Raw genomic sequence first — 42813 nt, forward strand, 5'->3', positions numbered from 1 at the left:
ACGAGTTCGAGACCACGACCGCCGCCGCGACCGCGGTCATGGACTGGTGCTTCAACTTCTACAACACCACCCGCCGGCACAGCTCCGCTGCGATGATGTCACCCATCGCCTACGAGACCGCGGCCCTCACCCCGAGAGCCGCTTGAAGGGAAGCCCTCCACGATTCGGGGGGAACCACACTCTCTGGCGCCGGTTTCGTGCATTGGGTGCCGTGACGATGTCGATCCACAAGCTGACCGCCGGGTCGGGGTACACCTACCTGACCCGGCAGGTCGCGACCCAGGACGCGACCGAGAGAGGGCATGCGTCGCTGGCGTCGTACTACACCGAGAAGGGCGAGACCCCGGGCCGGTGGGTCGGGTCCGGACTGGCCGGTCTGGACGGTATCGCTGCGGGTGATGTGGTCACCGAGGCGCACATGCTCAACCTGTTCGGCTCCGGGCATCACCCGCTGGCTGAGCAGCTGCGCGCGGGGGCCGCTCAGGCCGGCGCGGACGTGCGCGGCCAGGAGCGGGCGTCCCGGTTGGGGGTGCCGTTCCCGGTCTATGCGGGGGACGTCTCGAGCTTTCGGGTGCGGGTGGCCGAGCGTGTCGCCGAGCTGACCACTGCCCGCGGTTTACCCGCCGGCTCCCCGGGCAGCATCGAGGACCGCGCGCAGGCCCGCACCGAGGTTGCCACGGCCCTGTTCCGGGAGCAGTTCGGCCGTGACCCTGCCGATGCCCGGGAGCTGTCCGGGACCATCGCCAAGGCTTCCCGTCCTCGCACGAACGCCGTTGCCGGGTACGACCTGTCGTTCTCCCCGGTGAAGTCGGTCAGCACCTTGTGGGCGGTCGCCGACCTGCCCGTGGCGGCCGCGATCGAGAAGGCGCACCACGCCGCCGTGGCGGATGCGCTGGCGTTCCTGGAACGGTCTGCGCTGTTCACCCGGGAGGGCACCGGCGGCGTCCGGCAGGTCGAGATCCGCGGCCTGGTGGCGGTGGCGTTCACGCACCGTGACTCCCGCGCCGGAGACCCGGATCTGCATACCCACGTCGCGGTCGCGAACAAGGTTCAAACCAGGGATACCGGCAAGTGGCTGGCGATCGATGGCCGGCCCCTGTTCAAGGCCGCCACCGCCGCCTCCGAGGTTTACAACACGGCGCTGGAGGTTCACCTTCGCGAGAGCCTGGGGGTGCGGTTCGTCGACGTCGCGCACCGTGACCCGCGCAAACGCCCGACCCGGGAGATCGTCGGCGTCGATCCCGCGTTGGCGTCGCGGTGGTCGACCAGGAGGGCACACATCACCGCCCGCACCAGCGAGCTCGCCCGCGCGTTCCAGGCCGACCATGGCCGGCCCCCGACTCCGGTGGAGGCGATCAAGCTGGCCCAGCAGGCCACCCTCGAGACCAGGGACGCCAAACACCCCGCCCGCAGCTTCGCCGAACAGCGCGAGTCGTGGGCTGAACAGGCCCGGGCGGTTCTGGGCAGCGATCACGCCACCCGGGCGATGGTGGCCGCGGCGCTCTCCCCCGCCGCCGCTGCTGGGCCGCGGATCGACACCGCCTGGATCCAGGCCACGGCTGCCCGGATCGGGGGCATCCTTGCCGAGCATCGTTCGGTGTGGCAGCAGGTCCACGTCTACGCCGAAGCCCAACGCCAGGTCCGCCCCACCCACCTCACCGGGGACAACCTTCAGCGGGTCGTCGCTCTGCTCGTCGACGAGGTCCTGACCACTCACTCGGTCGTCCTCGCCCGCCCCGGCCACGATCCCATCACCGACCTGCCCGAGGGGCTGCGCCGCAGCGACGGCACATCCGTCTACACCCAAGCCGGGACCACCCTGTTCACCTCGCCTCAGATCCTTGCCGCGGAGGCGCGGATCGTCGCCCGCGCCGGACAGGACGACGGGGCCCGCGCCCCCGACACCGCCGTCCAGACAGCACTCAATGCAGCCGCGAGCGAGGGCGTTCCACTCAACGCGGGACAGGCCACCCTGGTACGCGAGATGGCCACCTCCGGCGCCCGGGTCCAGCTCGCCATCGCCCCCGCCGGCGCCGGCAAGACCACCGCCATGCGCGCCCTGACCCACGCCTGGACCAACGCCGGTGGACAGGTCCTCGGACTGGCCCCCTCCGCGGCCGCCGCGCACGTCCTCGGCGAGAGCATCGATGCCGCCACGGACACCCTGGCCAAGCTGGCCTGGCACCTGCAGCACCCCGCCCTCGGCGAGCAGCCGACGTGGATGACACACATCGGCCCAAGCACGCTGGTGCTGGTCGATGAGGCCGGCATGGCCGACACCCTCACCCTCGACCTGGTCATCGAGCACGTCATCACCCAGGGCGGCTCGGTGCGGCTCATCGGCGACGACCAGCAGCTCGCCGCGCTCGGCGCCGGCGGCGTCCTGCGCGACATCCGCGCCACCCACGGAAGCCTGCACCTGTCCGAGCTCATGCGCTTCACCGACCCCGCCGAAGGCGCCGCCTCCCTCGCCCTCCGAGACGGGGCCCTCGAGGCGCTCGGGTTCTACCTCGACCACCACCGCGTCCACGTCGGCGACCTCGCAACCTTGACCGACGACCTCTTCACCGCCTGGGCCACCGATCGAACCCGCGGCGTGGACGCGATCATGATCGCCCCCACCCGGGACCTGGTCGCCGAGCTGAACCAGCGCGCCCGCACCCACCGCCTCACCACCACAGGCCTCGCACCAGCGGCAGCGACCGCCACGGTCACACTCGCCGACGGCGCGACCGCCTCGCTCGGGGATGTCGTCATCACCCGAGCCAACGACCGCCGCCTTCCCCTGGGCGCTACGGACTTCGTCAAGAACGGCGACCGGTGGACCATCACCGCGCTCCTCGAGGACGGTGCGGTGAGTGCGAGGCACGTCACCCACCGCCGGAGCGTGACGCTGCCCGCGGCGTATGTAGCCGGGCACGTCGAGCTGGGGTACGCCTCGACGATCCACACCGCCCAAGGCGTCACGGCCGCCGCGAGCCACACCCTGCTTACCGGGGCCGAGTCCCGGCAGCTGCTCTACACGGCCGCCACGCGCGGTCGGGCCGGCAACCACCTCTACCTGCAGCTGGTCAGCGACACAGACGAGCATGCCCTCATCCGCCCCGAAACCGTCCACCCCCGCACGGCGACCGACATCCTCGAAGGCATCCTCGTCCGCGACGATTCCGCTCGCTCCGCGACCAGCACCGCCCGCGAGGCCGACCACCCCGCACCCAAGCTCGCCGACTCCGTGGCCCGCTACACCGACAGCCTCTACCTGGCCGCCGAACAGCACCTCGGCACCGACACCACAAAGCGGATCGAGCAGACGGCCGAGCAGATCCTGCCGGGCCCAACCGACGCCCCGGCATGGTCGACGCTACGGGCGCACCTGATCCTGCTCGCCGCCCACGACATCGACCCGATCCACGCGCTCACCTCCGCAGCACACCACCGCGGGTTCACCGACGCCCACGACCCCGCCGCGGTCCTCGACTGGCGCCTCACCGACATCCGCGTCACCAGCGCCATCCGCGGACCCTTGCCCTGGCTGCCAGGCGTCCCGCAGTCGCTGGCCGACGACCCGACCTGGGGCGCGACTCTCTCCGCCCGCGCCGCCACCGTGCGCGCCGACACCGCCATCCTCACCCGCCACCTCACCGACACCGCCGACCAGACGCCCGCGTGGACGCGGCTCGGCCACGCCCGACCCGCCCCCGCCCTGCTCGCCCAGGTCGAGGTGTGGCGTGCCGCCACCGGAATCGACCCCCAGGACCGGCGCCCGACCGGACCCGCCCGCCCGCTCGGAACCCTCGCCGGCCGCTACCAGCAGCACCTCACCCGCCGTCTCGCCTCCGGCGACACGCCCGCGATGCAGGAATGGGCACCCACCCTCGACCGGATCCTCCCCCGCCACGACACCGACGCCTTCACGCCCGTGCTCGCCGAGCGGCTCGCCGCCCTCTCCCGCGCCGGACTGCACACCCCCACCCTGCTGCGCGACTCGCTCAGCACCGGCCCCCTGCCGGACGACCACGCAGCCGCCGCCCTCTGGTGGCGCCTCACCTCCCGCCTCTCCCCCGCCGTCGCCGCCACCACCACCGGCGACCTCCCGCTCACCTCAACCTGGACCGGCCGCCTCCCCGGACTGGTCGGCGCGGACCGCGCATCCGAACTGCGCGCGAGCAGCTGGTGGGCGACCCTGGTCACCGTCATCGACCACGCCCTCGCCCGCGGCCACACCCCCGAGACACTCCTGGCCCACATCCCAGAGCGGGAGCAGGACCTCGACCCATGCCAAGCCCTCATCTGGCGGATCAGCATCACCACCAACCCGACCCACCTCGACGAAGGCAGCGGCGACGGAGACCCCGGCGCCCTGCCTCCCGAGGACCTCGATCTCGAGCCGGTCTCCTGGGCGCCGACAGCCGCCGACCTGGCCGCCCTGCCGCCCCTGGACGAACCGGCCCTCCCAGACAGCAACGACATCGCCCCCCACGACCGCGCCGGAACCGGGGACATCTCCGACCCCGACGACGTCGAGACAGCCATCGCGTTCGCCGCCCTCCAACGACACCACGCCGAACCGCTGCCCCTGTCCGACCAGCAGATCGAGACCCAGGTCGCCCACGCCATCGAAGCCGACACCTCCCCCGTCACCCCGGAACGGATCGCCGCCCTCAATGCCCTGGCCACCGACTACTACAGTGGCGCCTTCCCCGGATCCTGGGCGCAGACCTACCTCACCGAGCGGCTCGCCGGCACCGACCTCACTGGCGACCCACACGCCCGTCCCGGCTACGCCCCCGCCGGGTGGACCGCCCTCATCGACCACCTCGGCGGACACGGCGCCACCAACGACGAGCTCCTCGCCGCCGGCCTGGCCACCACCACCCGCGACGGCAGGCTCATCGACCGATTCCGCGACCGCCTCATCCTCCCCATCACCCACCCCGCAGCAGGCCTCACCCACGAGGCCGAAGAAGCAGTCGTGCTCGGGTTCGTCGCCCGCCGCCACCCGACTCTCACGGACACCACCGGCGGCCCGAAGTACCTCAACACCCCCGACACCGTCCTCTTCCACAAAGGCGCCCAGCTCTACACCGCGGGCAGCGCGACGACGCCTGCGGACGCTACCCCGGTCCTGGTCGAAGGCCCCCTCGACGCCCTCGCCATCACCACCGCCGGCAACGGTCGCTACCTGGGTGCCGCTCCGCTCGGGACCGCGCTCACCGAAGAGCAAGCCCGCAAGCTCGCCGTTCACGCCCACCTCAGCGGAACGACCCCGATCGTGGCCACCGACGCCGACACCCCCGGACGCGCCGCTGCCACCCGGGCCTACTGGCTCCTCACCCAACACGGTCTCTCCCCCAACACGCTCACCCTCCCAGCTGGCAGCGACCCCGCCGAACTCCTCACGCGCCACGGCTCCGGCGCCCTCCGGCGAGCGCTCGAGGACGACGCGCCACTCTCCGCCATAGTCATCACCGCCCGACTCGACCAGCCGCACAGCACCAACAGCCTGCGCGATGCCGTGGCAGCTCTCGCCGCGGCCAGCCCTGACGCCTGGGACACCGGATCCATCCAGATCGCACAGGCCACCGACACCCCGCTGCCTGCCGTGCGCCGACACCTCGCCCGCGCGCTCAAGCAGCGCAGCCTCGATATCCGAACAACCACCGCCGAAAGCCTGCGCCGCAACCTGGACGCCGGCAAGCCAGCAGCGCCGAGCACCAGCTACCGCAGTGTGGATCAACACGAACGCCGCCACGTCCCGGCACCTGCTGTCGATAACGGACGGGCACGCTAAACCTCGTCCATTCACCCCATCAGCTTGCGCCGAATCGCGAGCGCCACATCGCAGGCCCGCGGGTTGCATAGATCTGGACCGATGGCATCGATATCAAGGTGTCCTGGTGTTGTGAACGCCCTGGCAGAACCTCTTCGTCTCGCCCGCTCCTGGCGCGCTGGCGCTTTCGGGCGGCTGACCCAAGAATCTGCGGCCAGCTGACGCTTTGTCCTTCAGGCATTGTTGAGGTCCTCACCGAGAGGAACGGATTGCGCCAACGCGCAGCGCCTTGATTTAGCGATTGGGTCGAATGACCCCACACAAGTTCAGTTCAGGAACGCGCAACCGCAATGGCCCGTGGTCCTCGATCGGAACTCGTGGAACGGAAGTGCACGAGGGCCCCAGTATGCAAAGCGTCAAACCCGTCCCTATCGTTGACATCGTCAGAATGGAAGAAGATGTTGCCAGGGAATGCCGGGTGCCGGATGAAGCCATAGTTTTCCCTAATGCTAACGATCTCCCCGATCATGGATGCGTCACCGGTCCCGGACGCCTCGGCCGACACTGGTGCCGTGCTCTGCTGATCGATCGTCAGCGCAAGTTCAGCAAGGCGTTTCCCAGCCGCAGGACATCCTTTGGTCTTGCTCAGTTTCAGGATCTCGTTGAGCAATTGAGACCAGCGACGTGCGGTGACGAATCTGACCAGCCCGCGACTAAGTGAATCCAGCCACTCCGAGAGGTTGGCGATGGATGTCCCGATAGTGATGCTTTGTGTGGCACCGTTCACAGCCTCTACCGCGCAGTCGGCTCCCGTGTCGCGCAGCCTGTTATCCGAAACACCTGACTCGAGTGCCGCGAGTGCGATCCCAAGACCCTTCTCGGCGCGACGGAATTGCAGCAAGGGATTGCGCTCCTCGCTACGAGCGTATTCGGCCCAGCGGCGGTATGCCTCAGCCAGGCTGCTGATCGCAATCAGTCTCGCCTTACCTGTCTGTATGACGGAGGCCGGCTCGATGAGGGCAACCCCTTCCGAAAAGCGGTGAGCCCACACCAAATAGGTCCCGAGAGCGACGGCGGTGTCAGCCTTCTTGAGCGTTTCGTGCGCCTCGTCGGCGTAAGCAATTGCCGACTTCACGTCACGCGCGCTTCGTGCCAGATAGCCCGCGAAGAAGTGAGCCACCACCGCGCGATCCTCGCCGTCAGCATGCTCATAGGCGCGTCTATAACAAGCGGTCGCGGTCGTCAGGTCACCGGCCTGACCCCTGAGATACCCCTCGACTCTGTCGACCTCCCAGAAGTCTGGGTTCAGCTTCCGAGCAAGTTCAACCTGCTTGAAGGCCTTGTCCAAGTCCCCCGCCTTCCCTGCTAGCAGGGCTTGGCGAAGGATTTGTGCCGTAGGCGCGTCCGCATCGGTCCGAGAGCGCACGACTACCGGCGCGAGCGAGCGCTCGGCAAGGTCTGAGGCTCGGCGCTCTTCGGTGGCTCGATACTCAGTCTCTCGCCGTAGGACTGCGCGTCGAACAGTGTCATCCGGCGGAACACGACGACTCAAGAACTGGGTGGCCGTTTCCGTGAGTACAACCCGTAGGTTCAAATCACCCGGACTCGAGGCGTTCTCGCGCCGGACCAACGACCCTCGCATCAACTCCTGGAGACCGACATTGATTTGATCCATTGAGCGTTGCAGCAGCACGACCAGTTCGTCCACTGACACAGGACGACCGAGGACCGCCAACGCTCCAAGCACCTCCCGCGCTGACGGCTCAAGGGAGTCGTACACCGATCGAACGCAGAACTCTAGGAGTTCGTCCTGGTGTCGAATCAGTTGGATCGGATCGTTCCCGGCTTCAACCGCGAGTGCAAACCATTTGATCGCCAAGGGACTATTCCGCAGTTTTGTGACCACTTGAACGCGAGCATCTGAACTGATTCTGTCTAGGCCCGCGATCCGTCGCGCGCGAACGAAGTCGTTAAACAGGCGTAGACTATCAGCGCGACTCAACGGTGAGAGCGGATACCGACGTTCGAACTCACCAACCCCGACGCGACTGGTGATCAGATAGCTCACCGTGTCTGGTAGACCATCATAAAGCGTTGCGAAGTCACTCCCCCCAACTGTCTCAAGATTGTCTAGAACAATCAGCACTCGTAGCCCTTCAAGGGCGCTGGCCAACTCTCTCGAACTACCTCCGAAGTCGTCATCGAGGGCTCGGCCAAGCGGTTGCAGTGCTCCTACGATATCCCGCGCCGCGCCCGCGATGTCGCGTACACCGTTTGCCGTAAGCTTCTCATGCTTGAGAGAGGTCCACAGAACCGCATCAAATGGCTGACTCGTGTCATCAGCTATTAAGTATGCGACCTCCAGCGCCAATGCAGTCTTGCCGATACCGCCCTCGCCGGTGATAGTCAGCACAGGCTCTCTGCCACGCTTAATGAGACTGACTAGGTCTGCGACTTCCTTAGCACGGCCGACCAGGCCGGTTTCATCGTAATCAGGAAGCGGCAAGTTGTGCAGCGTTAGTCCAGCGTCCGATTGAACAGTAACCAACGGTTCCCAAGATGGGTCGGCGACAAGCTGAGCGAGCGTTCGCTTCATCTCTGACCAGTATCGCGTCTGGAATTGGGTGAGGATCGAGACGGCAGCATCGCTGTCACCAGCAGCAAGAGGACGGGCATGCATCACCCGGTTCCGGATAGCGACCAGCCGATCCAGGTGTCCGGTTAGGTCCCGCACTTCAGACGCGTATTCACTAGGAAGCAGGCTACGGTGAGTATTGAGCAGGTCGTAAGCCTCGCGCATATCGAGATACTCTGTGATGGGATTGGCGTCGCCGGACGTCCCATCCTGAGCTCGCTTGACCGAGGCGCGCTCAAAGCAGGCGTTTAGCGCCGCTTCTTCACCTATTTCGTTAACGACGAATCTCACCAGTGCAGCACGCACGTCTCTCTCGAACGCGTCCATGAGCACGTACAGCCGCGCCCGGGTCATCGGAAGATCCTCAGATTGCGCCACGCTGCCCTCCCTGCCAGTTGTCAACACGCCCGACACTACTCAATGGATCTCTGTCCGCCGGTGGTGGTGGTCGCCATAAGCGCACCGCGACAAGGTTGGTCCCTGAGGATCGATACCTCCAGGTCAGCCCCAGGCACTGGAAACCTGGCCAGGCAGCAGATGCGTCTTGGCTGCGCCAACCGCACGGTTGGGGCTGCGTCCCATCACCCGGTAGTGAGCGCGACAGAGTGCGTCCTCGCGCGCTTTGTCGCTCCCTGCGGATGTGTTCTATGTCGGCGTGTCGACGGGGCGCAGGTGCACCCCCGTGCGGTGGAGCGGTTGCGGCGGACTGGGCGGGGCGAGGGTGGCGACGTCGGATTCGAAGGCTGCCATCCGTAGTTCCGTGGTCTCGTCGCTGCGGTGGCGGGTGTGGCGACCGCGTGATGGCCAGGGCTGGTGCTGCCTGTCTTCGCAATGGGCGCGAAGCCGCTGACGCATCCGGTCGGTGAACGCGGGCAGCACATACCGGTGGAACTCCTCCAGCGACTCACCCGTGAGGGCGTGCCCGGCGCGGCGGCGCGTGTCGGCGAGGAGGGCGATCTCGTGAACCAGGTGCGGGTGCGGTCGCCGGGCAGGAGCTCAACGACGAGACCTGGGCCATCGCCCAGTCCGACCTGATGATGCAGGACATCGACCCCGCCCGGATGCGCAACGGCAACACCCTCACCGGTGATGCGTTTCCGACCGAGAAGTTCGACTTCGTCCTCGCCAACCCCCCCTATGGCGTGGACTGGAAGGCGTACTCCGCCCCGATCAAGGACGAGCACGAGAAGCAGGGTCACCACGGCCGGTTCGGCGCTGGCCTCCCCCGCGTCTCGGACGGGTCGCTGCTGTTCCTGCAGCACATGCTCTCCCACATGAAACCGGCCGGGTCGCGGGTCGGGATCGTCCTGTCCGGGTCGCCGCTGTTCTCCGGGCAGGCCGGCTCCGGGGAGTCCGAGATCCGCCGTTGGATCCTCGAGAACGACTGGCTCGAAGGCATCGTCGCCCTCCCCGACCAGATGTTCTACAACACCGGCATCTCCACCTAAGTGTGGGTCCTCACCAACGACAAGACCGAGCCCGCTAAGGGCAAGGTCGTCCTCGTCGACGCCCGCGAACTGGGTTCGAAGATGCGCAAGTCCCTCGGCGACAAACGTAAAGAACTCACCCCGGCCGCGATCGACGACATCGTCCGGCTCTACCTCGGCGCCCACGACGAAACCGCCGACGACCCCCGCATCAAGGTCCTGCCCCGCGAGACCTTCGGGTTCCAACGAATCACCGTCGAACGCCCCATGCGCCGCCGCTGGGTCATCACCGAGGACACACTCGACAAGCTTGCGGCGTCCAAGGCCTGGGCCAAGTGGCCGGATGCGATCTCCTCACCACCGGGGGCGGCGATCGAGAACGTCCGCAGCATCTACGGCGGCTGGATCGGCACACAGTTCCCCACCGAGAAGGCATGCAAGGACGCGTTCACCGAGAACATGGGCGGCGGCGTCCCCATCGGCGTCATCAACGAGCTCGTCAGACTCGCGGCCGTTGCCGATCCCGACGCACAGGTCGTCACCGGCCGCGGCGGGAAGGTCGAACCCGACCCCGACCTACGCGACAACGAGAACGTGCCCCTGCCTGCCGGGTGGCTCGACCTCGACCAGGATCAACGCGTCAAAGCCCTCAAGACGGCCGCGGAGGAGCACCTCGCCACCGAGATCCATCCCTACGTCCCCGACGCCTGGATCGACCACACCAAGACCAAGGTCGGCTTCGAAATCCCCTTCACCCGCCAGTTCTACGTCTACACACCACCGCGCCCCGTCGACGAGATCGCGGCCGAGATCCGCAACCTCGAAACCCAGATCCAAAGCTGGATGAAAGACCTCGGACTGTGACGACGATCCCATTGCGCTATCTCGCGGAGATCAACCCGCAGACCCCGGAGTTAGAGGCCGTCACGGCTGATACACCAGTCATGTTCTTGCCCCTCGAGACGGTGTGGGCGGATGGGCGCGCGGACCAAACCCGGACCGTGCCCAAGAGAGCCGTGACATCGGGCTACACGAGGTTTCGCCCCGGAGACGTGGTGTGCCCCAAGGTGACGCCGACGTTCCAGGCCGGTCGATCCATGATCGCCCAAGCCCTCGGGGCGGGAACCACGGAACTACACATCCTGCGGCCGCGGCAGGACGTGGACCCTCGGTGGGTCTGCTACGCGGTTCGGTCGAAGCACTTCTTGGACGAAGGCGTCACCGCTTTTCAGGGTGTAGCTGGGCTTCAGAGAGTGCCGGCTGAATATGTGGCCTCGTTCCGGGTCGCCGACGTAAGCGTCGATGAGCAGCGGCGGATCGCGGACTTCCTCGACGACCGCGTCACCCGCATCGACCAGATCATCGCGGCGCGGACACTGCAGGCCAACCTCGTCGAGGAAGCGTTCTTGGCCCGCATGCGCGCCGGCGTCGCCGGAGCCCTGAACGATGACGACACGACAACTAACTCGGAGATCCCGTGGCTTGAACGGAGCCACTCCTCTGCGGTGACGGTGTCCATGGCGCGCGTCTTGACATTGCAGCGCGGCGTCGATCTGACTGACCAGCAGAGGCGTCCAGGCGATGTCCCCGTGGTCACCACCGCGGGCATCGTTGGACAGCACGACGAGGCCATCTGCCAGGGCCCGGGGGTCGTGATTGGGAGGTACGGGAGCGTTGGGAACGTGCACTGGGTGGATGAACCGTTCTGGCCGCACAACACCACGTTGTACGTGAAGCAGACCCAAGGCAACGACATGCGATGGATCTACTACCTTCTGCGGTCTTTCCCCTACGCAGCGATGCAGGCGCGAGCAGCTGTCCCTGGCATCAACCGCAATGACTTGGCAGTCGAGCTCGTGCCATGGATCCCGGTCCCGCTACAGCGACGCGCGGTGGAGCTTCTGGCCGCAGATGAACATGCAAGCAAGGAGCACCGAGCCGAACTGGAAGCATCAGTGACCCTGCTGACCGAGTTCAAGCAGTCGTTGATCACCACGGCTGTGTCTGGGGAGTTGGATGTGTCGACGACCGGTAGCGGGATTCCGGGATAAGGGAGGGGTGCCGGGTATGTCGGTGACGCAGGAGTCGGCGTTCGAGGGGAACATCGAGGCGCATCTGCTCGAGCAAGGTTGGGCCAGCGTCGCGCCGGACGGCTATGACCGGAAGACGGGGGTGTTCGGGGATGAGGTGATCGCGTTCGTTCAGGCGTCGCAGCCAACCGAGTGGAAGCGCCTCGTGGCCCGGCATGGGGGTGAGGCGACAGCACGGTCGAGATTCCTCAAGGTCGTCACCGACGCTCTGGATCAGCGAGGCACGGTGAGCGTGTTGCGGTCGCCGGTGAAGGACAGTGGGGTGTCGGTGCGGCTGTGCTACTTCAAGCCCGCGTCGGGGCTGAACGCGCAGCAGAGCGCCCGGTACGCGGCGAACCGGCTGGGGGTGACCCGGCAGCTGCATCACTCGGAGTCCCGCCCGGGTGACTCGCTGGATCTGGTGTTGTCAGTGAACGGGATCCCGGTCGCGACAGCGGAGCTGAAGAACCCGCTGACCGGGCAGGGGGTGGAGCACGCCAAGACTCAGTACCGCACAGACCGGAACCCGCACGACCTGATCTTCCGGGCACGGGCGCTGGTGCATTTTGCGGTGGATCCGCATCACGTGGCGATGACGACCCATCTGGCGGGGCAGGAGACCCGTTTCCTGCCGTTCGACCAGGGCAGCGCGGGCGCCGGCTCATCCGGTGGGGCGGGGAACCCGCCGGTCAAGACGGGGTATCGCACGGCATACCTGTGGGAGCGGGTGTGGGAGCGGGAGGCGTGGCTGGACCTGCTCGGCTCGTTTATCCATGTCGAGGACGGGCGGGTGCTGTTCCCTCGGTTTCATCAGTGGCACGCGGTCCGTTCGATCCTGGCCGCCACCTACACCGATGGGGCGGGGGTGGACCGGCTGGTCATGCACTCGGCCGGGTCGGGCAAGTCGAACACGATCGCGTGGACCGCGCACGCCCTCTCCCGCCTCCACGGCGCTGATGATCAGCCGATCTTCGACAAGGTCGTCGTCATCACCGACCGCAAGGTCCTGGACCGTCAGCTGCAAGCGACCGTGGCGGGTTTGGAGCACACGCCGGGCACGATCGTGCGGGTCGACCAGCACTCCTCCCAGTTGAAGGAGGCGTTGGAGGGCAACGCGGCCCGGGTCATCATCACGACCCTGCAGAAGTTCCCCGTCGTGGCCAAGCTCGCCGCCGAGGAGGCCGCCACCGGCGAGCAGCGCGGGGTGGTGGGGCGCCGGTTCGCGGTCATCGTCGACGAGGCGCACTCCTCGACCACCGGCGAGGGCGTGACCAAGCTCAAGACCGTCCTCGGAGGTCAACCGGCTTCGGAGGAGGACGCACTGGCAGCGGCCGAGGCCGAAGAGTCTGACCTGCACGACGAGACGGGCGGGCCGGAGGAGGCGCTGTGGGCGAGCGCGTTGGCGCGGGGGAAGACGAAGAACCTGTCGTTCTTCGCGTTCACCGCCACCCCGAAACCGAAGACGCTCGAGACGTTCGGACAGACCGTCGCGGGGCCGGACGGGGAGCCGGTGAAGGCGCCATTCCACACGTACTCGATGCGCCAGGCGATCGCCGAGGGGTTCATCCTCGACGTGCTCGCGAACTACACGACATACGCGGTGTACTACAAGCTCGCCAACGCCCACCCCCGCAACGACCCCGAGCTCGACTCGAGGAAGGGCCGGGCCGCCCTCGCACGGTTCGCCTCCCTGCACCCGTACGAGCTGAACGCCAAGGCCGAGATCATCGTCGAGCACTTCCTGCAGAAGACCCGGCACAAGATCGACGGCCGGGCCAAGGCGATGGTCGTCACCCGCTCCCGGCTGCACGCGGTGCGCACCAAGCAGGCCCTGGATGAGTACATCTCCCGGAAGGGCTACGACCAGGGCGCCTCGGCGTTGAGGACGCTGGTGGCGTTCTCCGGGACCGTGACAGACCCGGACGCGCCCGACCTGCAGTGGACCGAGCCGGGCATGAACGGGTTCCCCGAGAGCCAGGTGCCGAAGCGGTTCGCCTCGGAGGAGTTCGAGGTGCTCGTTGTGGCCGAGAAGTACCAGACCGGGTTCGATGAGCCGTTGCTGCACACGATGTACGTCGACAAGAAGCTCGGCGGCGTCAAGGCCGTGCAGACCCTGTCCCGGCTCAACCGCACCCACCCCGGCAAACAGGACACCTTCGTCTTGGACTTCGCCAACACCGCCGAGGAGATCCAGGCCGCGTTCGAGCCGTTCTACGAGCAGTCGCTGGCGAACCCGACCGAGCCGAACATCCTCTACACGATGTTCTACGACCTCGGTGCTGCCGGCATCCTGTCGGGCGAGGAGATGGACGCCGCCGTCGCCGCCCTGCTCTCCGACGACCCCAGTCGGCAAGGGGAGATTTACGCCAACCTCGGCCCGGCGGTGGGGCGGTTCATCGCCCTCGAGGACGAGGCCGCGGAGGAATTCCGGGCCACGCTTCAACGCTTCACCCGTGCGTACGCGTTCATCGCCCAGATCATGCCCTTCACCGACCCCGACCTCGAACGGCTCTTCCTCTACGGGCGGATGCTCCTGTCCGATCTCCCCGCCCGGGAGAACGACCCCATGCCGCAGCTGTCCAAGTCGGTCCAGCTCACCCACCTTCGGATCGCCGCCACCTCCGAAGGTGCCATCACGCTCGAAGGCTCGGAGGATCCCGGCACCGCCCTCCCCGGCGAGGGGAAGGGACCGATCACCGATCCTGAGATGGACAAGCTCTCCGCGCTCATCGTGGCGATGAACGAACGCTACGGAGCCGAGCTCACCGAAGCCGACAAGGTCTGGGTCGACCAGCAATGGACCGTCGTCAAAGAGGACCCAGAGATGCGCGCCGTCGCCGAGCACAACGACCGCTCCCAGTTCGAGATGGTCCTGGAGAAGCGCGTCGAGAACATGCTCCTCGACCGGCACGGCAAGAACGAAGTCCTCTTCGACATGTTCTTCGCCAACCCCGAGTTCCGCCAGTACCTCGTCGACTACCTCGCCGGCACCTACGACGAGTTCAGGCAGGAGGCGAGCTGAAGTGGGCGGCAAGCAGATCCGGCTGTTTCTCGTCGACGGCACCCCCGGCGGCCTCACCACGCTCGAGGTCGGCCAATGGGTCGGTCACCTCGTCAGCGGTCCGCGGTCTCAGTTCGCCGACCTGCTCAAACGGGCCGAGGTGACCAAGCCGGGGGTGTACCTCCTCGTCGGGTCTGATGAGAGTGCCCCCGACGGGACCGTCTGCTACATCGGCGAGTCCGACGACGTGAGCGGCCGTCTGCGCAACCACGTGCGAGACAAGGAACGCGACTTCTGGGACCGGTTCGTCGTCATCACCTCCAAGGACGAGCAGCTCACCAAGGGTCACGTGAAGTACCTCGAGTCACGCCTGGTCGAGCTCGCCGGGCGAGCCCAACGCTGCCTTCTTCGCAACGGCAACGAACCCCGCCTGTCGTCGCTCCCAGAGGCGGACCGCTCTGACATGGAGTACTTCCTCGACCAGCTCCAGACCGCCCTCCCGGTCCTAGGGATCAACATCTTGCGCGGTCGGGTCGAATCGGTCGACACACTCAGCCCGCCCAAAGCGAGCGCCTCGCCCGTCTTCGAGATGCACGTCCCGAAGCGGGGACTCACCGCTCGAGCGCAACAGATCGACGGAGAGTTCACCCTGCTTGCCGGATCTCGGGTCGCCCCTCGGATCCGCGCCTCGGCCACGTTCGCCGAGTCCACGGCCAGCGCATACCGGGCTCTCGAAGCACGCCGGTCCGCGCTCGTCGACAACGGTTCGATCGTCCTCGACGACGGGGCTCACGTCCTCAGTCGTGATGTCGTCTTCCACTCCCCCTCGACCGCCGGCGCCATCGTTGCCGGACGATCCTGCAACGGCCGCACCACCTGGAAGACCGCCGACGGACTCACCTTCGCCGCTTGGGAGACATCTGGCCTCAACGAACCATCCACTGGGGCCTTCGAAAACAGGGGAACCTGAGATGCCCACATTCTTTGGCAGCAACCTCGGCCGGCATCGGCAAGGGTCGTCCTCGCGAGAGTGCACGGCATGTCGGGGATGAAAGCCCAGGGCGCCGCCGAGCATCTATCGGGTCTGTTGGGAACTATGTTCGGCTACGAGAGCGACTACTTCGTCGGGGTTACGGAGGAAGACCGAATCGATGTCGACCCGGACACGGCTTGGTTGATCGTTGAAATGCTGTACGAGCTGCTACCCGACTGTTGGCGTGCGGAACGCTTCTACGGACATGCAGTAGAGGACGGGTGCCCGTTCCCGAATGCCATCTGCTTCTCATGCGCCGATCGAGGCAAGAAGCTTCCGACGAGGGCTATGGAGAAGTTCCGGCAGAAGCATTGAGTCCGGGCTTCGCTGATCTCGTGCGGACTGCCCTCCCTCACGTTCTTCGGCAGTCTCGCGCGGCAGTCACTGCGCCACCGCCGTAGGACTCGGCATACTGCAGGACGTCGTTGACGTACCAGTGGGCTCGGTTGTAGGCGAAGAGCGCGTCGCGGACTCCGTCGGGGCCGTTGTGAACTCTGGAGGCGGTGAGGTAGTTGGCGGCACTCATGGTCGAGTCGGCGTCGTTGAGGATGTCGGCGCGCCCGTCACCGTCTCCGTCGACCCCGTAGATCCTCCAGGTGGCGGGCATGAACTGCATGAGGCCTTGGGCGCCAGCGGTGCTGGTGGCGCGGATACGGCCGTGTGCGGTCTCGGCCATGCCGATGCCGGCGAGCAGCGTCCACGGCAGGTCGTACCTCTCCGCTGCCACGGCATAGAGCGCCTTGATCTCGGGCGGGATGGGCAGTGCCGGGTTGGTGATCGAGTTCAGGCGTGGCTCGCCAGGCTCTGGCAGCTCGAACGAGCGGGCAGCTGCAATCACCGAATCCGCGCTCGAAGCAGGTGATTCTGACGCGCGCGCCGTGGGGGCGATGGGGCGGCCGTCGAGGGGTGCGCCCTGGTTGGCCATGAAGGGGACGGGGTCGATGGGGGTGCCGTTCTGGCGGACTTCGTAGTGGAGGTGGTTGCCGGTGCTCCTTCCGGTGGAGCCTTCGGTGCCGAGCCGCTGTCCCATCGACGCGTTGGCGCCGACGGTAATGGCCGGGTCGATGCGAGCGAGGTGGGCGTAGGCGGTGGTGATGCCGCCGCCGTGGTCGATGAGGACGAGGTTGCCGTACCCGCCGGAGTCACCCGCAAAGGTGACGGTGCCGGTCGCGGCGGCGACGATGGCCCCGCCGGTGGGGATGGAGGTCATGTCCTGGCCGGTGTGTGGTCGCCAGGTGCGCAGGATGGGGTGGAACCGCATCCCGAACCCGCGAGCCCCGACGACGTACGCCTGCTGGTACGGCGGCCGCCAGGACCCGCTCGGCGGCGCACCGACCGCGGTGCAGGTGTCGAGCTGGGTGGCGGTTGCGGTGGAGCCGGTGACGATGAGCGCCGCCATCAGGAGGGGTGCGCCGAGGAGCAGCAGGACCGCTGCGGTGATCGCGGAGACCAGTTTCGTCATCGGAGCCCCTCAGGCCGCGCCCTCAAGAGCTTGGTTTGTCCACGTGAGGTGCTGTTCGATGGGGTGCAGGTGCGTTTCGACTTTGTGGGACCGCTCCCCTATCTGCCAGAGGGCGCGTCCTTTGCGGTGCATGGCCCAGCCGGTGATGGCATCGGTGGCGATCGGTCCCAGTCCGAGCGTGTCGTCGAGCTCGTGGGCGACGCCGGGTTTCTGGCCGTGGAGGATCTTGATGTCGGCCAGGTGCATCAGGTCGCGGGCGATGGTGGCGGCTTGGGAGCCGTGGTCGCCGACGGTGAGCATGTCGGAGGGTTTGTGGGCGTTGGCCCATTGGATGTCGCCGCCGCGGCCGGCGACGCCGCGGGAGAGGCGGAAGTCCTCATCGAGGCTCTTGACGGCCTCGATCCCGAGCCGCATGGCTTTCCACATCTCGTCCCGGATGACGATGCGCAAATCCCCGGGGTCGGCGATCTCCCGCATCCCCCGGCCCCAGGAGTTCAGGCAGACCAGCGCGATCCCGACGGCCTCATCCCCCAGCGGAGCGAGGCGGGACAGCGAGAGCGACTGGATGGGGGCGTTCCAGTCCACGTCGATGCTGGTGTGGTCGTCGAAGAGCCCAGCGAGGGCTCCGGAGACGAGCTGCCCGAGGGCGTCCCGGAGGACTCTGGTCTCATCGAGGAAGTCCTGCCGGCTCGCGTACCGGCACTGAGAGATCAAGTTGTCGGTGGGTTGGTCGAGGTAGCGCCACAGAGCCGGGATGGTGGTCTCGGTCAGGACGCTGTTGGCGCGGTCGTAGCCGGTGAGATCCCGTAGCGCGGCCTTGACGACGGCTTCCTCGGAGGGTCCGAAAGGCACGCGCTGGTCGCCGATCCTCTGGCTGCCCACGAGTGCGCGCAGGAGGGTGAGCCAGCGGCCGAAGACGACCGCCGCCCGCGACTGCGCTTCCTGCGCGGACAGGTGGTTCCAGCCGTGGGCGAGCGGTCCGAAGGCGAGGGGGTTGATCCGGGCGGGCAGGCCGGGGCCGAGTGTGAAGGGTTGGACGTTGAAGAAGTGGCAGAGCCTCTCGTATTCGTCTTTGGGGTCGCCGAGGATGAGGATGCGGTAGCCGAAGTCGGTCATGCGCAGGGCGAAGGCTTTGGTGGTGGCGGACTTGCCGGTGCCGGGTTTGCCCATGCAGATGACGTTCGGGTTGGTCACCGGGATCTCGTCGTCCAGGACCCAGCCGATGGGGTCGGCGTAGAACGCGGCACCGGAGAGGGTGTCGACCCCCATCTGGGCACCGGTCGGGGGTAGGCCGGGGCCGTGGATGAACGGCCAGAACACCGGCGCCTGATCCGACGGCATCCGGTACGACACGACCGGGGCTGTCGCGGGAGCCCACCCCCGCCCCGCCCGGCGTGGCCCGCGCCGCGGGGCGTACCGGAGCAGCCGTGGGTCCTTGACCGGGTCCGGCTGAGCTGGGTGGGTGGGTAGGTCGTGGCCGAAGTCGGCGAGCAGTCGGGTCATGTCCCGGCCACTCCCGCGCTGCGTTCTGCTCATCGTGTCTTCGCTCCTGGTCTCAGGTGGTGGTGCGGGTGAGGCTGATGCCGAGGGGGACGACGGAGGCGGCGAACGCGACGTCCTGGGCGAGGTCGAGGCGGAGCGGGGCGAACCCGGCGCGGCGGATGGAGGCGTCGAGGTGGCGGGCGTGTTCGGCGATGCGGGCGGTCTTGGGGACGGTGACGGTGCACACCGCGTACGGGCGGGTGACGGCGGAGCCGCGGGCGAGCTTGGCCTCCAGCGCGCGGACTTGGTCGTTCTCGTCGCGGGAGCGGGTGGAGGTGCGCATCTTGGCCTTCTCGCGCAGGCCTTGGCCCATGTCGGCGGCCCACTCGCTGCTGGCGGACTGCCGCGCGGCGGAGGTTTGGGTGAGGATCGGGTAGGCGACGAGGTAGCTGCGCCGCTCCCCCGGCTGGGTCGGCGTCAAGACCGGGGCGAGGGCGCCGAGGACGGCGCCGCGGATGGGGAGGGTGATGGTGGCGCTGATCGAGTTCCAGGCGTCGTGGGAGTAGTGCCGGGCGGCGGGGTCGGCGCCGGAGGGGCCGGCCATCGACCACGGCACTGCAGCATTCACCGTGTCATCGGCGGCGTGTGCGGTGAGGGCGTCGATGATCCCGGCCCGATCGCCGGGGGCGAACCCGGTGCGGCAGGCGGCGGCGAGCTCGGGGCTGGTCAGCCACGCCACAGACGTCATCCCGAGGCCGCCTTTGAGCTGTGCCTCGACCTCAGCCAATACCCCATACAGCACGGCAGCGCGGGCGTCGATGCCGCGGCCGGCCTCCCGCGCGACCTTGCCGAGCCGGGCCTCGGGGACGACGACGGTGACGTAGGCCTCGGTGCGCACCGACGCTGAGGTCAGGGCCTGCTGCAGCTGGTCGTTGACGGTGCGCACCTCGAGTGGGCTGCCGGGGTGGCGGTGGCGGGTAACCCACTGATCGCGTTCGGCGCCGTCATCCGGGACGGTCCGCACAAGGAAGAGAATCTCGTCGACCAGGTCGCTGCGGCTGGCTTGGTCGAGCAGTTCGGCCAAACCTTGGCCCATCCGGGCCCGGTCGTGCGTGTCGGCCATGCCGGTGCCGGAGTGGACGATCGCGGCGGTCGCCGCCCAGGTGCGGGCGGCGTGGTTCTGGATGACCGCCACCCGTGCCCCGGACAACCCGGTGGGCGGTCCTTCGTGGATCTCGATCCCGGCCAGGACCCCGGGCAGGTCCACCTCGTCCACGTCAGTGATGGCGCCCCGCGAGGCGCGGGAACGGTAACGGGTCCAGCCGGTCAGGCCGCCGACGGCGAACCCGGTCACGGCGAGCAGCCAGCCGATGGCGGAGCGTCCCCGCACCGGCACCACCGTCACAGTGATCACGCCGGCGGCGATGAGCAGGAACATGCCCGCTGAGGCCCAGGCCTGTTCTTTGAGGGCCCAGAAGAACGGCAAGGTCGCGGCGGCAACGATGGCGGCCTGCCAGCCGGTCAGCCCGAGGAACCAGCCGATCCGTGCCTTGCTGTACTGGCTGTAGATCTGCGCCACGGTGACGCGCCTCCCTTGTTAGTTGGTGGTGTGTTCTTGGGCTAGACGGGCACGACGGGCACCGACCCGGCCGCCCCCGCTGCCTTGGCTCCAGCGCCTGCTCCCCCACCGGCTGCCGTCGCGCCCGAGGTGGCCGGTGGCCCTGGCATACCTCCGCTGCCGCCAGCGGGCATGGTCGGGAACGCTGGCGCCGGCATCGGTTGCTGCTCCGAGTGGGTTCCGGAGGAGGGTGCCTGTCCGGCGCCTCCCGCGCCCCTACCCCCTTCTCCCCCGCCGGCTTCGGTGCCGTTGACCTGGGGGTTGGCGGTGTCCTTGCCGGCGCCGTTCTGGGCTCGGCTGCGGGACATGTCGGGGATGTAGGTGTTGTGGCCGACGCCCATCTGGTTCGAGAGGTCGGCGCCGATGCTCGCCCCGGTGGTGCCGAGTGTGGTGGCGATGCCGAGCCCACGGGAGGCGACCTGCCCGGCTGCACCGCCGACCGTGGCGAGCATGCCGCCGCCGGCGTTGGCGGCGCGCTGGCTGGTAGCGGCCTCGGTGGAAGCCTCTCCGTGGGAGCGGCCGGTGTCGTCGGCGGTCGACGCCGCCGACGACCCGGAACTACTGCCGCCGCGGAGGAGACCTTGGAGGCCGCCTTCGGCGACCAGGCCGGCGCGCATCGCGGCACCGGACGATGTGCCGGGGTCGACGAAGGCGAGCAGCTTGAACAGCGCGAGCGGCGAGAAGGCGCCAATGAAGATGAGCAGCACCGCGGGGACTGCGGAGCCGATGGCGGCGGCGAGGTTGTCGGCCCAGCCGAGGGCGACGCCGTTGGAGACCTGCACCCCGAGGCCGAGCATGAGCATCATGAGCACGGGGGTGAAGGCGGCGGCGTGGAACCAGCGGAACGTCTTCCAGAACCAGGACCGGCCGCCCTCCCACACCAGCCCCGCCGCAGCAATCGGCGCGGTGGCGGCCAGGATCATCAACGCCCCAGCACGGGTGAGCATGACCAGCAGGTGTGCGACCGCCCCGAAGAGGAGGAAGAACCCCATCATGCCGAGCACGGTGGCGAGCATGGACTCGGTGATGTCCTCCGGGGAGAACGCCGTCCAGGGCTGCCACGCGGCGAGCTGGTCGACGTCGAGGAGCTGGCGCATGACCGCCTTGGTGAGTCCGCCGGCGGCGGCGAGGACGGCGACGGCGTAGACGATCCACCCGGCCCAGACCATGACGTACTGCGCCGCCCCGATGAGGACCCTGGCGAGGGACTGCCCGTCGCGGCGGACGGCGGCGATGCCGAGCTGCACCATGAGCAGGATGAGCACGAGGGTGCCAGCGATCCAGAACGTCACCTGGTAGATCCCGGCCATCGGGCCGGTCGCGGTCAGCTGGGGGGTGAGGAAGTGGTCCTCGATGGTCAGCACCACCCGCAGCAGCCACAGCGCGGCGTTCCAGACGCTGAGCATGGCCACGGTCCACGCGTCGGCGGCCACCGAGGCGGCGGCGCTGCCGAGCGCGGCGAACGGGTCGATGAGCTCCCACCAGATCACGACAGGTCTCTCTTTCAGTTCTCTGCGGGGATCCAGGTGCGCCAGCCGGCCCGCGTGGCGAGCTCGGTGCCGGGCCATGTCGAGGGCGCCGGAGCCGGTTCCGCCCCGGCGGCGATGACCCAGCGGCCACCAGCTGCGTCGGTCGTCCAGTGCATGCGGGCGCAGTGGCCGTAGCCCATCCGGGCGGCCGTGACGACGCGGGCCTCGACGTGCATGAGCACGCACGCCAGCGTCCAGTCGGTGCCGTCGACACCTTTGACCTGGGCCGCGACGGGGGTCGCGACCAGTGCCGCGCCGGGGTCGGTGAGGTGGGTGCCGGCGTCGGAGCCGAGGAAGGCGGCGAGGTTGCGGGTTAGGGTCCACTCGTGCGCCGGCGGGGCACCGGGTGCGGCCCACTCGGCGTAGATGGCGTGGGCGGTCTCCAGGGAGAGGCTCTGCAGGGTGGCAGTCGCGATGGCGGCGAGCTGCCCGACCGCACCCGCCGGGGTGCGCGGGTACCCGGTCGGGACGTCCGCGGGGCCAACCCGTCCCGCAGCCGGGATCGCGGTCGGCTCGGCCGGAATGGTGGCGGGCTCGCCGCCGCGGGCGGCGTCCGGCGGGACGGCGAGCATCGGCGCGGCCGCGATCGCGTCCCGCCGTGCGTCGCGGTCCGGGATGGCGCCGACGTCGACGATCACCGGTTCTGCCGCGGCTGCGGCCTCCGGCGGGTGGCTGGTGAGGGCGGCGTGGACCGCATACGCCAACCCGGCCAGCAGCAGGACGACAGCCGCGGTGACGGCGGCGAGGGTGCGCTGCAGCCTCCGCCGATCCCAGGCATCCATGGTGGGTGTGGTGGTGGTCATCAGACGCACCCGGATCCGGTGATGCCGCCGATCATGCCGGGCAGGATCATGTACCCGACCGCGGCGAGGAAGACCACGGCGATGGAGACCACGCCGACCTTGCTGGCGTGCGGCATGGAGAACAGCCGGCCGGCGACGACGGCGCCGATGGCGACGACGACCCCGACGACGAAGAGGATGAGGACACCCCACAGCACGTACCCGGTGATTTGGTCGGCGTAGGCCTGCGCGCCGGGCGGAGCGACCGGGCACACCGCGCCCGGGAAGACACTCGGGATGGATGAGGAGGTCATGAGGGGGTTCCCTTCTCGGGTGAGGCGCTGCCGTGGCAGCGGGTGAGGATGGTGGCGGCGGCCTTGAGCAGCCGCGGCGGCAGCGGCGCCGAGGAGAGACCGTCCCGGGCCAGGTGCTTTTCGGTGGCTACCGGGATCAGCCGGTCGGTGCTCTGCAGGGCGCGCAGCGTCGGGCTGGACAGCGTCCAGGACGGGGGGCTCCAGCGGCGGGCGGCGCCGACGAGCGCGACGAGGCACCGGTGCGGGCCGAGGATGGTCGCGGCGACGTCGAGCCGCCGCAGCCCCGGGACGGTCGCGGAGGTGACCAGGAGCACCGTCTCCGCCGTGGCGACCTGCTGCTCGACCCAGCCGGGGGTGGCCAGGACCTGCCCGAGGTCCCAGCCGACGTCGAGGACGGTGACCGACGGTTCGGCCCCGGTCGGGTGGTCTGGTAGCGGCACCTCGGCGAGGGACAGGTGCACTCCCCCGGCCCGCAGGATCTCGACCCGGTCGCGGCGGCCCAGGCGCCACCCGGTCGGGGTGTGCCCGAGCTCGGCCGTCGCCGCGGTGGTCAGGCCGGAGCAGGTGGCCGAGCAGCACTCCACCACCCGCGCGTCACCGGCTGCGGTGGCCAGCGCCAGCGCCAGGGTCGAGGCGCCGCACTGGCCGACACAGCCGATGACCGGCAGCACCGGCTCGGCCGGGGACCACGTCGACACCGCCGAGGAGAACGACAGGCGCTGGTGCCTTCCGGTGCGACGGTGGGGGGCGCGGAACTGGCCGGCCTGGACGGCCCGCCAGGCCCGCTGGAGCTCCTCGAGAGCGACCGGACGGGTCGCGAGCGGGCTCACCGCACACCCCCGCGTGGCAGCGGGGTCGGCAGGGGTACCGGGGCAGGGTCGGCGGCGTGTGCGGTGGTGGGCGGCAGGGGAGTCATAGTCCCTAATGCCGCGATCGCGGTTCTGAGAGTCACGAGCACGATCCGGGCCATCCGGGCACAGGCGGTGCGGACAGGGGCGGGGCTCATGACGCCTTCTGCAGGTAGCCGTAGGCGGCCGCGACGGCGTCCAGGCTCTCCCGTGCCCGGCGTCGGACCGTGGACAGCGAGCAGCCCGACTGGGCGGCGACGCTCTCCAGGGCCGGGATCGAGCAGAGCCCGCCGAAGCCGCGTCCGGCGCGGGACACGCGATGCTCGCTCGCTGCCTCGGCCAGTGCGGTTAGCAGGGCACGGTCCTTCTCGGTGATGACGTTCTCGGCAACCGCCTGGTCAAGCACGGTCCGCACCCGCCATGACGCCTGGGCGCGCCGGTAGGCGTCCTCGGCGTGCGGGCGTGGCCGGGTCTCCAGCAGCTGCCAGGTCGCCTCGGTCGGGTCCACCGGCGTCAGCGCGTCGCCGCGCAGGTCCCGGATCACCGCCCGGCGCGTTCTCAGCAGGACATTGGCCGCCACCTTGGAGAGCCGCTCCCACGGGAAGGCGCGGATCTCCAGCCACAGCTGGCCCGCGACGTAGTGGTCGATGTGCGGTGAGTAGCCCTCCAGCCGGTGGGCCAGCAGCGACGCGCCCGGAACTAACAGGTAGGCCAGGGCGGCGGTCGCGGCCACGTCGTCGCCGCCGCGTGGGCTGGCCAGTCTCGCCAATCGGTGCAACACCGCATCCGCTTCCACCAGGGCGGGCAGCGGCGCTTGCGGCCCCGTCCGTGCCTGCACCCACTCCGGCAGCTCCAGCAGATCCGCTACCACCGCCAAGACCGGGTCGTCCTGGCCCCACCGCGCCCACCGGTCGCGGGCCTGCGCGAGCAGGCCCTCCTCCGGGTCGTCTACTCCCAACCGTGTCGCCACACTCATGTCCCTGCTCCTTCTCGTGGTGTGTGTGCCTACGAGCAGGACGGTGCCAACCGGTCGCCCCCCCAAACGCCGAAAACGGGCCTTCCAGGGGGAGGGGCGCTCCTGCGGCGAAATGCGTTTTCGCAGGTCAGCGGGGTTGCCCCCCAACGCCCCCCCGATCGTTTCGGCAAAATGCTTGCCAGCCGCCCTACGGGCCTCTCACCGCCCCCAAGAACCGTGGCTGGCGCACCCCTCGGGAGGCCCGCCGGAGCAGTGCTCGACCGCCAAAAACGGGGACCGAGCAGAGCCCGGTGATGCCAGAGGAGGCGGAAGAAGGCGCGTCCCGGGGAGGCAGGGGGTGCCTCAACCCGGGACGCTAGGCCCGCACGATCGGGGGGGTGATCGCGAAGGCCTGCAGACGATTCTGTCACGTCCCGCGTGTGGCCCTGCAGGTCCTGGAGCGGCCCCGAGCAACGTCCTCAACAGCCAGGCGCCGCGTCGGCCCGCACCGGGCCTCCCGGTGCCGGCTCAGCCGTCGCCGGGATGGACAAGGTCGGAGGCCCTGAGACGGAGCGCCGAGGTGGTCGCCCACCGCGACGGCAGCCAGGCTGCACCCAACACCGACCACCGGGACGTGGCCGCGGTGTACGGTCATCACACTCGAGCGGGGGGCGTGACATGTGGGGCGCAATCCGGCGAGTGGGCCGAGCGCTGGGCGCCGCGTCGGGACGTTGAGGTCGTCAACGAGGCAGGCGAGCTGATGCTGCCGTCCACCGTTGATCGGGCCGGGGCCTGGCAGCTCCAGGCCCTGCCCGACCCCGACGCACACGAGGTCACCATCGACGGCGTCCGACTCGAGAACGAGGGTTGGGACTGTGGCCCACAGGGATATGTGGCCGTAGATCACCTGTGCTCTGTGTCCGGGCACCTTCGCTCAGTGCCCGAAGAGGAGGGCCTCGCGGGCCGCTTCGACGACCTCCGGTGTCACCGTCGGGAGGTGGTTGATCTGGCGGATGCGTTCAATCTGAGTGAGGAGTCGGTCGACGAGGCGGAAGTTGCCGCCGGTGACGCGGGCGACCGTGGTGATGGCGGCGGCCTGAGCCAAGTCGTCTTCGTCCGGGTGCTTATCTGATTGCCAGCGGCGGGTGAGGACGGCGGTGAGCTCGTCGGGCCCCAGTGATCGGTACTCGTGGGCGAAGCCGATCCTGCTGTAGAGCTGGGGGTAACGGGCCAGGCGCTTCTCGATCCCGGGCATGCCGATCAGGATGACGCCGAGGCGGTGTCGGTCGTAGTAGTCGCGGACTTGCTCCAGCCCGACGGTTCTAAGCCGGTCGGCTTCGTCGATGATGAGCAGCTCGGTGAGCGCAGAGCCCGCTGAGGCCGGGTGCACGAAGGGGTCGACCTTGCCGTACTGGTGGTAGTCGACGGCGTAGGAGATCTCCTGGCACGCGCGGGGCAAGGCCCGGTCGACTTCGCGGGTGCTCGCGTTGACCGTGGGCGTCCAGAACGCGGTCCGCGCCTGCAGGACGCGTTCGGGCACGGCACCGGGATCGGTGCCGCTGGTGAGGGTGTGCTGCCAACGCGCCCAGTGATCCGTGCCGGCGTAGTGGCGAGCAGACAGGGTCTTGCCAACCCCGGGCGGCCCCCAGCACAGCCCGACGTGGCGGTGGCGTCGCACGGTGTCGGCGAACTCTGCGAACCGCCGGTGCTCCTTCGTGACCAAGAAGGAGACCTGCTCCTCACGCGGCGCCGGCGGGACAAGCTCACCCAGTCCTCTGGTCAGGAAGCGCCGGCCGTCGTCGTTCTTGCCGAGGATGCTCCGGTCGGGGGCAGGTTCAGTCGTTGGCATAGGTCCGCAGCCTGTGACGAGGGACGGGCGGCTCGGCCGGCGGACGCTGCCCGTCCACGCCCGGCAAGCCCGCGGGCTGCACCACGGCGTAGTGGTGATCCGCGGGCAAGGCGTCGGCCAGACTCCGACGCTCGCGCAGCTCCTTCTTCAGCGCCCGCCGTCTGGCGACGCGAGCGTCCTGCAGCTGCTCCAGCGTGACTGCTTCGCGGGCGAGCTCAGGTGCGATCGCCCGGCACAGGTACTTATCGCAGTAGTAGACGCGGACCTCGGCTGCGTCGCGGGGGTCGTAGCGGATGGTGACGCTCTCTCCGACGTAGGCGGCGAGCACCGGGCTGATGTACCGGGTGCCGGAGAAGCGGATCCCGTCACGTTGGACGATGCGGCTGGTAGCCGCCGTGAGCAGGAGCGTGTCGAGGTCCTCCGGGTGGGCTGGGCTGCGAGGGATCCAACCGTCGGCGAGCCAGCGGACCACGGGCGGCTGCCGGGTCTCGGAGTGCGGCCGGCTGTGATACTCCTCGACGACGAAGCGCTCGACTGCGCTGTCGAGCTCGGCGAGGGTGAGCTGCGGCGGTGTGGTGGGTTGCCCGCCGGTGCCGTGCGGGATGTACCCCGGCAGGTGCGGCAGCAGCTCGGTGGTGATGGTCCTGAAGAGGCGCTCGATCTTGCCGCGGCCTTGCGGGACCCCGATCCGGGAGTGGATCAGGCTGACGTGGGTGTCGAGGCAGACCCGCTCGAGCCGGCTGCTGGTGAAGTCGCTGCCGTGGTCGCTGTAGAGCACGTCGGGTAGGCCTTGGACCGGCCAGGCAGGGTTGCCCTTCGCGATGACGGCCTGGTGCAGCGCGAGGGCCGTCCGCTCGGCGCTCGGCGCGCCGAGGAAGAGCGTGTAGCCGGCGACGGCACGCGAGTAGTCGTCCAGCACTACCGTCAGCCACGGTCGTGCCGGGCGTCGGTGGGCATCGAGGATCTGCACGTCGAGCAGCGTGTGGTCGGCCTGCCACTGTTCGTTCGGGCGGGCCGCCGAGCGCCGGTAGACCAGCTCGAACCGATCCCGATAGGCGGTGTCGCCACCCGTCGCAAGGGTGCGCAGACCTGGGTCGATGCTGGTGACGATGTCGCGCACCGTGGAGTAGCTCGGCGGAGCCAGCCCGCGGTCGCGCGCCATGTCAGCGATCCGGCGGTGCACGAACGCGGTCGTCGGGGCGGGCCGGCGTAGAGCCAACGCCTCGACGGCCGCGATGAGGTCGTCGGGCAGCCGGCGCTGGCCGGCGTCGCTGCGCCGTCGACGTTCCAGTGAATCGACGGTCCCGTCGGCCCGGTAGGTCGTTGCCCACCGGCGCAGCGTGCGCTCCGGGATGCCAGCGTGCTCAGCCAGGCGGGTCAGCGGCACTCCGTCCTGGAGGTGCTGGCACAGCAGCAAGGCCTTCTGCTGGGCCGTCAACCGAGCCGAGACCATCGCTGTCTCCTTGCTACCTCGCGGACTCCGCTGCCGCCTGCTCGGTCGCCGGCGCAGCGGTGAGGTGCTCGACGGCCCGAGGCGGCAGGTGGCGGTACAGGCTGGTGCGGGCGATCCCCGTCTTGGCGACGATCTCCGCGATGGAGTGGCCGGCCTCACGCAGGTGGGCGGCGTAGGCGAGCTTGTCAGCGTCGACCAGGACGGGTCGGCCAATCCGCCGGCCCTTGGCTGTGGCAACAGCTCGAGCGTGGGCGGCGCGCTCGACGGTGTAGGTCCGTTCCATCTGCGCGAACAGGGCCAGCAGGACGACCGCGAGCTGTCCCATCGGGTCGCTGGGGTTCGCGGAGTCGACCTTGATCGGGTCCGCGAGGTTGCGGACCCCGACGCCGCGGTCGGTGAGGTCGTGGATCAGGTTGAGGGTGTCGCGCACCGTGCGCCCCAGGCGGTCCAGGGTGTGCACGACGATGACGTCGCCCTCACGGGCGTACTCCAACACCGCCCGGAGGCCCGGCCGGTCGGTGGTCGCGCCGGACTTCTTGTCCAAAAAGATCTTGTCCCGTGCGACGCCGGCCGCCACGAGCGCCTCGACCTGCCGGTCAAGGTCCTGCTTCGCCGTCGAGACGCGTGCGTAGCCCAACTCCACCGGCCCAACGTACCGAAGGTCGTCTCTGTACGGAACCAACGGGACGCGATTTCGGGACCTACTTCTGGCACGGCGCGTCAGCCGTGCCGCCTCGGCTCGAACAAGTCTTGGACCGCTCGTCCCACTTCCAAGGAAGTGGGACAGGCTCAACTCTGTCTGACGCGTTGACCCAGCCTGGCCCTGTGTCTTCTGGTGCGGGAGTGGGAGCATCGCGTGATGAGCCAGGACTCGAGGGAGTGCTCGTGCTGCGGGCGCAGCAAGCCGCGCCGCGCTCTTCATGCGTTGGACGGCGGGGCGTCGTACATCTGTCGGCCTTGCGGCCTATGGGTGGCCCTGAGGCTGAAGGGCGACACTGTCGGCGCGGGCTCGCACGAGCCGTGACGCGCCGGCTCGGGTGCCTATGCGCAGCAGCTCGTGGGCAGCGCTGAGCGGAACAAGCCGGCGGCGATGCGCAGGGCTTCGCTCATCGTTAGGTAGGGGGCCCAAGTGTCGGCGAGGTCGTCCACGGTGAGGCCGAACTTGATCGCGTAGGTCGCTGCGAGCATCAGTTCGCCTGCGCCGTCCAGGGCAGCGTGCACCCCGAGGATCTTGCGGCTCTCGGCGTCGATGACGAGCTTGAGGACACCGCGGGTGTCCTGGTTGACCAGGGCGCGCGGGATGTCTTGCGCTCCTAGGACGCGGCATTCGCAGGCGTGCCCAGCGGCGAGAGCTTGGTCCTCCGTCAGTCCCGCGCTGGCGATCTGGGGCGTGGTGAAGGTGACGCCGGGCAGCCCTCGATAGTCCACTGCTGAGGGCTGGCCGAGCGCGCCGGCTGCGGCGACGTGTCCTGTCTGGGCTGCGACGTAGACGTACTGCGGGACGCCGGACACGTCCCCGGCCGCGAAGACCCGTGGGTTGGTGGTCCGCTGGTTCTCGTCGACGACGACGAAGCCGCGCCTGTCAGTAGCAACACCTGCTGCATTGAGAGCCAGGTCGGACGTGTCGGCGAAGCGCCCGGTCGCCACGAGCAACCGCTGGCCCGTCAGCCGCCTCTCGCTCCCGGTCCGGACCTCAACGCCGTCGTGAGTCGCCCGCACCTCCGTCGCGCGCTCCTGCACCACGGTGATGCCCTCGTCCTGAAACACGCCGAGCAACACGTCTGCAACCTCCGGCTCCGCGTGGGGCGCGAAGCGTCCGACGATGGTGACGGCGACACCGAGGTGCGCCCACAGCTGGGCCTGCTCGAGCCCGACATACCCGGCGCCGAGCACCACCATGGATGCGGGTAGGTCCTGCTGCTCCATCGCGGTGGTGGAGGTCAGGTACGCCACGTCACCCAACCCCGGGAGGTCCGGGATGTGTGGTGCCACGCCGGTGGCCACGACGTACCCGTGCCGTGCTCGCAGGGCCTGGCCGTCGACCTGCAGTGTCTCTTGGTCGATGAAGCGTGCGTGGCCCTGCAGGATCGGGAAGCCGTGGGCGTCGGCGACGTCGGCGTACTTCGCTTGGCGCAGGCGGTCGATCAAGGCCTGCTTCTGCTCCATCAGGGCGCCCAAGGCGACCGGGCCCGCGCTGGTGGAGATGCCTTCAAAGGGGTGCGTGGCCGCACGGTGGCGCTGCCCGGCGGCGGCGAGGAGGTTCTTGCTGGGCACGCAACCGATGTTCAGGCAGGTCCCGCCTAGCGGCCCGTGCTCGACGAGCAAGACGCTGTTGCCGCGGGACCGTGCCTCGATGCCCGCGGCCATCGCAGCGCCGCCGGTCCCGATGACGATCAGGTCGTACTCGTCCATGGCATTCTCCTCGCGCGCGCGGACAGGTCATCGGACGGTAGACGTTCCAGTGCGGGGGAAGGTCAAGGTCTACGGTTGACCATGCGCATCGGAGAGCTGGCCGCCACGGCCGGCGTGACGACCAAGACGATCCGCTACTACGAGAGCGCCGGCGTGCTGCCAGCGCCGGCTCGCCAAGCGTCGGGCTACCGGGAGTACGACCACCGGGCGGTCGACCGGCTGGCGTTCGTGAAGGCCGCGCAGGCGGCCGGGCTGACCCTGGCGGAGATCGTCGACGTCGTCTCTGCCCGCGAAAGCGCCGGCGCACCGTGCGCACACGTCGCGGCAGTGCTCGAACAGCACGCCCACGATCTTGAGCGGCGGATCGCCGAGCTCACGACTCTGTTAACCCAGGTGCGCCAGCTCAGCGCGCGGGCAAAGACTCTGCACCCTGACCAGTGCACCCCCGCCCAGGTCTGTCACCTCATCCCCACCGCCTGAAGCATCCGCCGTACCTGCGCGCGAACGCCGCAGCGCAGTCAGCCGCAAGGTGCACACATGATCACGGCGCCGCCGATGGCTGCCTCTGGGCCGTAGCCCCCCGTCGATGTCATGGGCCCAGCTCAACCGCCACATTGCGGCGACAGATTCCCGCCACCCAGCGCTGAAAGCCACAGGTTGGGACCACCACGGCGATCTCGCCAAGCCGCTGGCGCCGGACGTGGTCGTCGCCGTTCGGGTCGCTTCGGCTGTCCAGAAGAGACGGGGAGCAAGATGGCTCCCCCGAGTGGGGTCAGCCGGCTCTGACAGTGCTCCACCGGTTGCGTTGGCCGAGGATCTGCATGGTCCGTTCCGGGAGGTCGCGGGGTGCTCCGTCGTCGTCCGTGCGGTTGCGGACATCGTCGCGCAGGATCCGTTTGGCCTCGTGCTGGTCTCCTTCGGCGGCGGCGACCGCGGCGAGGTCCAGGTGTGGGATCTCCTCCTCGGCGGCGGCCAGGATCGCGGTCTCGGCGGCGCGGCGCGCGGTCTTGAGGTCGCCGTCGGCGAGGGCGCGGGTGGTGACGATGTGGGCGACGTCGACGATGGCGACGCGGGCGTGTTCGTCGTGGCGGTCGCCGCCGATGAGCCAGGACCAGCCGCCGGAGGAGGCTGGTGGACCGAGCGGGTAGTGGAACGGGCGACCTTGGACGAGCCGCAGCGCGGTGCTCAGGTCGGTGATCCCGTCGGCGCCGCGGGCCTGGCCGCGGGTGCGCAGGCGGCGGAACAGGTCAAGGTCGGTGAGCAGGTCGATCACCTGGTAGGTGCTGGTGCCGCGAGCCCGGGTGGCCGGTGCCTCGCGGGCGTCGGGCAGGTGGAGCGCCCCGGTGCGCGGGTTGGTGCCGAGCCAGGCACGCAGGGTGGCGACATACTGGCGGGCCTTGCTGGGGGTGATGTTGAACGCCGTGCACACCTCCTCGGTGGTGGCGCCCCGGGGGTGCAGCGCGATGAACGCGAGCAGCTCGCTGTAGTAGGGCCTGCGTTTGGTCGGTGGTGTGCCGCGGGCTGTGAGCTGGACCGGTCCGAGAAGCGCCAGCTTGGGCAGGGCGCTGTCTTTGTGGAACCACATGGCGACGTCATCGTCGAGGGTCGGGTCGGCGTCCTCGACTCCGCGGAGGACGTCACCGGGGACCCGCGGCGCGAGGGTGGACAGGTCCGCAGTGGTGGTGGCGCCGACGGCCAGGTAGTGCTGGTCGGGGTGGGGCAGGAGGCTGCTCGTGGCGGTCTCGTCGCCTCTGTCGCCGGTGTGCCGGGGGGAGGTGTGCTCGCCGCGCAGCGCCCCGGCCTGGTCGGCGAAGGCGGCCGACCCTTCGGCGTGCTCGTCCGTGTCCGGGACGGCGGCGTCGATGGGATCCTCGGCGTGGGCCAGGAGGGCGGCGCAGCCGTGGGCCTCCTGCTCGGTCAGGCCGACGGCGATGAGGTCGAGCCCGAGGTCCGGCACCTCGACGCGGCCTTGGGCGTTCACCTGCAGCGTCGTTGAGCCTGCGGCGGGGGCGGTGACGTCGGTGACGATGACGCATGTGCCGGTGGAGCCGGGGTGCTCGCGGATCAGCTCCAACAGCGACTCCAGGCTCTGGGAGTGGGTGGCGGCGTCGACCACCAGCAGTCGGGTGGGCCAGGCGTCGGGTTCGTCGAGGTCGACCCGGGCGGTGACCGTGTCACGTCCGTAGGTGCGGTACCGGTCGACGGCGGCGATGGCCTCGAGCAGGCATGACCCGATCACCTCACCGGCGCTGCTGTCGTGGTCTGGGTGGGTGTGGATACGGTCCGGGTCGAGTCCGCTCAGCTCGGGGGCGACACCGACCAGGTCGATGTAGAGATGACCAGCCCAGGGGTTGCAGACGGCTTCGGCGGCAACGTGGCGTGCCAGGTCGAGTCCGTAGGTGTGGTCGCCGGTGATGACGATGTGACGGTCTTCGAGGTTGAGCAGCCAGTGGGTCCCGTCCTCGTCCATGCCGACGGTCGTCAACAGTGGCCAGGGCGCCGGCTGGTCCTCGATGTCCGGCCCGACCTCCTCGAGCGTGACGGCGGACGGAATGTGCCAGTAGTGCCGGTCCTGACTCCCCCGCCATGGCGCCGGCAGGTCCGCCGGTACGGACAGGACCAGGTGGATGGTTGTCTCGGTGAGCTGGACCGCCGCCAGGGACGGCATCGGCACCTGGGCTTGGGTCTGTGCGGCGGCGAGGCGGCGCAGCACCTGGTCCAGGTGCCCCAGGTTGACCTCGGTACGGGCCCCGACCACCGTGAGTGTCTTCTCGATCGGGGCCAAGACCGTGGCGGGTGGCGCCAGGGTGCGCCCCGGGCGGCGGTGCCGCACCATGTCACGGCGGCGGCGGCGCAGCGCGCCGAGCATCGACCCGGCCAGCAGCGCCCCGGCACCGGTCAGCCCGAGAACCAGCCACGCAGGCTCCGCATCGGCGACCCCCTCGACGTCAGAGGCCGCAGCATCGCTTGCATCCCCTTCCGGGTTGCGTGGTGAGGTCGTCTGCTCCGGTGCGGAGCGGTCGACCAGGCGCGTGGAGGTGGTCCCGTTGAGTCCCTGGGGGGTCGCCTGGTCCGTGTCGCGGCCATCGACCGGCGCGGGAGTCGAGGGGGCCGGTGTCGACGGCACGGCATGGTTGTCCACAGGGGGGGCGACGCCTTCGGCCGGGGGGGCGACGCCTTCGGCCGGGGGGGCGACCCGCTGGACAGGGGGGGCGACGCCTTCAGCCGGGGGGGCGACCCGCTGAACAGGGGGGATGTCCTGCGGTCGCGGGGGGATGTTGAGGTGCCAGCCGATGTCGATGACGTCGGGGTCGCTGAGGTAGGTGCCCCCGGGTTGGGGGATGTGGCGGCTGGCCTGGACGATGAGCGGGTAGAGGGTGGGGTCTCCGTAGACGCGGTCGGCGATGGCGGAGAGCGTGTCGCCGGCTCGGACGGTGTACTCGCGCATCCCCTGCGACGCGGTCGTATGCGGCAGGCGCAGCACGGTCCCGGCGAAGATCAAATCCGGGTCCTCGGCCAGGGCGGGGTTGAGGTCGACGAGCTCGGGCCACCGGTCGCCGTCGCCGAGATGGGTGGCGGCGATCCGGGAGAGGCTGTCCCCGGAGCGGACCGTGTACCTCTGCTCGACCACATCAGCCCCGACCGGAGTAGAAGAGTTCACGGGCGGCGCCGTGGGGGTCCAGCCGGGCAGCGTCGCCCTCGTCGCGGTGGCGGGGCTGACGGGGGCGGTGACGGCGGGCACCGGTTGGGCGGGTGTGGCGTGGGCGGTCGCCGCGGTTGGGGGGATGACGACGAAGAGCAGGGCGGCAGCGGAGACGAGCTGAGCGGCGGCGCCCTGCGGCAGGGCCAGCCCGGGCAGGTGCGGCGCGTGGAGTCCCCGGATCCGGGCGGCGACCTCGAGGAGGACGGCGAGGGTGAGGACGGCCCAGGCGATCCACGCGATCCAGGTGATGACCGTCAGCAGGAGGGTGCCGTCGTCCGGGGCGGTCAGTGCGGCCCGGATCGCCTCGAGGGTCGGGATGCTGTCGGGGAGGGGGTTGCCGGCGAAGGTGACCAGCGCGGCGGGCACCCCGGCGACGAGGACGAGGGCGGTCAGGGTGGCGAGCAGGCCGGTGATCCGGGCACGGGCGTTCATCGTGGGGCACCTTCCAGTACGCGGTTGATGTCGACCTCGGCTTCACCGGTGACCGGCAGGGTGGTGATGCCGATCATCGAGAGGATCTTCGTGGTGTAGCTCGACGTGGTGGTGACCTCGACGCGGCCGCCGGAGGCCACGGTGACCGTTCCGGTGACGTCGGGCACCCCGGCGAGGTAGGTGCGGGCGGCGCCGGCCGCGGCGGTGGCGTCAACGATCGCGTTCCCGCCGCGGACCGCGACAGCGGCGTGGAGCTGCTGCCCGCCGGCGCGGGCGGCCTCGGCGGCGATGGCCTGGGCGCGCTGCTGGGCGTGGACGTGGCCGCTGAGGTCGACCGCGAGACCGACGCAGAGCATCATCGTCAGCGCGGTGGTGATCATCCACACCGTCACCGACCCCCGCTCCTCACCCAGCCGGCCCCTCAGACCCAAGGGAATTCGTCGACGTGGGGGTGGCTGTGGATGTGGGGTGGGCATCGTTCTCACCGTTCGCGGTAGGTGTCCAGGGGCGAGCTGCTCGAGCTCGAGAGCACGATCGACCCCGGCACAGCGGGCAGGAGGCCGGCAAGGTTGACCCGGCAGGTCACCGTGGCGGCGACGGATGCGGGGGTGCCGACCGGGGCCGTGAACCCGCTGGTGTCCACCTGGACGGTGACGTCGAGGCAGTTGACCTGCTGCGCCTGAAGTCCGCTGACCGCGGCCGCTTGGGCGCTGCTGCCGGCTTCGGTGTGGGTGCGGGCGAGGGAGGCGGTGCGGGCGGCCTCGGACGCGGCAGCCTGGACCGCCTGCTCGGCCATCGCCAGGCGGCCACCGACGATGAGCAGCGCGAGCAGCATCCCCAAGACGGGGGCGAGGAGGACAACCTCGACCACGGCCGAGCCCCGCTCCCCCACCCGCCGATGCAGATCAGTGCGTGGGGTGCGTGGCGGGCGGCCAGTTCGGCGGGTCATGTGATCCTCTCGACCGGAACTGCCACCTGGGAGGAGACCGTCGGGGACCAGCCGGGGATGACGGACTGGATCGTCCCGGAGACCCGGGCGGTGGCGGTGGTGGCGGTGCGGGTGACCTGCACGGTGGCGCCTCTGAGGACGTCCTCGCCGCCGGCGGACTGGAGGAACGCGGCGGCGGCGGTGTGGCCGTCGCCGGTGGTGCCGGTTTGGGCGGCGGCGGCGCGGGCGCCCTCCTGCGCGGCCGCGATGGCCACGCTGCGGGCGTGGTAGAACATCGCCCCCTGAACCCCCGCGAACAGGAGCATGAACAGCAGCGGCATGAGCACCACCAGCTGGATGGTGCCCGACCCCCGCTCCGTGGACAGCCCGCCACGTGGCCCCCGGATGCGGCCGCCACCGACCCCCGCGCGTCGGGCTCTGCGCGGGGGTGGGTGCCGGCTGGGTGTGGTCCTGGTGTGCACCGGGGCTCAGGTGATGCCGGCGAGCTTGCCGTTGATCCAGCCGCTGAGGAAGGCGTAGACGATGCCGGCCAGCACCAGCAGCCCGACCGCCCAGAAGACGATCTCGATGGTGGCCGCGCCCTTCTCACCGTCCTTTCGGAGGCGGTCGATGCGGTCCTCGAGGGTGACGCCGAGGGTGTGCAGGGTGGCGTAGAGGAGTCTCATGGCCGTGGTGTTCCTTTCGTGTCGGTTTCCTGATGAGGGTGTGCGTGTCGATGGGGGGACGTGGTCGGTTCAGCTGTCGCTGATGAGGCGGAGCAGGGGTGGGGCCATGAGCAGGGCGAGGAAGACCATGCCGAGGAAGGACGCGGGCAGGTACATGCGTTCTTCGACGAGGTTGGCCTCGGCGAGCTCGGTGGTGGTCAGGGCGGTGCGCACGGAGGAGCCGCGGGCGCGGAGCTGCCGGTAGACCTCGGTGGACTCGTCCCCGGCCAGGCGCATGATGTCGGCGACGTCGGCCAGGTCCGGCAACGCCAGCTCCTCAGACAAACTGGTGAGCGCGTCCCAAGGCGGTTGACCGTTGTAGCGGGAGCGGGCGACCTCCTCGCTGATGCGGCGGAACACCCACGAGTCGCCGACGGCGGCGGCGTTGGTCAGGGCGACGGTGGCGCCGGCGCCGCCGTTGCGTTCCAGTGCGCACAGCTCGATGAACGCGCTCAAAGCGCGGGCGAACTCGGCGCGCGCCGTGGTCGCGCGTTGTGTGATGTCGCGGGACGGGGCGAGGAACAGCAGCACCGACAGGCCGACCGTCGCCGCGGCCGGAATGATGACCGGGACGGTGATGCCGAGCAGGGTGAAGAACCCGGTGAGCAGGGCGGGCAGGGTCAGTCCGAGGAGGCCGTAGAGGACCTTCTTTCCGTAGAACTGGGCTGGGGTCATCCGCAGCACCGCCAGATCCCGTGTCGGCGGGTCGCCGAGGAACCGGGACGGGAGGGTTCGTTCGGCCCACATCCCGAGCCGCTCCTCCACCCCCGGCCCACCCGTCCCGCCGCTGGACCCATCAGCGGTGGTGGTGGGTCGGCGGGTGGGTGGGGAGAGCCGGGTGAGGACGTCGCGCAGGTCGGGCTGGGCCGGGATGAACTGGGCAACCAGTGCCACGAGGGCGGTGGCGGTGACGGCGCCGAGGAGGAGCGCGAGCTGGGTGGTCGTCATCGGGCACCCGCCCGAGCCTGCGGTCCCAATATCCGGGGGAAGGGTTGTCCTTGGGCCATCTGTTTCATCCAGAAGAGCGCGCCGGCGTAGGCGGTGAGCAGGACCAGGAGGATGACCTGCCCGGCCGGGCTGCCGTAGGGGGCGACATAGTCGCCGGTGACCGCGAGCACCACTAGCACGGTGAGGGAGAACCCCGTCACCAGGCGGGCGCTGCCGCGGGGTTTGGCCCGTCCGGCTTCGACCCGGCGGCGGGAGGAGACGTCTTCGGCGACCGACTCCGCGACACCTTGGAGGACGTGGGCGAGGCTGCGGTTGCGGCGGCGGGCGGCCAGGATGAGGTTGGCCGCGACGAGGTCGCCGGTGACGTCGTCCAGGTCGTCGGCGAACGCCCTCAGCGCAGCCTCGGTGTCCCACCGCGCCCGCAACCGCGCCACCAGGGCGGTGACTTCGGGGCGGATCGGCTCCGGCGTCGAGCGCAGGGTGGCGGTCAGGGCCTGTTCGAGGCCGACGCCGGCGCCGAGGACCCCGGCGAGGCTGCGGGTCCACTCCTCCATCGCCTCCACCCGCCGGATCTGTGCCGCAGTCGGCGGTGGGGCGAGCAGGTAGGGCAGCCCGAGCGCCGCCACCGGCACGACGACGACCGCGGACACCCACCCGGTGGTGGCGGCGATGAGCAGCCCTGCCGCGACCGACGCCACCAGGATCATCCGCGACCTCGGCGACATGCTCGCCACGGCAGTGAGGACACGTGGTCGTGGCCGAGCCGGCCTGGGGGCCGGGGTCCGGGGGCGGACCGCGATGGCGAGAACGATGAGTCCGGCGGCGATCATGGTGCCGAAGACGGCGGAGAGCAGCGGGGCGTTCATCGCGCCGCTCCCGCCTGGTCGGCTTCGGCGTGGAAGAGGGCCTGGTCGAAGCCGTGCTCGGTCAGGGTGCGGCAGCGTTCGCTGATGATCCCGGTCGCCGCGGCCGCGCCGGCACTGCTGGGTCCGAAGAGGTGGGTGAGGGCGTAGCCCTTCTCCCGCTCCCCTGGTTCGACGACGACGACCTCGCTGACCCAGCGGCGCAGCTGCTGCGTCCCATCCGGCAGATACACGACCTGGCGGGAGAGCTGGACGATCACCTCCAGGCACCCGGCGAGCTTCTCCAGGGCCAGGTCGCGGTTGACGTGGGAGCCGGCCTCCATCGCGCAGGTGACGAGCTTGCGGATACACGCCTCGGCGTTCGCGGCGTGCGTCGTCGACAGGGAGCCGGTGCCGGACTCCATCGCCTTGATCATCGTCCACACTTCGGGGCCGCGGATCTCGCCGACGATCTGCCGGGAGAGCGCGAACCGGAACGAGTCCATCAGGGCATCGGCGAGGTCGAACGCGCCCGCGGCGCGGCCGTCGGCACGGACCTCCCCCACCCCGGGCCGGGCCTCCCAGTCGATGACGATGTCATGCACCCCGGACTCGGCCAGGAACAGCTCGTACTCGGTCTCGAACGTCCCGATCGCCTCTTCCCGTGGGATCTGTGCACACAGCGCCCGCATCAGCGTGGTCTTGCCGGCGGACATGGCTCCCGAGACGGCGACGCTCCACCGGGCCCGGACCGCCGCGGCGAGGAAGTTCGCACACGCCTCCGTCATGCAGCCCCGGTCCACCCACGCCTGCAGGGTGTCGACCTTGAGCCGGTGCCGGCGAATCACCACGGTCGGGCGGCCGACCACCCACGCTGTCGCGGCCAGGCGGGCGCCGCCGTCGAGCTTCATGTGCAACCGGGGTGTGGACTCGGAGAACGGGCGTGGGTTCGACTCGGACCTGTTCGCCAGGAACCGCAGGAAGTCGATCAGCTCCTCGTCCGAGTCCGCCACCGGCGGGCCCGACACACGGCTGCCGTCGGTCAGCTCGAGCAGCACCCGCTCGTGGCCCAGGATGAAGATGTTCTCCACGCGGTCGTCATCGACCAACGGTTGCAGCCGGCCGAGGCGGAAGACGGCGTCGAAGACCGCCTGCCCCATCACCGCCTGCTCGCTCGGGGTCCACCGGGTCGCTCCCCTGGCCACCGACTCCGCCGAGTGGTCCCGCAGCAGGTCGGCGATGATCTCCCGCCCCACCCGCTCCTGCTCGGCCCGGTCCAGCCCGCCGAAGCGGCGGGCGGTGGTGGGGTCGGTGTCGGAGCGGGCCCGCCAGTGCGCACCCAACGCCGCCGAGAGCCGGTCGGCGACCATAGTGCGGAACGCCGCCACCAAACCCCAGTCGATGTCCTCCTGCTCCACCCACCGACCGCCGGCGGGGATGGACGAGCCGGTGGGGCCGCTGCTTCCCGAGCCGTTCACGCCGGAGCGGTGGGAGTCGCCGTTGAGGTGAGCCTTCACGGAGCCAAGGGCCGGGGCTGGGACGGTGGCCGCATCGGGGGTCATGGTGAAGGTTCCGCGGACCCGGCCCGGCCGGGTCGGTGCGGTCGCGAACAGCGGGGGCAGCGCGGTCGGGTCACCGGAGGCGCCTGCACCGGCGACGTTCGTGTGGTCGGTCGGATCGTTCTTCACGATGCTCCCCCGCTCTCCGTCAATGACAGCTGGTTGGTGGTGTCGCGGATGGTGGCGGTGATCGCGCTGCGGGCGGCGCGCATGCTGCGGACCAGGGCGGTGTCGTCGATACCGGCGCGGCCGGCGAGCCGCTGCCCGATCCCGGGCTTCGGTGGCGGTGCGCCGTGGGAGAAGACCCTCGCCGTGGTCGGGTCCCACGCCACGCTCGCGACCACGGGGATGTCGAGCACGGCGGTGACCTCGCGGGCTGTGAACGGCTCCCCGGTCCCGACGAGGAGCAGGCCGAGGTTCGCAGTGGCGCCCGCGCGCTCGAAACGTTCTTTGAGTGTGGCCGCCCAGGACCGCGCCCCCGCCAGGGAGACCAGGTCGGTGCGGGTGCACAGCAGGGCGAGGTCGGCCTGCTCGAGCAGCGGGAGTGGGGAGCCGGCCAGGCCGAGCCGTCCGGCGTCGACGATGATGTCCTGCCCGGTGTCCTCCAGCAGCCGCAGCGTCGTCGCGAGCGGCTCCCACAACGGCACCAGGGAGTTGGCCTGTTCGTGGGAGCGGATCCCGGCCACGAAGGCCACGTGGGAGCCGGGCAGGGTGATGCTCACCCGTGCGAGGGTCTCCAGGAGGTCGCCGCCCTGCTGGGCCAGGGCCAGGTCGAGCATCGCCTCCGGCGGCACCAGCTGCCCGCGCAGGTACCCCGCCGCGACCGAGGATCCGCCGGTCGGGTCGGCCTCGACCAGCAGCACCGGCCGCGGCCACGTCAGCGCCAGCCCGAGCGCCGTCGTGGTCACCCACGGCGACCCCGAGGCCGATGCCAACACGATCAGAGCCATGGCGCTCTCACCGGTCCCGGGAGTCGAGCACGACCGCGACCCGGCCGGTGGCGGCCATCGCCGCCAACCCCGCCGCGTCACCCTCCGGGACTTGGACGGTCAGGATCGTCTGACCCTGCCCGACACTGTCCAGACCCGACTGCACCGACACCACCACGGCGTTGAGAGCGGCCGGGTCGGCGACCAGGGTGGGGTCCTGCTGCTGCCCCAATGTCGCCACCACCCGGATCCTGTCCCCCGCGGCCAGGGGCGGGCCGGGCATCATCGCAGGCGACAACGCCACCCCCACCAGCGAGACCCCGTCCCCCGGCACATTCTCGGCCGTGACCGAGTCGCCGGTGAGGAGGGTGCCGGCGGCGACATCGACCGCGGCCCGCTGCCCCACCAACGACGACATTTCCCCCCCGGGCACGGTCCGCACCGCCGGGTCGGCGCTGACCGAGACGTTCATCAGCTGCTCTGCCGTGATCACCTGGCCGCGCTCAATCGCTGTGCGTGCCGCGACGACCTGGTCGGCGTCGGTGCTGCTCTGCAGGAGCCACACGTTGCCGACCGCACCCACAGCCACCACCATCAGCGCTGCCGCGATCAGACCCCACCGGCGTCGCGGCTTCGGCGGCCCCGCCACCGGTGGACCCGTCGGCGCGGAGCCCTTCTCCGGCTGCGCCGATGTCGCGTCCGGTGACGTTGTGTTGGCGCGGCGGGTCAGCCGTGGTCGCCGCTGCACTGTCGTCGTCGTCATGCTCTTCTTCCCCTGCCTGCCTGACTTCTACTCGTTACCGCCGCCTGCGCCCTACTGGCGTAGGACCTGTACCTCTCCGACGGCGATCGGAACTTGCTGCGTCAGATCCAGCCGGATGGTGCCGCTCTGCCCGAGGCCGATCCACTGGATCACCCAGTGCGACGTCGCCGTGACCGTGTACTCCCCCTGCTGGGTGTAGGTGTGCCCACACGACGGGGAGGGCTGCTTGCCGAACACGTCCTGGTACGGCACGCCCTCCTCGCAGTGCACGATCGCGCCATCGCCCATCTCCCACGTCACATCCGCGACCCGACCGGTCGCGGTCACACTCCACGGCCCGGTCGAGGCGGTACGAGTGATCGGCCCCCACGTCGCCTCCGACGGCTGCTCGACCCACATCCACACCGGCATCCCCACCAGCCCGAGCGAATCCGGCCCGACCTCCGGCACGATCCCGATCGTGATCGCCGAGAGGTTCATCGACTCCACCGCCTGCTGCGCCAGATCCGCCGGATTCGGCGGTGACGCGATCACCGGCGCCGTCGCGGCCCAGTACTTCAGCACCGCCATCCCACCGAACAGGCCCGGGTTGGCCGGGCTGGCCGCCAGGCAGTCATAGATCGCCCCGTCCGTCCGCCCTCCCCAGATCGGATCGGCGAAGTCGGGTTGCGGATCCGTCAACCCGATCGGGTAGCACTCGATCCCGCCGACCATGATCGGCGTAACCACCGGTACCGAGTTCCCGCCCCCGCCACCGCCAGAACCGCCGGCGCCACCGCCACTTCCACCGCCTCCCGGGTTGCCTCCGGAGCCTCCCCCGCCAACCCAAACAACACACTGGCCCCACGCCCCCCTGGTTTCGCACGTCAGCGGGTTGGCCGCTGCGAACGACGACGCCACGGGGACGAGAGCAGCCGCGGCGAGAAGGACCATCGCCGAGCGGATCGTGGTTAGCACGACGGCTCCTCGAGCTCTTCCACCCATCCAACTCGCCAGCCAGTCGCGTCCGGGTAGTCGTAGTTCAAGACGCCCATGTTCGTGCGGACTCGAGGAGCGCGGTCGGCGGGCACGAGGGAGTTGCCGTCCTTGTCGACGATCTGGAACTGGGAGACGTCCGTGCATACCTGGAAGATCACCACTGGCACGATCGGCGGGCTGGCTTCTTGATTGTTGGTGAGGTCGACAGACTGACGCTCCAGCGATTGAGGTGTGTCTGAGTCTTTGAGACATTCCGCGGGATTAATTCCCAACCAAGGCCCGGTCCTGGTCATGGTTGTTTTCCTTGCTGGGATCGACGGTAGTCGATCCTGTTCTGGCGGGCGGCGCTCAGGCCGTCACGTCGTGC

Annotated in this window: 33 protein-coding genes; 8 read left to right on the forward strand and 25 right to left on the reverse strand. The window is 69.7% G+C overall.

Annotation, left to right across the window (positions count from 1 at the left end; genetic code table 11):
- Positions 1–217 precede the first annotated feature (217 nt).
- The gene (gene mobF, locus GA707_RS19640) at positions 218–5791 is read left to right on the forward strand and encodes a MobF family relaxase (RefSeq protein WP_152180153.1); all 5574 of its coding nucleotides are present in this window, start codon (positions 218–220) and stop codon (positions 5789–5791) included.
- 310 nt (positions 5792–6101) lie between these two features.
- On the opposite strand, the gene GA707_RS19645 is transcribed toward mobF, so the two are convergent.
- Positions 6102–8759, reverse strand: coding sequence for an AAA family ATPase (locus tag GA707_RS19645; RefSeq protein WP_152180154.1), 2658 nt, complete (start codon positions 8757–8759; stop codon positions 6102–6104).
- Positions 8760–9439: 680 nt separating this feature from the next.
- Here GA707_RS19645 and GA707_RS21435 point away from each other — a divergent pair.
- The 6 genes from GA707_RS21435 (at position 9440) to GA707_RS19670 (ending at position 16250) form a co-directional block, all read left to right on the forward strand.
- A complete protein-coding gene (locus GA707_RS21435; protein ID WP_370460061.1) occupies positions 9440–9853 on the forward strand; it encodes a class I SAM-dependent DNA methyltransferase in 414 nt (137 codons plus the stop codon).
- Positions 9854–10696: a hypothetical protein gene (locus GA707_RS19650; RefSeq protein WP_226963984.1), complete on the forward strand. Its 843-nt coding sequence runs from the start codon at positions 9854–9856 to the stop codon at positions 10694–10696.
- On the forward strand, positions 10693–11883 hold the full coding sequence (locus GA707_RS19655) for a restriction endonuclease subunit S (RefSeq protein ID WP_152180155.1): 1191 nt from the start codon (positions 10693–10695) through the stop codon (positions 11881–11883). The genes GA707_RS19650 and GA707_RS19655 overlap by 4 nt, the downstream gene beginning before the upstream one ends.
- Positions 11884–11899: 16 nt before the next feature.
- On the forward strand, positions 11900–14923 hold the full coding sequence (locus GA707_RS19660) for a type I restriction endonuclease subunit R (protein ID WP_152180156.1): 3024 nt from the start codon (positions 11900–11902) through the stop codon (positions 14921–14923).
- Between the two features lies 1 nt (position 14924).
- Positions 14925–15872: a GIY-YIG nuclease family protein gene (locus tag GA707_RS19665; protein ID WP_152180157.1), complete on the forward strand. Its 948-nt coding sequence runs from the start codon at positions 14925–14927 to the stop codon at positions 15870–15872.
- 69 nt (positions 15873–15941) lie between these two features.
- Complete coding sequence (locus GA707_RS19670) at positions 15942–16250, forward strand: hypothetical protein (RefSeq protein WP_152180158.1); 309 nt, start codon at positions 15942–15944, stop codon at positions 16248–16250.
- A 37-nt stretch (positions 16251–16287) separates the two neighbouring features.
- Here the strand turns inward: GA707_RS19670 and GA707_RS19675 are convergent, their stop codons facing one another.
- From GA707_RS19675 to merA, 12 genes are all read right to left on the reverse strand, one after another.
- Positions 16288–17397, reverse strand: a complete 1110-nt coding sequence (locus GA707_RS19675; RefSeq protein ID WP_152180159.1) for a peptidoglycan DD-metalloendopeptidase family protein — start codon at positions 17395–17397, stop codon at positions 16288–16290.
- A 9-nt stretch (positions 17398–17406) separates the two neighbouring features.
- Complete coding sequence (locus tag GA707_RS19680) at positions 17407–18933, reverse strand: ATP-binding protein (protein WP_152180160.1); 1527 nt, start codon at positions 18931–18933, stop codon at positions 17407–17409.
- Between the two features lie 19 nt (positions 18934–18952).
- Positions 18953–20458, reverse strand: coding sequence for an SCO6880 family protein (locus tag GA707_RS19685; RefSeq protein ID WP_152180161.1), 1506 nt, complete (start codon positions 20456–20458; stop codon positions 18953–18955).
- A 41-nt stretch (positions 20459–20499) separates the two neighbouring features.
- Entirely contained in the window at positions 20500–21987 is a 1488-nt protein-coding gene (locus tag GA707_RS19690; protein WP_226963985.1) for a hypothetical protein, read from the reverse strand.
- 14 nt (positions 21988–22001) lie between these two features.
- A complete protein-coding gene (locus GA707_RS19695; protein ID WP_152180162.1) occupies positions 22002–22829 on the reverse strand; it encodes a hypothetical protein in 828 nt (275 codons plus the stop codon).
- A complete protein-coding gene (locus GA707_RS19700) occupies positions 22829–23122 on the reverse strand; it encodes a hypothetical protein (protein WP_152180163.1) in 294 nt (97 codons plus the stop codon). The genes GA707_RS19695 and GA707_RS19700 overlap by 1 nt, the downstream gene beginning before the upstream one ends.
- A complete protein-coding gene (locus GA707_RS19705; RefSeq protein ID WP_152180164.1) occupies positions 23119–23952 on the reverse strand; it encodes a hypothetical protein in 834 nt (277 codons plus the stop codon). Before GA707_RS19705 ends, GA707_RS19700 begins: the two co-directional genes overlap by 4 nt.
- A 172-nt stretch (positions 23953–24124) precedes the next feature.
- Positions 24125–24946: a hypothetical protein gene (locus tag GA707_RS19710; protein ID WP_152180165.1), complete on the reverse strand. Its 822-nt coding sequence runs from the start codon at positions 24944–24946 to the stop codon at positions 24125–24127.
- Positions 24947–25859: 913 nt separating this feature from the next.
- Positions 25860–26774 carry an AAA family ATPase gene (locus GA707_RS19715; protein ID WP_152180166.1) on the reverse strand — a complete coding sequence of 305 codons (915 nt, stop codon included), beginning with the start codon at positions 26772–26774 and terminating at the stop codon, positions 25860–25862.
- A complete protein-coding gene (locus tag GA707_RS19720) occupies positions 26761–28227 on the reverse strand; it encodes a Mu transposase C-terminal domain-containing protein (protein WP_146840844.1) in 1467 nt (488 codons plus the stop codon). Before GA707_RS19720 ends, GA707_RS19715 begins: the two co-directional genes overlap by 14 nt.
- A 13-nt stretch (positions 28228–28240) precedes the next feature.
- The gene (locus tag GA707_RS19725) at positions 28241–28870 is read right to left on the reverse strand and encodes a recombinase family protein (protein WP_146840845.1); all 630 of its coding nucleotides are present in this window, start codon (positions 28868–28870) and stop codon (positions 28241–28243) included.
- A 398-nt stretch (positions 28871–29268) separates the two neighbouring features.
- Positions 29269–30639, reverse strand: coding sequence for a mercury(II) reductase (merA, locus tag GA707_RS19730; RefSeq protein ID WP_034228832.1), 1371 nt, complete (start codon positions 30637–30639; stop codon positions 29269–29271).
- 81 nt (positions 30640–30720) lie between these two features.
- On the opposite strand from merA, the gene GA707_RS19735 reads away from it, so the two are divergent.
- Positions 30721–31119: a heavy metal-responsive transcriptional regulator gene (locus GA707_RS19735; RefSeq protein ID WP_013884816.1), complete on the forward strand. Its 399-nt coding sequence runs from the start codon at positions 30721–30723 to the stop codon at positions 31117–31119.
- Positions 31120–31411: 292 nt separating this feature from the next.
- Here GA707_RS19735 and GA707_RS19740 read toward each other — a convergent pair whose 3' ends face one another.
- The 12 genes from GA707_RS19740 to GA707_RS21020 all read right to left on the reverse strand — a co-directional run bounded on the left by GA707_RS19740 (position 31412) and on the right by GA707_RS21020 (position 42613).
- Positions 31412–34774 (reverse strand): LysM peptidoglycan-binding domain-containing protein, encoded by a 3363-nt coding sequence (locus GA707_RS19740; protein WP_152180167.1) that lies wholly within the window; start codon positions 34772–34774, stop codon positions 31412–31414.
- Entirely contained in the window at positions 34771–35166 is a 396-nt protein-coding gene (locus tag GA707_RS19745; RefSeq protein WP_226963986.1) for a pilus assembly protein TadG-related protein, read from the reverse strand. Before GA707_RS19745 ends, GA707_RS19740 begins: the two co-directional genes overlap by 4 nt.
- Before the next feature lie 89 nt (positions 35167–35255).
- Positions 35256–35723 (reverse strand): TadE/TadG family type IV pilus assembly protein, encoded by a 468-nt coding sequence (locus tag GA707_RS19750; RefSeq protein WP_152180169.1) that lies wholly within the window; start codon positions 35721–35723, stop codon positions 35256–35258.
- On the reverse strand, positions 35720–36184 hold the full coding sequence (locus GA707_RS19755; protein WP_226963987.1) for a TadE/TadG family type IV pilus assembly protein: 465 nt from the start codon (positions 36182–36184) through the stop codon (positions 35720–35722). Before GA707_RS19755 ends, GA707_RS19750 begins: the two co-directional genes overlap by 4 nt.
- 6 nt (positions 36185–36190) lie before the next feature.
- Positions 36191–36388 (reverse strand): hypothetical protein, encoded by a 198-nt coding sequence (locus GA707_RS19760; RefSeq protein WP_152180170.1) that lies wholly within the window; start codon positions 36386–36388, stop codon positions 36191–36193.
- Between the two features lie 69 nt (positions 36389–36457).
- Complete coding sequence (locus GA707_RS19765; RefSeq protein WP_152180171.1) at positions 36458–37375, reverse strand: type II secretion system F family protein; 918 nt, start codon at positions 37373–37375, stop codon at positions 36458–36460.
- Positions 37372–38241, reverse strand: a complete 870-nt coding sequence (locus GA707_RS19770; RefSeq protein ID WP_152180172.1) for a type II secretion system F family protein — start codon at positions 38239–38241, stop codon at positions 37372–37374. Before GA707_RS19770 ends, GA707_RS19765 begins: the two co-directional genes overlap by 4 nt.
- Complete coding sequence (locus GA707_RS19775; RefSeq protein WP_226963988.1) at positions 38238–39905, reverse strand: CpaF family protein; 1668 nt, start codon at positions 39903–39905, stop codon at positions 38238–38240. The genes GA707_RS19770 and GA707_RS19775 overlap by 4 nt, the downstream gene beginning before the upstream one ends.
- Positions 39902–40726 carry a hypothetical protein gene (locus GA707_RS19780; protein ID WP_152180173.1) on the reverse strand — a complete coding sequence of 275 codons (825 nt, stop codon included), beginning with the start codon at positions 40724–40726 and terminating at the stop codon, positions 39902–39904. The genes GA707_RS19775 and GA707_RS19780 overlap by 4 nt, the downstream gene beginning before the upstream one ends.
- A 7-nt stretch (positions 40727–40733) precedes the next feature.
- Entirely contained in the window at positions 40734–41468 is a 735-nt protein-coding gene (locus tag GA707_RS19785) for an SAF domain-containing protein (protein ID WP_226963989.1), read from the reverse strand.
- A 51-nt stretch (positions 41469–41519) separates the two neighbouring features.
- On the reverse strand, positions 41520–42197 hold the full coding sequence (locus tag GA707_RS19790) for a PKD domain-containing protein (RefSeq protein ID WP_152180174.1): 678 nt from the start codon (positions 42195–42197) through the stop codon (positions 41520–41522).
- Positions 42198–42418: 221 nt separating this feature from the next.
- Complete coding sequence (locus GA707_RS21020) at positions 42419–42613, reverse strand: hypothetical protein (protein WP_193315454.1); 195 nt, start codon at positions 42611–42613, stop codon at positions 42419–42421.
- Positions 42614–42813: the final 200 nt, after the last annotated feature.

The sequence above is a fragment of the Nostocoides sp. F2B08 genome (assembly GCF_009184895.1).
In the GTDB taxonomy this organism is placed as follows: domain Bacteria; phylum Actinomycetota; class Actinomycetes; order Actinomycetales; family Dermatophilaceae; genus F2B08.

Excerpts from the sequence above, each read along its gene's own strand:
- GA707_RS21435 (WP_370460061.1), top strand. The coding sequence starts at position 9,440 with ATGATGCAGGACATCGACCCCGCCCGGATGCGCAACGGCAACACCCTC.
- GA707_RS19780 (WP_152180173.1), bottom strand. The coding sequence starts at position 40,726 with ATGGCTCTGATCGTGTTGGCATCGGCCTCGGGGTCGCCGTGGGTGACC.
- GA707_RS19710 (WP_152180165.1), bottom strand. The coding sequence starts at position 24,946 with ATGAGTGTGGCGACACGGTTGGGAGTAGACGACCCGGAGGAGGGCCTG.
- GA707_RS19770 (WP_152180172.1), bottom strand. The coding sequence starts at position 38,241 with ATGAACGCCCCGCTGCTCTCCGCCGTCTTCGGCACCATGATCGCCGCC.
- GA707_RS19760 (WP_152180170.1), bottom strand. The coding sequence starts at position 36,388 with ATGAGACTCCTCTACGCCACCCTGCACACCCTCGGCGTCACCCTCGAG.
- GA707_RS19785 (WP_226963989.1), bottom strand. The coding sequence starts at position 41,468 with ATGACGACGACGACAGTGCAGCGGCGACCACGGCTGACCCGCCGCGCC.
- GA707_RS19740 (WP_152180167.1), bottom strand. The coding sequence starts at position 34,774 with ATGAACGCCCGTGCCCGGATCACCGGCCTGCTCGCCACCCTGACCGCC.
- GA707_RS19765 (WP_152180171.1), bottom strand. The coding sequence starts at position 37,375 with ATGACGACCACCCAGCTCGCGCTCCTCCTCGGCGCCGTCACCGCCACC.
- mobF (WP_152180153.1), top strand. The coding sequence starts at position 218 with ATGTCGATCCACAAGCTGACCGCCGGGTCGGGGTACACCTACCTGACC.
- GA707_RS19660 (WP_152180156.1), top strand. The coding sequence starts at position 11,900 with ATGTCGGTGACGCAGGAGTCGGCGTTCGAGGGGAACATCGAGGCGCAT.
- GA707_RS19675 (WP_152180159.1), bottom strand. The coding sequence starts at position 17,397 with ATGACGAAACTGGTCTCCGCGATCACCGCAGCGGTCCTGCTGCTCCTC.
- GA707_RS19720 (WP_146840844.1), bottom strand. The coding sequence starts at position 28,227 with ATGGTCTCGGCTCGGTTGACGGCCCAGCAGAAGGCCTTGCTGCTGTGC.
- GA707_RS19695 (WP_152180162.1), bottom strand. The coding sequence starts at position 22,829 with ATGACCACCACCACACCCACCATGGATGCCTGGGATCGGCGGAGGCTG.
- GA707_RS19715 (WP_152180166.1), bottom strand. The coding sequence starts at position 26,774 with ATGCCAACGACTGAACCTGCCCCCGACCGGAGCATCCTCGGCAAGAAC.
- GA707_RS19735 (WP_013884816.1), top strand. The coding sequence starts at position 30,721 with ATGCGCATCGGAGAGCTGGCCGCCACGGCCGGCGTGACGACCAAGACG.
- GA707_RS19645 (WP_152180154.1), bottom strand. The coding sequence starts at position 8,759 with ATGACCCGGGCGCGGCTGTACGTGCTCATGGACGCGTTCGAGAGAGAC.
- GA707_RS19700 (WP_152180163.1), bottom strand. The coding sequence starts at position 23,122 with ATGACCTCCTCATCCATCCCGAGTGTCTTCCCGGGCGCGGTGTGCCCG.
- GA707_RS19670 (WP_152180158.1), top strand. The coding sequence starts at position 15,942 with ATGTCGGGGATGAAAGCCCAGGGCGCCGCCGAGCATCTATCGGGTCTG.
- GA707_RS19750 (WP_152180169.1), bottom strand. The coding sequence starts at position 35,723 with ATGACCCGCCGAACTGGCCGCCCGCCACGCACCCCACGCACTGATCTG.
- merA (WP_034228832.1), bottom strand. The coding sequence starts at position 30,639 with ATGGACGAGTACGACCTGATCGTCATCGGGACCGGCGGCGCTGCGATG.
- GA707_RS19680 (WP_152180160.1), bottom strand. The coding sequence starts at position 18,933 with ATGAGCAGAACGCAGCGCGGGAGTGGCCGGGACATGACCCGACTGCTC.